Raw genomic sequence first — 57,671 nt, 5'->3', positions numbered from 1 at the left:
TAAAAAGCAGTGCCGGACGTTATCCATAATGGAAAAATAGGAGGACTTTATGAAAATACATTTCATACTATTCGTTTCATCCGTTACACAGGAATGCGAAAGGGATGCCCATGCGTCGCTTATGAAAACATTTGATTCTGCGATTCGTCCCATGCAAGGGGATATCATCGATGATCCAGGCTTTGACTCGGATTATCACAACGGCTACGAAGTGGTCAAAATTACGATGAATTATGCTTCTGAAGAATGCTGGGTTTCGTTGTCCCCGCTAGCCATAGAGTTGGAGAACATACATATAGAAACATATATCGCGAAACTTAAGGCTAACGGTTGGCGACCTTTCTCAAAGGATAATGACTAGTCTTTTTCAATAAATATATGTTTTCACACATAAATACGTTTATATGAAACGACTGCCTTTGCCACAGAGGATGGCGACAGTCGTTTACGCTTATAATATGACATACAGTCGTCCAATTAAGGGTTGTATACTGGGGATAGGAGTGAATGCATTCGAACAGTATTCCTATTTAATTGACGAAGAAAGAGGATGAAGCAAATGGAATTTACGGAAGCAGTTGAGCGTTCCGTTCAAATTAGAAAAAAATATCATGCTTTGGAAAAAACGCATCATGGAACGGAATGGACAATCGAAGAAGATGCATTGGCATTTTTGACAGATGCCGGATTGGTAGGGAGACTGACGATGTCACAGCAGGGGCGCTGGCCAACAAGCGGAGAACCGGCCTTGGAACTGAAACATAAGCTTGGTGAAAGCATATGGTGGCTGACCATTTTAGCTGATCGGATGAATATAGATATTGTTGAAGCAGTAGATCAATTCTTAACCAAAACGGAGGAACGGTTAGCGGAATAATGGAGCGGTGATGAAATAGGGAAATAGAAGAAAATTAGAATAGAAATAGAAGAATAATAGAAGAAAGAATGGGAAACCATTGCAAAATAAAGAAGCGGCAGTCTTGGATGAGAATAAAAACGGTGGCTGCCGCTGTTTGCTTTAATATTTCAATTTGAGTAGGTTGCGTTCGCCACTAAATGTTGTCGTATTGAAAAGCATCAGTACATCCTCGATGCCATTCTCCGCCATATAGTCACTGATGCTGCCATTATAATAACGAATGTCAATGACATGGATATCCTGCACATGCTGTGTCAGAAATGGCAGGAAGCTATGGGCGTAAGAATCTTTAATGACGAGCATTTTATCCAGCTGGGCCTGGTTAGCCGGAAGCTTGCTATGCAATGTTATAAGCGCATGGACGCCGCCAAGGAAATAAGAATACTTATCTTTTTTCGCCAAATAGCTTGGGTCGTACATGCTGTTGACCGTTTGGTCCATGTCGGCAATATACATGTCGGTTTGGATGCCGCTCTTGTCCTTATAAGCTTCAATGGCATCGGGCTTCACGCCGCTGAACTGGCTGCGTGTATGATAGCTGCCAAGAAACGAGTCGGTAATCGTTTCAATAGCAAAATCGCTCTCCGCAGCCGGCGTCCAGCCCATCTGCTTGGCATATGCGGCGTAGGCAAGGTAAGCGCCATACGTAGTCCAGTGGTGGTCTGTTTTATAATAAATAGGTTTATCAGAGTGTGCTGCGCTGTCGAGAAAATCAAAGCCGTCCATAAAGGTCAGGCTGCCTTGCACCTGCTTGCCGATAAAGCGATTGATCTCATCCTGCGGATAAGCTTCAGCGAGCCACGGCAAGCGCTCTGGATATAACCCAATCGAGGTGGGGGCTAGCATGAACGTCATATTGGCGTTCGGGTGATTCTGCGCATACAGCTGCACCGCAGCGGCGTATTCCTTTATTTCCGCATAAGCAGGTGCACTCAGCTTTTCGAATAAATAACCGTCGGCCCCTTTGTAAATACCGTTGTTTTCCTGCTGAAGTCGCAGCTGCTCAAGCATAGACTTCGTCCACACCCATTGATTGCGGAATGGAAAATGATCGGTAACGTAGCTTTCTGATTCGTCTGAAAATGTTTTGGACCACAGATTGTCCCAGGTTAGCTTAGGCGCTTTCTGCAGCGTACGGTTCTCCACATCAGAGAACGCTTGGATCGGCAATAGAAAGAACAATAATGACATGGTGAACAAAAGGGCTACGAAGCCCCATACATATATGCGGTCTGTCATCTTGCTCAATGCAGCGGCCTCCTTCCTTATTCGTTAGAATCGGAAATATAAGAATGGATTAAATGTAGCATCGACTAAATATGCCACTGACATGAAGAAAAGCATGGCGTGCCAGCCAAGCTGGATGACTGGACTTGAGCCGGGTTTTTCCCGGCGCTTCGGCAAAGACGCAATGGTCAATAAGACGAGTAAAATAGCGTTTGTATATAACAGATACAGCGATTCATTATTCCATACAGGCTGATGATTCATGCCGAACATGGCGCCAAAATACGCACCCATATCCGATAAGTCCTCAAAGGCGAAAAATACCCAGCCGATTAGAATAAGAAGCAGCGCATAGACATGCCGGACCCAAGCAGGCACCCGCAGCAGAAGCTTCAACGCGAACCATTTCTCCAAGACGAGCACGACTCCGAAATACAACCCCCATAGCAGGAAGTTCCAGCTTGCTCCATGCCAGATCCCGGTTAGCAGCCAGACGATCATAATGTTACGAAGCTGCTTCCATGGACCTTTGCGGTTCCCGCCTAACGGAATATATAGATAGTCTCTGAACCAGGTACTAAGCGATATATGCCAGCGTCTCCAAAAATCGGTGATGCTTTGCGCCGTATAAGGGCGGTTGAAGTTTTCATTGAAACGGAAGCCGAACATCATGCCGAGCCCGATCGCCATATCCGAATACCCGCTGAAATCGAAATAGATTTGAAAAGCAAATGCAATAATGCCTAGCCAAGCGGTAAGAGCGGGAAGCGAATCTGTGCCTGAGCTGGATATAGTATTCCACATTAAACCAATATTGTTGGCTAACAGTACTTTTTTGGCTAATCCGATAATAAAACGCCTAACTCCTTCCGCAAACAGCGGGGCGTTGACGGTGCGATGGCGAAGCTGCTCGGCAATGGTCGAATATTGTACGATGGGCCCCGCGACAAGCTGAGGAAACAAAGCGACGAAGGTGCCAAAGTCGAGCCAATTGCGCTGTGCCTTGGCCGTTCCCCTATAGACGTCAATAATGTAGGACATCGATTGAAAGGTATAGAAGGAAATACCGATTGGCAGCGCCAGCTCCGTTAATGGAATTTGGGTGCCGATTAGGCTATTGACGTTCTGGATGAGGAAATCGGCGTATTTGAAATACCCAAGCAAGCTTAAATTGACGATGATCGAGGCGACAACGATCCATTTCCGCTGCGCGCTGCTGCGCTTCGGATTGCTGAGCAGCAGTCCGAAGCTGAAGTCCGTAACCGTAGAGAGCAGCATGATTGCAATGTATACGGGCTCGCCCCATGCGTAGAAAACGAGGCTTGTCGCGAACAATACAAGGTTTTTGATTCGCCACGGTGACACGAAATAGAGCAGCAGCACGGCAGGCAGGAATAGAAAGAGAAACAGTAGGCTGCTAAATACCATACTCGTTATTTTTGCTCGAAATACGTATCGAAGGCAGCAACGAATTTATCTGCTTCCTCGGAAATAATGAATAATACGTAGTTGCCTTTCGTGACGAGCTTATAATTTTTAGCATTTTCATATTGATCCTGAAGATACGTTTCGAACGTTTTTTGCACGTCGGCGGCACGTTTTTTCACGCCTTCTTCAACGGCTGCGACATTCTTGGCGTCCTTCACTTTGAATAAGGCAATTTCATTGGTTTTTACATTCATCATCGGAGACATAATCGTATATTCTTCCATCAGCGCGGGGTCAATATAGAACATTTGCTTCACCATATCGCCGGTCATTTCGATTAGCGCTGGCTGTTCGATGGTAGCCAGCATACCGTCCACGATTTCTTTGGTTGTTTTCGTCGTAACAGCGGCTTGCTCTTTATTCGTTGTGTTGCTCCCGCCTGCGTTATTATTCGAGCCGGTATCCGAGCAGGCAGTCAGCGCCAATCCAAGCGCAATAACGAGCATAAAAGCGAAGTAATTTTTCTTCATTCAGTTTAATCTCCTTGGTGTCTTTTATTTTGTTTTTCAAATAATAACGACGAAACTAAAATCGTTATTGTTGCTGTTCGCGTTATTATGGTAAAAAATGACGCGAAGCATGCGTGATTGCCGTTAAGGGCAGCGAGCGCTACGAAGGATGATACGGTATTGCCTTGGCTTCATAAGGTGAAGGGGCTCGCGGAATGTGGAAAAGCGAGTTCGTGATTTGGAGAAGGCGATTTCTTGTGCGCAAATGAGTCTAGGATGCGCTGGCATCCATGCCTGGCAGAGCAAAGCTGAAGCGAGTATCTGGTCGAATAATGGGGAGTTCCGTCGATAGGTGTCGGATGTGTCCTGGACGCTTCGCCAATCCTGAAAAATGGCGCACATTCTGAAGAATTATATATTGAATAAGGAGGTGGACAACCCTAGAATCGTAAGAAAAAGGAGTTGTTGCGCTATGGACCCCATGCTGAAAGTAGACGGCAATACCTGGAGCAAAGCGCAGTTCGCATCGCGGATGCGAGTGATCGGGGAACTGGAGCCATGCCGCTCGCCCGAAGGGCATCGCTATGCGATTCGGCTGCGCGATCCGGTAGACATCTTGGCTGCGGTCATTTACTTCCGCGAGCATCATGCCTCAGCGCTGCTGCTTCACGGAGACACGCCGGCCGATGAGGCGGCGACGATGGCGGCGAAAGCAGGCTGCCGGGCGTTGCTTTTAGACGCGCCTTTGCAAGCGCTTTCTTTAAAATTGCCGGAGCGAGGGGATAGGATAACGGGACAAGCTGCAACCCGCTCAACGATTATTACGCCAGCAAGCGAGCGGCAATTTGAGCCCTCGCTGCTGCAGTTCAGCTCGGGTACGACGGGCGATCCGAAGCTAATCAGCCGGGCTTGGTCCGATATCGCATGGGAGACGGTAAGCTACAATAGCTCGCTTGCGGCCGCAGGCGGGGAGCCCCCGCTCGTGCTTGTGCCGGTGTCCCATTCATACGGCCTTATTACGGGCGTGCTGGCTGCTTGGGCGAGAGAGGATATTCCGCATGTCGTCCATACCCGGAATCCGAAAGCCGCATTGCGCCATATCCGCGATAACCCGGACAGTATCGTCTATGCGGTTCCTTTCTTATACGGGCTCATGGATTCGCTTAGCAAAGGCGAGGTTCGTTACCGGAAGGCGATCAGCTCCGGTGCGCCCTTGACCGAAAGCATGCTGGCGAAGCTGAGGGCTGCGGCGGGCGAGGTATGGCAGCAGTATGGCTGCTCCGAGATCGGCTGTATCTCTCTTAAGGCAGGGCCGGAGCGGCCCGATGAGGCGGGGCGGCCGCTGGCCCATCTGCATGTCAGAGCGGAGAGCCTCCCGGCGGAGCGTGGCGAAGGCGCGGTCTCATCCGAAGGCGCCGCGAAGGAACTCGTGGCAAGAAGCGGTACGCAGGTAGTGAGGACGGGGGATATAGGCGTCGTGACGGCAGGAGGCGAGCTTCGGGTGCTGGGCAGGCTGGACGATCTGATCAATGTGTCGGGGCAGAAGGTTATGCCTGGCGAGGTGGAGAGGGCGATTGCCGGAATAGATGGCGTGAGGGAGGTGGTCGTGTACGGAGCTGCACACTCCGTGTGGGGAGAGACAGTCAAGGCGTTGATCGTGGCCGACGGAAAGATCGGTACTGAGGCGGTCCGCGCGGAGTGTTCGAAGCTGCTGCCCGGCTATAAGGTACCGAGCGCCGTGCGGCTCGTAGATGAAATCCCGCGCAAGACGTCGGGAAAAATAAGCAGAAGATGGCTTCGTAAATGGGAGGAGGAACAATAATGGAACGCAATCGCATTGTCGAAGGGCTGCGCAAGATTATCGCGGAGGAGCTGGATGTCGCAGCGCCCGCTGAGCTAAACGAAACGGACAGGCTGAACGAGGATTTGAACCTGGACTCCATTATGATTTTGCAGCTTGCCGTGTATATCGAAGAATATTTTGAGGTGGCTTTTCCCGAAGAGGACGTCGATCCAAGCGTGTTCGCGACGGTCGGCAGCTTGACGGATTTTGTTGTCGCCCTACAGATATCGGGAGCCGCCCTCCGATGAAGCGGGTGAACCTGGGGATTGCGGGATTTGGTCGCATCGTCGAGTTAACCCATCTGCCGCTTCTGAGGAAAATGCAGGAATACCACATCTGCGGCGTATTCGATCTGACTGAGCAAAGGCGGGTGCTGGCGGAGCGCAGAGGCTTGACCGCTTGGGAACGGCTCGACGAGCTTCTGGACGGCGAGACGGACGCGGTACTGATTGCGACGCCTCCGCGCAGCCACTACGCGATCGCGTCAGAGGTGCTGCGCCGCGGCAAGCATGTGCTCGTCGAGAAGCCCGTGACCGTCAACGCGGAAGAAGCGCTGCTGCTGCGGGAGCTGTCCCATAAGCATGGCGGGATCGTCACGGTATTTCATAACAAACGGTTCGACCCCGCCATGGCGACTCTGGAGGAGGTGCTTCAGAGCGGCGTGCTGGGCAGGATCCAATTCGTTGAACGACGACATCATCAATTCGGCTCCGGCGCCTCGTTTGGCGTACAGTCATTTCGGCCTTCCTGGCGGGATGAGAGCGCATACGGCGGAGGGGCGCTGCTGGATTGGGGCGTTCACCTGATAGACCAGCTGCTTCATCTCAAGCTCGGCAGCCGAACAAACGTGACCGCGATTATACATCGCTTGCGTTTGGGAAAGGGAGACGTGGAGGATTGCGTGACGGCTCATCTTGAGCTGGATAACGGCATTCTGCTTATGCTCAATATCCACTTTGGCTCCCACGCGGCTGATCCGCAGTGGATTGTCGGAGGGGAGTTCGGAACCCTTCGAATCACGGAGCAGGGCGAAGCCGTCCTACAGCTGGTGAACGGGCTGCCGAACCCGCTTCCCTCCTCGCATTCCGGCAAGAAGAGCTATCGGGGAGACTTGGACGCGGTGCGCCACATTTATGGCTCGTTCGCTGCCAAGCTGTCCGGAGAGGGCGAGCTGGCTGTTACGTTGGAGGAGGCCATCGAAGGCATGATCGTCATGGACGAAATAAGAGCGTCTGCCGCGCAGGGAGACTCAGGGCATCGCTTGGCTACCGGAGATAAGTCCCTGTCGCAGGGAGCCGTCTAACAAGGGGGAAAGGCATGGGAATATTGTTCGCGGGACCGCAGTTGGAATTCGAACAAATTAGGGAAGCGTGGTTTGCCGCAGCAGGACAATTGGCCGCGAAGGGTGTCTTCGTCGGCGGGCAGCCGGTCACGGAATTCGAAGGGGCATTCGCCCGATATTCCGGAACGTCTCACGCGGCTGGCGTCGGCAATGGAACCGATGCGCTGTTTCTGGCGCTCAAGGCGCTCGGCATAGGGCCGGGCGACGAGGTCGTCACGGCTGCCAACACGTTCGTCGCGACCGCCGAGGCGATTCACCATACGGGAGCGACGCCGGTGCTTGCGGATTGCGACTTGGGAAGCTATCTCATCGATCCGGAGAGTCTGATGGAGAAGCTGACTCCGCGCACGAAAGCCGTCATTCCGGTACATCTATACGGCCAGATGGTGGACATGTCGCCATGGATCACGCTTGTGCGGGAGCGGGGAATCGCTGTCGTGGAGGACAGCGCCCAAGCTGCGGGAGCGAGACTTGGCGGCATGCCTGCCGGCAGCATGGGCGATGCGGGCTGCTTCAGCTTTTATCCGGACAAAAACCTGGGGGCGCTCGGAGACGGTGGAGCTATTGTCACCTCGGATGAATCGCTGCTGTCGACCGTTCGCAAGCTGCGCAATCACGGCGGAGAGACGCGGTATACGCATGATATACCGGGCTATAACAGCCGGCTGGATGCCTTGCAGGCACTTGCGCTGAGCCTGAAGCTCGAGCGGCTGGACGAGTGGACCTCGCATCGTAGGCGGATAGCGGGGCTTTACGAACGCTATTTGGGTCAGGTCGACGGAATCGTACTGCCTGCGCACCGCGGCGATGACAGCCATGTGTTCCATCTGTACGTGGTGAGATTGCCTGTGGAGGCAAGGGAGAACGCTCGGCGTTATTTGCAGAAGAAAGGCATCTTGACCGCGGTGCAATATCCGCTGCCTGTACATCTTCTGCCGGCGTTCCGCCATCTTGGCTACAAGCAGGGAGACTTTCCGATTGCGGAATTCTGCTCGGAGCGCATTCTGTCCCTGCCCATGCATATCGGCATGAATGAGGAAGCGGTGATTGAGGTGGCGGAAGGGCTGAAAGGGGCGCTTGCTTCGCCTGCTTATCGGAGCTAACGGCCCATTGTCATGTGAAGGAGGAGCCGAATATGAGCATGGGGAGCGTGAATGGTAATGGCAGGCATGGAACGGGAAGAAGAACGAGAGGGCATTATGAATGGCCTGCGGGAAGACATTGCGGTGCTAATCGATGATGCCGGGCTTGCGGAGCGAATTGGTGAGAATGAGCTGCTGGAGCCTGCAGGCGTGGATTCATTTGTGATGATTAATCTGATCCTTCGTGTGGAGCAGCGGTATGGATTGACGCTATCCGACGGAGAGCTGCGTTCCGAGGTCGTCGGGACGCTGGGAGGACTGGCGGACAGCATATGCGCCAAGCGAAAGGAGAATACGGCATGAGCGGCCCGCCGATTCATTGCTTATTGGATTGTTTGGCGCACCTTGTACGGAACCGGACGAACATGGACCCTCGTCCCATCTATCTAGGCGTCTGGAATGCTCCGTTTATTGCGAATGAAGACGGGTTCTCCTACTATTCGGAAGAAATCGATCCCGATATCGACCTGCGGCGGTTCGAGCAGCTGTATGGACCGTGCCTGACTCGCTGGCTGGAGCCACAGTGGGAGAAGGAACAGAAGTTCGCGAAGCTGGAGGAGGAGTTGTCGGAGACGGGGGATACGGTATCCGTTATTGCGCTCGTTGATCTGTATTACATGCCGCATTCCGCGATCTGCTACGGACTGAAGCATTTGCCGCATATGCTCATCGTGGAGCGGGGTCAGGACGGCGGCTTGCGTGCAGTGGATCCTTTCTTCGATTGGGAGGGAGAGATTACGCGTAAGGTGCTGTACGAAGCATTTACTTGCGGGGGGCTGAGCTCCGGCATCACGCTTCGCCTGGACAAAGCATCGGAGCCTAGCCGCATTCATGCGGTTGATGCGTTCCGCATGCATTTCGATAGGGGTACGAGTCCGTTGATAATAGGCGTGGATGACTATTTGAGCCACATCGAGAACGGTACCCCGAACTATACGGCGGCGAAGCTGTACGCCAGCATCGGACAAGTAGGGGTCATTGCGAAGCGCTGGAAAGGACTCGGCGAAGCTGCCCGTTATTTTGCGGACAAAGGCGGAGGGAATGGGGCACCGATACTGGAAATGCTGGATCAGCTGCTCGTCAAATGGGAAAATATTGTGCTTGTCATCGTGAGGCTCGGGGTACTTGGCAACCATGCCAAGCTGACCGATGCGCGGGCGAAGCTCGCTAAGCTGGCTGAGCTGGAGCGCGACATTCGAGGCGCATTGTGGACGCTATTCGAACGATGGGAGGCGGCGGGGCATGAGCGGGTCGTATAAGAAGCTCCGTATCGGTTATTCCTCCGGCTCGGCAAGAATGGTGAATGAGCGGGCAATCGACTCCAATTGGGTTCGTTATATGGGATTGCATGTCGAGCTGGTCCCGATTCCTCCGATCGCCTTGTACCGGCTTTTTGGCGGTTCGGTAGAACGATTCGTTCGCGATTGGCCGGAGTCGCTGCAGCGCATGTCGGACCGGCTTCTGGAGCTGCGGAATCATTATGGCGTGCAGACCTTATATCTGAACATTCCCGCCCTTGCACCCTATTTGTTCATGGGCAGGACAGCAGGCGGCATCGATCTTGGCTTCTTGGTTATCGCACATTCGGTGGCTTCCGAGCATTGGCTGAGACAGTGGCTGGGCATTGCCCCGTTCCTGAGCGAACGGGACGTTCTGCTATGCTCAACCCCGAGCAGCAAGGAAGCTTTGTGCCGAATCTCTCCTCGTTACGAGCTGGCCAAGGTTATACCGCTGGCTATAGAACGGAGAGCCTGGAGCGAGGTAGAGGAGTCACTCGGACGAAGGAACGGGCGAAGGCTGCTGTCCATCGGGCGGCTGGAGGACGTGAAAAACATCGAGATGCTGCTGCGGATGTTCGCAGCTGTGCTGGACGTCTTGCCGGATGCCACTCTAACCGTCGCAGGGGGATATACCGGTAAGGATAGGGCGCAAATCGTGGGCTACGAAACGTTAATTACGGGATTGGTCGCGAGCCTTGAATTAGACCGTCACGTCATCTTCGCAAATTCTGTTGAAGGGGAAGCGAAGGAGTCCTTATTCGCAGAAGCTGATCTGCTCGTCAACGTCTCGACGGATCCCGGAGAGACGTTTGGTTATAACCTTCTGGAAGCAAAAACGTGGGGAGTGCCCGCCATCTGCGCGGACTGGAATGGATTCCGCGACGTGGTGAACGACGGGGAGGACGGCTTGTTGGTTCCTTGCGAATGGGATGGGCCAAGCCCTGTCGTGGACGAGTATCAGGCGTCGAAAGCCGTCCTGTCACTGCTTATGAACGACGGCTTGCGGACGCGCATGTCCCGGCAGGCAGCGGCATCGGCGGAAAGATACGATTACCGGGACATATTCCCGGCAGTCGTCCGGGAGGTCGGGCTCGCCGCGGGATCGGCAATCAGCGAGTCGGAGCAGTTGGACGTCGTCTCGATGATGGGGCAAAGCCTGCCCCAGCTGGGGCAGCTGTACCGGCCAGAGCATTTGCGGCAGCTGCCATTCCTTGAACAGTCCCTGCTAAGAATCGTAACATCTCCATCCGAAACGCGGCTGTCGGACTGGATGCCGCTCGTCAAACCGATTGCAAGCCATTATGCGGGGAGGTCCGCTTATGCAGAGCATTAGATTGTTTATGCGCCTGACGCCTTATGTCCGCATTCGTTGGCCGCTCACGGCAGCCGCATATGTATGCGCCTTGTCGAGCTTGACCTGCAGCTTGGTGCAGCCGTATCTTTTCTTGATGCTGATCGACCGGGTATTGACGGGAGGCGAAAGGGGGCTGCTCGCTCCGCTGCTGCTCGCTTCGGGAGGACTCGCGCTCGGTTCGGTGCTGCTTGGGACCGTGCAAGCCGCCATGTTCCGATACTTGGGCATCCGGCATACGCTGGACCTGCGCGAGGTCATCCTCGCGCATCTGCGCCGATTGCCGATGGCCGAGATCGAACGGCATGGCGCGGGCAAATATTCCGCGTTGATGGGCATGGACACCGCGACGATGGGCAATTTTTTGAACCATGTGGTCAAGGAGCTGCTCTCCCAGTGGTACACGCTGCTGTTCGCGCTCGCGATCATTTTCTACCTGGATTGGCAGCTTGCGCTCGCGGCACTCGCGGTTATCCCCGTTCTGCTGGCGATTCCCCGGATGTTCCGTTCGCTCATTATGCGCCATACGGGCGCGGTCAGGGCGCATAACGAGGAGATCGGCACGTATTTGTACGAAAGCATCGAGGGCTCGCGGGAGATTCGCGTTCATGGACTTGAACGATGGGAGCGGGAACGAAACGAAGCCCGCTACCGCAATCTGGTGGGAGCTAGCGTAAAGGATACGCTGTACCGGGTGCTGTCGGCCCATTCAGGCTCGCTCGCGGTAAGCGGCATCGTCGTCGTGGTCTACGGCTTCGGCTCCGGCAGGGTACTGGACGGGACGATGACGATCGGCATGCTCGTCGCTTTGGTTTCCTACTTAAACAACGCGCTTGCCCCCGTACAGGCCATGAACCACTTCGTCGGGGAGCTCCAAGGCGGGGAAGTGGCCATGAAGCGAATCGAGGAATTTCTCTGCTCGCCAGAGGAGCCGATGCCCCGCGAGGGCGTTGCGGCAGAAGCGAAGGGACAACCTTGGCTTCTGCCGGCTGTCGAGGCTGCAGGTCTAACGGTGCTAGGCGGAGACCAGACGATATTGGACGGTGTCGACTTTGCCCTGAACGAGGGACAGACGGCCGCGTTCGTCGGACGAAGCGGCTCGGGCAAAAGCACATTGTTCCGCGCGATCCTCGGCTTCATGCCGGTTGAGACCGGCGTAATCCGGCTGGGAGGCGTGCCGCATGCCGCATGGACAAGGGAATTTCTAAACCGTCGCATCGGAGTGGTGTTCCAGGAGAGCTTTCTGTTCGCGGGCAGTATCCGCGATAATATTGCGATCGGACGGCTGGATGCAACGGATGAGGAAATTTACGAGGCTGCCTGCAAGGCGGGCTTAGGGCCTTGGATCGACAGCCAGCCCGCTGGGCTGGCTACGATATTGGGCCATCGGGGCGACGGATTGTCGGGAGGACAGCGGCAGCGGGTCGCGATCGCCAGAGTGTTCCTGCAACGGCCGGAGGTGCTCATCCTAGACGAGCCAACCTCGGCGCTTGATCAAGGGACGGAGGGGCAGGTGCTGCAGTCTTTGGCCGAGCTGATGAAAGGGAAAACGACGCTGATGTCCACGCATAGGCTCCAAACTGTGGAAGAGGCGGACTTGATCTACGTAATGGAAGCGGGGGTAGTAACGGATAAGGGCAGTCATGCCGAGCTGTTGAAGCGCGGAAGCGCGCCTTACCTTGCGATGCTGAGCCGCCAAAGCCATATCTCGGAAGCGGAGGAGTCCGATGACGGGGGAGTGCCTTCGGATCGGCTGCTCGAATTGTCCAGGGGGGAGATGCCGGCATGAGCACAGTACCGATTTCGTTTGCCAAGTGGCTGCAGGATACCGCCAGAGCGGATCGCGGCATGTTCTACGATATGGATGGTGAACGCCGCTATATGAGCTATGATGAGCTTTTCCGGGAGGCGCTGCTTATGGCGGAGCTTCTTCGAAGCCTGAAGCTTCGGCCGCGGTTTATCGCGCCGATCTGGATGACGTCTTCCCCGGCTTGCTTCCGTGCCATCATGGCCGTCGCGCTGGCGGACGGCATACCGGTTCCGCTTCATGCTGCTTCCGCTATTGCGGAAATACCCGCGATACTGGACGGGCTGGAAGCCGAGCTTTTCCTCTATAGCCCGTCGTTGCTCTCGGCTTCTCGGCTGCCAGAGGGCTGGGGCTCGCTAGCGGGACACGGAGCGCTGCTCATGGACGGTGAGGCAGGAGAGGTCTGGAATCCGGCGATGTTAGACCGAGCGCGTGGGCTGCCAGAACGAACGCGACGGTATGCACCGCCGCATGATACGGCGTTCATCTTCATGAGCTCCGGCTCCACAGGTACGCCTAAGGGCATTATGCTGAGCCTTCGCAATATGTGGTCCAACGTCCGGTCTATTAGGCAGAGCCTGGAACTGGGCGGAAGCGACACCGTGCTCATTACAAAGTCGCTGGGTTATTGCTCGACGGTAACGGGCGAATGGCTGCTTGCGCTGCATGCGGGAATGAACATTGCTCTCGCGCCAGGCTTGACCCATCCGTTGCAGCTGATTGCCGCGATCCGAGAGCATCGGCCGACGTTTCTATGTACCGTGCCTGCCGTCATGCTGCCGCTTGCTAAGTCCGTCAAGTGGCAGGCAGAGGATTGTCAAAGCTTGCGGAAGCTGATCGTCGTTGGCGCGGCGATGCCGCCCGATGTGCTGCTGCTGATGCATAGCAGACTGCCAGCCGCGGACATCATGCCATGCTACGGGCTGACGGAGGCATCGCCGCGCGTGACGTATCTGCCCTCGCGCTGGCTCGCGGCCAAGCCCGGTTCGGCGGGGATGGCCGTTCCCGGCGTTGAGCTCGCCATTTACCGCGACGGACGGCCATGTCCGCCAGGCGAGACGGGGGAGGTCGTCGTCAGGGGCGATAACGTGATGCTGGGCTATTACAACGACGAGATGCGCACGGCAGAGGCGTTGACGCCGTTCGGATTGCGGACGAAGGACGAAGGATGGCTGGACGAGGAGGGCTGCCTATACTTGACCGGCCGATCGGACTATGCGTTCAACGTAGCAGGCCATCTGTTCCATCCGGAAACGCTGGAGAATGTTCTGCTGTCGCATGCCGCTGTTGCAGAGGCTGCCGCGGCGGGCATGCCGGACGCGGCAACGGGAAGCCGCCCCGTCGCCTTTGTTGTCCTAGAAGAGGGTGGCTCCGCATATGACTATGCGAAAGCCGTGACAGAGCTGCTCGATTATTGCCGGGAACGGCTTACCGCGGCGGGAAGACCCCGGGACATTGTGATTGTACCGGCGCTGCCCCGTACGAAGACGGGCAAGCTGGACAGGAGAGCCATTCAAGCAAAAGTAGAGGAGGGGTACGATGATTACGGAAGAAGAGAGATCTCCCTTGCAATTGACGGTCATTGACATTATGGCGGGGCTGCTGAGAAGGCGGCCGGAAGACATACGGCTGGAGCATTCTCTGCTGAATGATCTATATTTGGATTCGCTGCATGTGCTGGAGCTGCTTACGCTGCTGGAGCAGAGGTTCGGCTTCGAAACCGACGCTGAGGACCTGCAGCCGCATGTATTCAGCACGGTGGAATCCGTGGTCGCGTTCGTTCGCGGGAAGGCAGCGTCATGACGGGAAGCGCGATGCCGGAACGGCTGGAGCGGGCCGCGGCGACGGCGTTCGAGCGATATCCGTTTTATCGGCGGTTTCAAAATGCCGGCGCATCCTTCCGCGATCTGCCCGTCATGGACAAGGCAACGATCAACGCCAATCGGGAGCTGCTTGAGCTTCCCTCTCAGGTACCGTTGATCGTCTCCCATACCTCGGGCAGCACGGGCACGCCGTTCCGCTGCGTGAAGACTCGGGAGGAGCAGCGGACGCTTGGGCTCGCCATTCAGCGGAGTCGGCGGAGAGCCGGCGTGCCGGCAAACGGCCGCATGCTGCTGCTCGGCAACGCCTTGCTTGCGGACCGCAGGATGGTGACGCTGTACGGCAACCGGATGATGCAGGAAAAGCCGAATTTGATTCAGGGGCGCTGCTCCGGACTGTATGAGCTTGCCATGCATGTGGAAAGGAACGGATTACCGGTACCTGACTCGCTCGTTGCCTTGCAGAACTGGGGTGAATACGCGCAGCCGGGGCAGCGCAGGGAGATCGAGCGCGTCTTCGGCGTGCCGATGCTGGACTATTACGGCATGGAGGAGATTTGGCTCATCGCCTTCGCGGGCAAGGACGGTGTGCTTCGCATCGACGAATCGCTCGTGTACGTGGAGGTGCTGGACCCGGTCACGCTGCAGCCCGTCCCCGAAGACGGGACGGGGGAGCTGGTTGTTACTTCCTTCGCCATGAACAGCCTGCCCTTTCTGCGCTACAGAACGGGGGACATGGGGAGAGTCAGTCGTGACGGAGGCTCCGGGGGGCCGATCCTTACACTGATGCCATTCCGGCAATCCTCCATCAAGCTTCCTGGCAGAGAGGTTCAGTCCGCCGTCCTTCGGTATCTTGACGGGTTCTACAAGTGGCTGGCGACAGATCTTGGCGTCAGGCAGTTCCAGCTCGTTCAGGAGTCGCATTATGACTTCCGCCTCCGTATTGCAGGCAGACCAAGCAGCGACGCGGAGCTGGCAGAAGCGGCGGACAAGCTGGCGAATTTGCTTAAAAGGGTGCTTCTGGCAGACGAATTGCAAATCGCCGTGGAGCATGTAGAGGAGATTCAGCCCCATCCCGTCAGCGGGAAGTGCCATCCCTTCGTCAGCCATGTGTCCTGATTTCGTCATTTCGTTCAATCTAACTATTGAGGAGGAGGAAGACGGACATGGATACAGTCGTTTATCGTCCCGAAAGCCCGGCTGGGCTAGCCGCTTTGGAATGCACGGCATCATGCATCGTATCCGCGCTATCGCTCTCCGGCGGCGATCCACGCTATTTTCTGCTGGGCTACTGGCATATCGGATATTATGACGGCATGCTGATGTCCGTTCGGAACATGAAGTGGATTGATTTGCGCTTCGAATACGGAATCCGTTTCTACCTTACCTCGGGGAGCGCCGAGGAGATAAGCTCGCTGCTCGATGAAGGCGGAATGGCAATCGTATTATGCAGAGCCTCCCGGCTGCGATTTTTCCCGAGGTCCATGCTGGGCTTCGAGTCGGCTGGTTTCTACCATAGCATTCTGCTCCATAGAAGGTGTGATGGAGAAGGGGAGGGAGGTTATGAGATCGTCGATCCGGTAGCCGGTTACGCGGGAGAAATGACAGCGGCGGAGCTCCTGCACGCCAGCGTGAGAAGAAATGAACTCGTTTACTGCAAGCTGGTTTGGGACGCTGCATATAGCCGTCCCTCTCGGCGAGAATCGCTGCGCAAGGAGTCGGCTGCGATTCTGAACGGTTATCGGAGGGAAGCGGGCAGAGCTTTCCAGCTCTTCTGCGCCGATGTTGCAGCCAGCGCCGATTGGGAAGAAGAACGGCGCAGAACGTGGGCAGAGCAGAACATGATCGCGCTCTCCGCCATGATCCGGATGCGGGGTCTCGTATGGCAAAGCTATCGCGAGCTTGGATCGTACTCGGAATGGGAATCGGCAGAGGGCGACCGAAGAGCTGGAGCTGTGAAGCGGGGCTGGATGAACGTTAATCTGCTGCTGGCGAAGCTTGGGAAGCGCAGGCCGGCAGAGGACCTTCGGGAAGGAATGCTGCGCAAGCTGGAGGGAGTCCGGCTTGCGGAGCTGGAGCTTCTCGAATATTTGGCGGCGAGAGGCGGGTCTGAGTGATGAACATTCATCTATGCTCCATTTCGTTCCGGCATGAGCTGGTCTCGTTCCCGGAGCTGCTGGATTTCGCAGCGCTTAATGGCTTCGCGGGCATTGAGCTGTGGGGCGCGCATGCCGCGGCCATGGCCCGCCGCATGCCGATGCAGGCGGCCCGTGCCGTGCTAGGCATGCGGCGAAGGGGGCTCAAGGTCGTCATGATCAGCGGTTACGTACCGTTGCTTGCCGAGACGGAGGCGATTTATGACGCCCAAGCTTGGCGGCAATGGAAAAACTTGATCGCGCTTGCGCGTATGTTCGAAAGCGATAAAATCCGGATATTCGCCGGGCATACGCCCAGCGCGCAATCCCGGGAGGAGGACTGGCAGATAGCGGCCGGCAGGCTGCGTGAGATGGCGGGACTGGCGTGGAAGCACGGCATTCGCACCGTCATCGAGACGCATCCCGGCACGCTGGCAGACAATCTGGCGTCTACGCTGCGATTGATTAGGGAGGTCAATCATCCCATGCTTGGCGTGAACCTGGATTTCCTGCATCTGTGGGAAGCGGGCGACGATATCGCAAGCGCGTATCAGAGACTGTCGCCATGGACGGTGCACTACCACTGCAAGAACGTACGGAGCCGCCGCGAGCTTGCCGTCTTCTCGCCGGACAACGTGTATGCCCCTGGCGGGACGCGAGTAGGCATGGTTCCGCTGGCGGAAGGCGCCGTCGACTACGAAGCCATATTTTCGCTGCTCCGAGACGAGGACCCAAGGGCTTCCTTATCTTTGGAATGGTTCGGAAGCGATCCCTACCGCTATTTGTCCGAAGAGATAGCCTGGATCAAGGCACTGCCTTGCATATACAAGTTGAATTCCGCGTCAGGCCGCTTAGGAGGGTAACAAAGCGTACCATTATTCTCACACAGCGTAGCATTATTCTCATAAATCGGACCATTACTCTCATACATCCATCGTCCTCGCTCGATAACGTCTCCGGTATTCGATAGGCGTCATGCCGAGCCTGTTTTTGACCATGCCGGTGAAATTGCCGGGGTTGCGGATACCGACGTGCTCACAGATCTGTTTGACCGGGGTGTCCGTATTCTCCAGGTAATGAAGCGCCTTGCTAACCCGCAGCTCGTTCAGATGCCGGATCGGAGACACACCGAAAATATGGCTGAATTCCTGGCAGAAGTAGTTGGGATTATATCCGATCGCGCCGGCGATTTCCTGAAGCGAGAGATCGGGATTGCCCAGATGCTTGCGCATATACCTCACGGCATAGACGATGGGCAGACTGCTTTTTTTACGCTTATGGGCTTTGGAAGGGTGGGCTGAGGGCTCTCGTATTTCTTCCGCCTGAGGTAGAGCGGACGGGTTGTCCGGCAGAAGAAAGCTCTCCATCAGCAAGGAGAACAGCAGGCTGCTGACATGAACGCGCGCGACGCTGTCCTCCGCATCCATAGGCAGTTGATAAGCTTGGAGCTGCAATAATAGCTGCTTGCTGAGTGGATTGATATAGCCCTTCAGCGATGGAGGGAAGCTGTCTAATTCAAGAAGAGAAGGGAATTGGAATGCGGCCGACTGGAGAGCAGGCAATTCGCCTGAGGTGAGCCTGACGTTCTGCAAAGGCGCGATCAGAAGCGGCTGGCCAGCTGCCAGGGTCTGCTTGGCATTGCCGACATCGCAAGCGAAGCTTTGCTGCGGCGACCACAGCAGTTGGAAGCCGGAGCTTGTCCACTCATCCCGGGAGATATTTTGGAAACGGTCGAAGCTTAGCGGAATTAACCGGGAAATCTGCCATTCTAACATGAATTATCCCCCTTAACCATCATCATGAGGCCGGCACTTAGCTGCGGATTCCAGATATAGCTATTATAGCTAAAAAGGGCGAGGCGGAGAAAACAATTAATAGACGGGAGTGTGCCCCATGTCCATTCATGCCGCGAGCAGCGATACGGTTCAATATTTGAAGAAAAAGATTGCGGAAATGACCGATAATCCGGCTCTGGAATTCGATGCGGATATCTATGCCCAGATTCGCGATATGGGCGTGGACTCGCTTCGAATGATTCAACTGCTTGTTCACATCGAACAGCATTTTGATATCGCGTTCGACGATGACGAGCTGATCATCGATTATTTTGCCACCATCGATCAGTTTGCCGCAAGCATTGCCAGAAAAATGGCCTCAGCGGTCTAGGTAAGAGGTGTTCGTTAGGACAATCCACTGAAGGAGGATGACGTCATGACAACGAAACGACTGCCCATGCACGACCACGATTACAAGACGTATCCCAACATCGCCCATTTGTTCTGCATGATCGGGAACCGGGAGGAGACGCTCCCGTGGGTGTACAACAATTTTATTCAACTCGTTTATTTCGGTTCGCTCCGCAAAATCGACTATACCAACAAACAGGATAGCTTCTTTGACCCGCTGCTGTTCGACTGTCCGTGGCTTCAATTTCAATTCATGCACCGGGACACCGTAGCGCAAAAATGGAACGGAAGCATCGTCCAATTCGCGATCGACGCCATTGATATGGGGCAGTACGTGTATTTTTTGGCCGATCAATCGCATATTCGGGAATCCGACGCTTACGGCAGGCATGCGCACAATCATGACATGTTTATTTACGGCTACGATAAGGCAGCGGGGACGCTGCATATCGCGGACAATATGCGGAGAGGAAGATACGTCGAGACGTCCTGCTCCTTCGCGGAGATGGAGGCTGCTTACGCGGCAGCCGATCCGGACAGCGATTGGTTTGACCGGCGAGTGATGTCGGTATCCTTTAAGCCGAAAACCTATTTTCAGTATGAGAGAAATACGGCCTTCGATTCGTTGTCCGTCGTGGACGCGATGGACCGGTATGTCAGGGGATGGAAGCCGCATTCTTACTTATGTTTGGAAAATACGTACGGGATTAAGGTGTATGACCGTATTCAGGAATATTTGCAAGGGATTGAGCAGGAGCGGGACGTGGCAGATATCCGCTTGCTGCATATTTTGTGGGAGCACAAAAAGCTCATGCATAGAAGACTCCGCTTCATGCTCGAGCACGATTTCCTGCGGGATGCTTCGCTCGAATCGGCTTATTCCGAGGTGGAGAGAGGACATGGGATCGCGGTAGGCCTGCTGCTCAAATATTCGGTGAGCGGAGACAAGCGGAGCGTCGCCAAGGTATCCTCTCTCCTGTCCGACGGGGCAAGACTGGAAAAGGAATTGTTGAACAAGGCCATAGCAGGGACGCATCATCGTCCCATGTATGATAAGGGAGGTGCTTTGAGTGGAGAAAATTCGGTTGTCCTGCAAGGGCATACTGACCGCAAACCAGGCAGAATCGTTGATGTCCAAGCTGGCATACAGCATTGAGGGCATTCGCAGCTGCGACTGGGATTCCGAAATGATGGAGGTTGTCATTGAGCCCGTAAGCTTGGAGTCCTGCGAGGCGATTGCTGCGACGGTAGAAGCGATGATCGCCGAGGAACGAGGGATCCGCACGCTTGGAAGCAGGACGATTAAGCAAACTCCCGCAAGATCGGTTTTTTTGGAAGGGGGCTTCGATGACGGCCGCGAGAAGACGCTACAGCAAGCGTACGCGGTGGACGGAAGCGTCAAGCGTGATTATGCGGTAAGGCTGATCGGGCTGCTCGACCGGCTGTTCGAAGAGATGGCGGTCCGCAGGGGAGCTGCACTGCGCCGATACCCCTCCATGATTGGAATTGAAACGCTGGAGAAATGCGGTTATATCCGCTCTTTCCCGCAAAATCTGTTCGTGGTGGGCGAGTTTCCCCATCGGTATGACACGCTCAGGCAGGTCAAATCGGCTGCGGACCCCACAGCGCTTGCCAGGCAAAGCCGGCACGCCTTGGCTCCTGCTGTATGCTTTCACTGTTATGCCGAATTTTCCGGGCAAGTGTTGGACGGGCCAGTGCGGCTTACCGCAATGGGCAATTGCTTCCGTCACGAAGCGGAGTGGAGGGTGGGCAACCACCGACTAACTGAATTCGGCATGAGGGAAGTCGTATTCGTCGGAGACACGGATTTCGTGGAGGAAGAACGAGGCTGGTGGATGGAGGAAATTTGGTCGTTGTTTGTCGAACTGGGCTTGCACGGAAGCTTGACGACGGCGAATGATCCCTTCTATTTCTCGGAAGACGCGCTTAAAATCCAACATCAGAAGATGGCGTCGATGAAATACGAATTGCTGGTGGAAACGCCGGCCCGCAGCACATTTTCCATCGCCTCTTTTAACCATATGGGGGATTCGCTCTGCAAGCCGTTCGACGTCAAGGGTCCCGCTGGCTTGCCGTGGTCATCGGGCTGCGTGGCCTTTGGCATAGACAGGTGGGCATTTGCGCTGCTGGCGGAATATGGTGCATGGGACGAATGGCCGTCGGCCGTCAAGGATAGGCTTCATGGCCGTGCCATGATGCCGGCAACGCAAGGATGAGGGGATCATTTAATTAACAAAAGCAAAGGCCAAGGCCGGCTGGGAACGTATTCCTAGTCGGCTTTGCTGCGTGTTAGGAACTGCAGTGCAGAAAGCTGCAATAAACGCTGGTTAAAACAACGTGAATCATGCAAGCATGAAGCATTTCGCCCAAAGGGAATGATTTTCGGCAAATGGAGGGATTAATCGTCTTTTTCTGCTATAATTCGATAAAGTAAATGGATCCCAAGCGTTCGAAGGAGCAGACAAATGTCCATCAGTTTAAGAACCTATTCGGCCATAACCATAATTGTACTTATTATTATTCTTACGGTTTTCCTAGGCGTGTCTATCAACAAACAATCTACTAAAAAAATAGAAGCCGAAGTCGGAGATTCACTCGCCGGGTTTGCCTACCAGATGAGCGATAAGCTGGACCATTACATGTGGTCATGGATGGGCGAAATCAATATTTTGAGCAAAATCGATTCATTCACCGAAGCAGGTGGGGAAGCGAACGCGCAGCTGCTGCTGGATGAGCTGAAAAAGAACTTTCCAGCCTATTCCTGGGTTGGACTAACAGACGAGAACGGTGTCGTCAAAGCGGCTACCGATCAAATTCTTGTTGGCAAAAGTATCGGGGAACGGCCCGTATTCAAAAACGCCTTAAAGGAAACTTTTATTGGGGACGTCCATGATGCTGTGCTGCTCGCGAAGCTCATTCCGAATGCTTCGGGCGAGCCGCTGCAGCTTGTAGATATCAGTACGCCTGTATATGACAAATCGGGAAACTTCAAAGGCGTGCTGGCGGCTCACTTAAGCTGGGAATGGGCGAAGGAAGTACAGGATACGATATTGAAGCCTCTTAGCAAGAAAGAACAGCTTGAAGTATTTATCGTGGCGCAGGATGATACGGTGCTGCTTGGGCCTGACACGATGAAGGGCAACAAGCTGAATCTTGCGAGTATCCAGAACGCACGCTCAAGCAAAAGCGGCTGGCAGGTTGAGCAGTGGCCGGACGGAAAATCGTACTTGAACGGTTATGCGTTCGCGGAGGGACATGATCAATACAAGGGGCTTGGCTGGACGGTTATTGTGAGGCAGCAGGAATCGATCGCTTACCAAACGGCCTATAGCTTGAGGGAATATATCGTGAAGCTGGGCATTATTTCGGCTTTCGTATTTGCGTTAATCGGATGGATGCTAGCGGGAAATATTGCGAAGCCGCTTAGCCGTTTAACCCAAGCAGCAGACCATCTGCGTAATGATGAGCAAGCCGAAATCCCGTATTTGCGCGGAATAAAAGAAATTGAAATTTTATCTTCATCGCTTCGCGACTTGCTCGGCACGCTAGTCAAGACCGAATCGAAGCTCGGCAAGATGGAAGGGCTGGCGCATAGCGACCGGCTTACAGGCCTTCCTAATCGAATTGCGTTTGACAGCTTTCTGCCGGAGGCTGTGAAGCAAGTCGGGGAGGCGGGAGAGACGATCGCAGTGCTGTTCCTTGATCTGGACAGGTTTAAATACGTGAATGACACGTTTGGTCATCATACCGGAGATTTGCTGCTGCAGGAGGTGGCAAACCGGCTGCGGCTGCATATCAAAGGCAACGAGTTTTTATGCAGGCAGGGCGGAGATGAATTCGTTATGCTCATGCCAGCTGCACAGAATACGGCAGTTGAAGATGCTAGAATGAAGGCCAATGCCATCATCAAATCGCTCAACGAGCCGTTTCTGCTCGAGGGCCATCCGATAGAGATCGGTTGCAGCATAGGCGGAGCCATATGGACTGACCATAGCAGTGAGATTTTGGCAGTCGTTAAGCTGGCGGACGAAGCGCTGTATGCCTCCAAAAACAACGGGAAAAACAGAGTGATCTTTTATCATGAAATCCGGTATTCGATGTAGATTGCTAGGCGAAACATGCAAGGAAATAGAAAAGCGCAAGACGGGCTAAATGCCTATCGTCTTGCGCTTTTTTATTTCCCATTGATTAAGCGCTTACGTTCGCCGTATATTATTTAGTAAAATGAGTAAAAAAACAGCTTAAACTTGCTCAGGGGGGCATCAAGTGAACGTATACAACCGGCTGAAACGGTTCGAATGGTTCCGCAATCGATTAATCCGCAACAAAATTACGCTCGTCTATGTCCCGCTTATTATTATTCCCTTGTTCGTGCTTGGCTTTGCCTCCAATCAAATCTATACGAATGCGATCGTAGAGAGAACGGTAAAGAGCGTATCGGATAATTCATCCTTGATCATTACCCAGATTAACGGCAAGCTTGCCAATGCAGTCAATGCGGCGAATATGCTCACGCTGAATATGAACAAGGTGCTGGTCGAGGATCAGTCGGGAGCGGGAGGACAGATGTCGGAGCTGCAGCTTTATACCAAAATCACGAATCAGCTGAGCTTCGCGCTGGTCGTATTTCCCGATGTGGAGTCTGCAGCATTCATTGATCCCGATTATCATATATACGGCTCCAATACGAGTATGGAAAGCAAGCGGGAGCTTGCGGCCGGAAGCGAGCTGCTGCGACGGCTGGAGCAATCAAACGGAGCGAATATTTGGTTTCCGATGCAAAAACGCAATTATCTCGTGAATAATGAAACGGAACCGATTCTTACGCTCGGCAAGCGTATCGTGAATATTAATACGGGCGTTCCGATCGGCTACGTCATTCTGAATATTAGGGAGAGCGCTTTGTCGGCCGTGTATGAGGATATCGGTTCGATTAAGGAAGGCTCTTATTATATCGCGGATACGGCTGGGCGCATCGTCTCCTCTAAGCAGGAGGATGAGGTGCTGCAGCCGATTACGGAGCCCTCCTTATTGGAATGGGTGCAGAAAAACGCGGCTGGAGCGAAGGTCCAGTCGACTCGGGATGGGGATATGCTGCTGATCAGCAGCGATATGCAGGGACTGGGCTGGAAACTGATTTCCCAGGTGCCCTATGATTTGCTAACGGAGGATACGAGAAAGATTACGAAGCTGATTCTGCTGATCGGCCTCGTATGTTTTGTTATCGCGCTCTTCGTCGCCAGGCTGCTGTCCAATGTGATTTCAAAGCCGATCGTCCACTTATCGCGCCATATGAAGAAGGTGAAAGAAGGTAACCTTGACCAGCAGATCGAGGTGAACTCTGGCGATGAGATTGGTTTGCTCGCTTCCGGCTTCAATACGATGATGGGTCGGGTCAAGGAGCTTCTGGTGAACATCAGCGCGGAGCAGAAGAAGAAGCGGGAGTACGAGCTGGCCCTTATGCAGGCACAGATCAAGCCGCATTTCCTGTATAACACGCTGGATGTGATCTATACGCTGTCGGAGATGGGACGGGCTCGGGACGTGCAGCGCACGACGAAGGCGCTCGCGGATTTCTACCGGGTTGCGCTCAGCCAAGGCAAGGATCAAATTAGGCTGGAGGAGGAGCTGCGGAGCGTCAAGGATTACTTGTCCATTCAGCGAATCCGCTACTCAGACGTCTTCAATTATGAGATGGACGTCGAGCCTGAGGTGCTGGGCAGCATGATTCCGAAGCTGACCATTCAGCCTTTGGTGGAGAATGCGATCTACCATGGCCTGAAGAATAAGATGACGTTTGGGCTGTTGACGATTACGGCTAGGTGCGAGGATCAGAAGGTTGTCTTGATCGTAAAGGATGACGGGGCGGGCATGACGGAGGAGCGTCTTCATGATCTAAGAGCAAGCATGAGCGGCGCGCAGCAGCAGGTTGGTTATGGAATAAACAGTGTGCATGAACGGATAAAGCTTTATTTCGGCGAGCCGTATGGCATACAAATCGAGAGCGAGAGCGGGCTCGGCACGACGGTGACGGCAGAGCTTCCCTATCAAGCGGAACAGGAGCGGTAGCAGCGATGCAGAAGGTAATGATCGTGGATGATGAGGTTATATTTCGAGACTATTTGAAAACGGTGCTGGACTGGGAAACGCTCGGTTTCGTCATTAGCCAGGAAGCTAAGCATGGCCAAGAAGCTATGGAGATGGTTGCCATAGAACAGCCGGATATCGCGCTCGTTGATATTACGATGCCGTTTATGGACGGGCTGGAGCTGGCCGAGCGGCTGAGGGAGCAGTATCCGGAGATCAGCATCGTATTGATTACGGGACATAATGAATTTGAATATGCGCGCAAAGCGCTTAAGCTTGGCGTTGAGGATTACATCCTGAAGCCCTTCTCCAAGGATGAGCTGCTGCTTACGCTTGTGAAGCTGAGACAGCAGCATCAGAAGGCGCAGGAGGAGAAGGTTACGCTTCGCGAGAACACGGAGCTGATGAAAGAGAGCTTCCTCAGCCAGCTGATAAGCCGTGAATATGCGCTCACAGAGCCTGAGACCATCAAGCGGCTGCAGCAATTCGGCGTGTATGCGGAATCCGGCCTATATGTCGCAGCCTGTATCGAGATTGACCATATGGACCGCAAGTGGAGCAAGGCCAGCGACCGGCTGCTGATGAAATATGCGGTCACGAATGTGCTGAACGAGGCGATGGAGGAGAGCGGCAATTATTTGATATTCAACGGGCCTGAGGGACGAATCGTAGCGCTCGCTCGCCATCAGGGAGGTCTTGCAGACGAAGTACCAACGCTGGAAGGCTACAAGAAGCTTTGTTTTCTCATCAAGAAGTATTTGAAATTCACGATTACCGTTGGCGTTGGACACAGCAAGGACGGCTTCAAGGGGGTAGCTTCCTCTTACCTTGAAGCGCTTGAAGCGCTGCAGAATAAGTTCGTGCTCGGCAATGACAGGGTAATCGCTTATGGGGAGCAGCTGCCGAGCAGCGGCAACCAGCCTTTTTATCCTACAGAGGTGAACGAGGAGCTGCTCGTGCTGCTGCGTCTGAATAGCTGGGAAGCGATTGAACGGAAGCTGGATGATGTGTTCCAGACGATACGGGAGCGAAGGCTGCCTATCGATTATATTTATGTCATTTGCATGGGGCTTGTATCGGTGAACCTATCTTACTTCGAGGAATCCGGCCATCCTGTCGAGGATTGCTTCGGCGATCAGTTCTTTCCGTATAACGAGATTCGCAAGCTGGAATCGGCTGAGCTGACATTCGACTGGCTTAAGGAGCTGTTCCGCAAGGCTGTGACTTACAACAGCAAGCATCGCAATACCCGATCCTCCCAAATTGCCAAGGCAGCGAAAGCCTACATGGAGAACCATTATGCGGACCCTGCGCTGCAGCTGGACCAGATTGCTTCGCATGTATTTATTAATGCCAGCTACTTGAGGGCGGTATTCAAGAAGGAGATCGGCATTACGGTCAGCGATTACTTAACGCAATACCGGATGCAGCAGGCGAAGGAGCTGCTCAGCCGCAATAACGTAAGGTTAACGGACATTGCGGAAAGGGTTGGATATAACGATTCGGGATATTTTAGTAAAAGTTTTAAAAAGTTTTACGGATATTCCCCTAGCGAGTACGAAAAGAGCCGCCATTAGCGGCTCTTTATTGCGAAAACCTGCGGATTTTACCAAAAGCACGCAGTTTCTTCATTATCAAGCTTCGCTGATTTCCTTATACTCAGAAATGTAAAGAGCGTGAACAAAAAGCTTTGGCTAGAACAAACATTAGGGGGTCAAACGATGAAAAAGCTTGCAATTGCGGCGATGAGCTTTTGCTTGGTATTCTTGGCAGCCTGCGGCTCCGCGGGCAGCAATGAAGCAGTGAACGACAAAGCGGCTAATGAAGGAAACAAAGAGACGGCGACAAACGCCGCGCAGGAGGAAACAAAACCGGAGGACGACGCTAAGCCGGTTAAGCTTCGGATTTATGCGCAGTATGCCGATGACGATACGAAGCTTCCTTACGATTATGCGGTAGCGGAATTGAAGAAAGAAATGCCGAACGTTGAGCTTGAGCTTGAAGTGCAGGCACAGGATGACGGCCAGAAATTAAAGACTTACGCGGCAACGGGTAACTTGCCTGATATTTTCCAAGCGGGTCTTGATATCATAACCACGTTCAAAAAATCCGGCAACATTCTTGAGCTGGACTCCTACGTCGATGAGCTTGGCTTCAAGGACAAAATGTTCCCGAGCACAATGAACACGCTCGTAGCAGACGACGGACATACGTATGCATTCCCATATGCGGGCAATGAATTCGTATTGCTCTACTACAACAAAGAGCTGTTCGAGCAAAACAACGTAAAGGTTCCAACCACCTACGACGAGCTGATGACGGCGGTTACGACGTTTAATGCGGCAGGCATTACGCCAATGTCGATCTTCGCCAAAGAGAAATGGCCGACGGTTGCATTGTTCGACATGTTCGTAACGCGCAGCGAGCCGCAAGGCATTCTGAAGCTTGATAAAGGTCAGGCAAGCGTGAGCGATCCTGCTTACAAGGAAGCAGCGGATAAAATTATCGAGCTTGTGAAAGCAGGCATGCTTCCCAAAGGCGCAACGAACCTCAACTATGACCAAGCAGCGGCATTGTTCCACCAAGGCAAAGCGGCGATGTTCCTGAATGGACAATGGGAAATTGCCGAATCCACGAAGCAGCTCGGAGACAAAGCAGGCTGGATGTACTTCCCAGGCAAAGACGCAGCGAACTACGAAGCTAGCAAATATGCATTCAGCGGCGGCGGCGGACCGGGCGGCTATGCGGTAAACCCGGATACGAAGGACAAGGATTTAACGGCTAAGGTAGCCGCATTCATCTCGCTCAAATACGCGGAGTACAAATATACGGAGCGCGCCAATCCGCTCGTTTCTACAAAGGTAGATAAAGCGATCGTTACCGAATATCCTCCGATGATGAAGCAGCTGTCTGACGACATTGCCAAAATCACAAGCACGACTTCATTCGCATGGGGCTTGTCTGACGCGAAGTTCAAAGCAGCCATCGAGGATGCGTCACAAAGCCTGATGACCGGCGCATACAGCGCAGAGCAGTTCATCGAGGACGTGAGCAAAGCCGTTCCAGCAGCGAAATAGCAGCAAATGGAGTAAAGGAAATAAAGGGTAAACGAGGCGGAACTCACTCCCGTAAGCAACAACCGGAGTGGGTTCTCGTTCTCTAACGGCATAACGCAGCTTGGAACGGATAGTCAGACTTGCAGAGGAAGTGATGAAATGAACAAATTTCTGGGGAACAAGACAGCGATACTTTTGTTTATATTGCCTGCTCTCCTCTTATACACCGTGATGGTATTTTACCCGATCGTCCAGACGTTTTTTCGCAGCATGTATGAGTGGGATGGACTTTCGGAGGGCACTTTCATTTGGTTCGACAACTACACGAGACTGTTTCAAGACAGCTTGTTTTTCACTTCCCTTAAGAACGGCCTAATCTTCGCGGTAATCATTACGGTAACCCAGATTGGGATCGGCTCGATTCTAGCTTTCGCGGTTGCGGATGCGAAGTTCAAAGGGCGCAAAATTTTGCGCATTAGCTTTTTCATACCGGTTGTGCTTTCGATTACGGTCGTTTGTCAGCTGTGGCTGTCTATCTATAATGGCGAATATGGGCTGATCAACAAAATATTCGAAGTCATTGGGCTTGAATACAAGCAGGATTGGCTTACGAGCAGCAAGTCGGCAATTATCGCGATTGCGTTCGTAAATGCGTGGCAGTATATGGGGTATCACTTCGCCCTTCTGCTTGCGGGCGTGAAGTCCGTTCCTGAACAATATATGGAAGCTGCCCGCATTGACGGGGCGACGAAGCTGCAAGCCATTCTGAAGATCAATATTCCCATGATGGCGGAAACGTACAAATTTTGCCTCGTATTCGCGATTACAGGCGGGCTGAACGCTTTTGCCAATATGTATATCATGACAAGCGGGGGACCTGGCACCTCGACTTACACGCTCACTTATCTCATGTATCGTTCTGCATTCCGAGTAGGAGAGTTTGGTTACGGCAGCGCGGCGGCGGCAATTCTCGTCATTGAATGTCTGATCGCGACGCTTATTATTAACCGGCTGATTGCTAGAGAACGCATTTCATACTAGAGGAGGCGTGCCCCAGATGACCTGGATGATGAAGCTTAGAAAAAACAACCTGAGCATGCAAATTTTTTTATGGCTGTACGCCATATTGTCCGTATATCCGCTCGTATGGATGATTTTTTATTCGCTCAAAAACAATGATGAAATTTTCGTAACGAATCCGTTTGGACCGCCTGTGCATTTGCGGTTCGAGAATTACGTAGAGGCATGGTCGAAATATAATGTGCCATCTTACTTTATGAACAGCTTATTGGTTGCGGTAGCGACTGTAGCGGGGGCTATTCTGCTTGCGGTTATGTTCTCCTATGCGGCTGCAAGGCTGCGCTGGCGGTTCAGCAAAATCGCGCATACGTATATTCTTGTGGGCATGTTTATACCGATTCAAGTCATTATGATTCCGCTTGCGATTCTCGTGAGGGATTTGAACCTGGCTAACACTTACGGGGCGTTGATCATTCCGTATATCGCTTTTAACATTTCATTTGCTTCCATGGTATTTTACGGCTTCTTCCGCAGTATTCCGATTGAAATGGAAGAATCGGCCTGCATTGACGGAGCGAGCATTTACCGGACGTTCTTCAGCATCATGCTGCCGATCATCAAGCCCGCGCTTGCAACGATGGTCATCTTTATTTTCCTCAATTCATGGAATGAGTTCACGATGGCTGTCATTCTCATTACCAAGGAAAGCTTGAAGACGCTGCCGCTCGGCCTGCTGTTCTTCCAAGGGCAATTCACGACGGACTGGGGCGCTATGGGAGCGGCAATGACCATTGCGAGCCTGCCAACGGTTCTGATCTACATCCTGTTCAGTGAACAGGTAGAGAACGCGCTTACCGTCGGCTCGGCTGTCAAAGGTTAATTATAATTTCTCATACACGCGATCCTCGGAATTGCTGGATGTGAGCTCGCAAAGACGCTCTGCCGAGAGCTTGTCCATATAGGCAGCGACGGCGATATAAATCGCAGGCTTGCCGGTAGACATTCGCGTATCCTGCACGAGCTTCTGCTCAATGAGGAAGTTGGTGATGGCAAGCGTGCTGATGCGTCCGTATTTGAGCGCGTCGCTCACGACGCTTTGCGCCGCAGGCGGCAGATAGAACGGACTGGAACGTTTGGCGTCTGAGCTGCTTGTTTCAGTCTCTCTCCGCATGGCAGCGCCGAGCTTTCTGCCGGCCTCCTCGAACGTTTGTGCATCTTGATTGGGCGAAGCAGAAGGCTCATCAAACAGAAAAGCGCCTTGGCTCTCTGTTTCCTCGTCGAAGACGAACGCGCCTTGGCTGCCTGCCGGTTCATCGAACACGAAAGCGGCCTGCCCGCTATCGGATTCTCCGAAGCTGAAGGCTCCTTGCTGCACAGCATCCTCGCCAAAGAGGAAGGAGCCCTGTACGGAATCGGGTTCTGCATCTGTTTGGTCTTGTGGAGGAGGATCACCCGCTGTATCCGTTATCTGCACAGACTCGGGTTCCCGGGGATCATCGCCTATATCCGCTGGTGCATCATAATAAGTCAAAGCGGCCGCGAGCCGCTTTTTTCTATTCACGACATCAAGCTCGTGAAGCCTTCTGCGGATACGCGCAAGCTGCCGATCGAGCAGCGGAAGCCCGGCATCGATTTGCGCCTGAATATCGAGCGGTACCTCCAGCTCCTCGGGAAGCGGCAGGAACAGATGCTGTCCGAGCTGCCAGCCATTCTGGTATTTGCTAAGCACCTCATTCAGTTCCCCGTCAAGCACATCGAAGCCTTTCATAATATCAGCGATCGCTTTCGCATCAATACCGGTATGAAGCTGCAAATGCTCGATGCCGAAGTATCGAATGGTATTCGTTGGCACATGAAGCACCTGGTGCTGATAGCGCAGCGAGCGTCCGCATTCGCACTTGGTGAGCGGCGATACCTCGCCGCTGTCGGTAAACCCGATATAATCCCACTCCTCGATAAAGGACTCGATGTCCTCGAACTGCGCATCCTCGGGAATGAATTGACATTTTTTGCGCGCAAGCTGCCTGGCGAACAACGTTCTTCTGCCGCGAACAAGTTCATGGTGCAGGAAATGGCGTTGCTCCTCTGACAGCTGCTCCATAATGCGGTCGCGCTGCTCCAGCGTCATCTCGTATTTCATCGCGCACCTCCGTATCTCTATGACTATAACCCCATATCGGAGCTAAGCAGCTCCCCTAAGGGCTGGATTGTAATGTGACGTGTTCGTTTCTTCATTATAGATGGGGAGGATTAATAAGTCATTAAGGATATGGATGCAAGCCGCAAAGCGAACGTCATACAATTGACATCTAATGAGCCTGCAATACCGAAAGGTTATCCGATATAATGTAGGTTAGGTTGAGCGGTTAGCCAAGAAGCTGCCGCAGGAGGAGGTTGTTACTAATGTCCGGCAAGGAAAAGAAGCTTGATCTGCCTAAGATACCAGAAGGGCTTACGGCGCTTGACGTACCCGATTACGAATGGGCGGACGAGCATGAAATTAGCGACAGCATCATAGAGGATTGCGGCATTCACAATCAATCGGCGTATAAGCCCTGCTTCGATAGAGTCGTGTTTCAAAACGTAGTGTTTCGCGGGACGAGCCTGCGCAAAGCGGAGTTTACCGATGTTCGGTTCGTAAACTGCGATCTATCGAATATCGATTTGAGCGAGGTTATCCTGCACCGCGTTTCCTTCCATAATTGCAAGCTGCTTGGTATGGATATAACGGGATCGACGCTGCGCAACGTTTGGTTCGAGCAGTGCTACGCGGATTATGCGGTGCTGCGCTTCTCGAATGCCAAAGGCGTGAAATTCGAGAAGACGTCGCTGGCCAAGGCGGATCTCTCGAATATGACGATCGCGCAGTTTTATATGAAGGAAGCGAATATTGATCAAGCGCAGTTCTCGCAAACAAAGCTTGGCGGCGTCGATATTAGCAGCTGCGAGTTTAATGCCATTGGCGCGGGATTGGAAGACTTGAGGCGCTGCATTATTTCACCGGCGCAGGCGATTACATTCGCGACGCATTTCGGCCTAGTTGTAGACGACGGCACGAATTAAGCAGCCTTAATCGGCAGCATAGGAGTACTTGGAAGATAGCCGCGAGCATGCAGCTATCTTCTTTTTGCTGTAAAGGGAGCTTTATGCCCTCCAAGATTATTCCCATTTGGGATGCGCAGGGCCATGCAGATACCTTCAAGTGAATCGGTGCGGTTTTGCCTCGCCTGGGTATGAACAGCGTTTTTTGGTTTGTGAATATATCGTACCTGAGTGAACATTATGGTGATTCTGGAGCCGAAACATGACGTATTCTCGGGAGTTCACCCTCGTTCGCATTGTTCAGTTGAATCGCTGTTTCATCTTCGTTATCATTCGTGATGACGTTCAGCATCCAAAGTGAAAGCGCAACCAATGTGAGCGATCAAGAAGGTTGAAGGAGGAATTCGATTGTTTAAAAAGAAGAAATGGCTGTCCTTGGCGTTATGCTGCTCCCTACTCGCTTCCTTTCTATCATCATGGGCGCCTGCTTATGCAGATAACGATGAGCAGGGTACAACGACAGCGATAGCCGCTGATTTCACGGATCAGGAGTTGAAAGATAACGACTACATTCTTTATTTCGTCAATGCGGGGGACCAGACGCCAGCTACCGTGGAAGGCACGGATAAACTCGGTCTCTATAGCTCCGTGACGGAGCAGGTATACGGGATTGATCCCGTCACGTCCAAAGCGTGGGGCTTGGTTACGACAACAAGCGGAACGAATGTGCGCGACGCATCGACCAAATCGGGCTCCGTACGATACTATAACGGCACGCAGGTGAGAGATAAAGCGTTGGCCTATGATTTTGAGCTGCCAGCGGGTGAATACGACGTAACGTTTGGCTTCAACAATCCGTGGAGCGGACGCAGCGTTAATCTTCTGGTGGAAGGAAATAACGTTTCAGGCGGAGACCTGGCCATTGGCGCGGAAGGTGCCGAGAAGGTAGTCACTTATAGAAAGCTTGCCGTAATGGACGGACAGCTGAATGTACGCATTCAAGGGCCAGCGACCGCTGCGCTTAGCAATTATAACGATCCGCTTATTAGTTATTTAATCATTAGACAAAACATAACCATACCGCTCTCTGAATTGGATAATCAGGTCACTGCTGCCGAAGCGGAATTGGCGAATACAGCATACACGACTTACAGTCTGGCTGAGCTGAGCCGGGTTATTCAGGAAAGCAAGACGCTGAAGCAGACGCTGGCGGGAAGCAATGCCGACGTGACGGAGCCTGCTGTTCAGGAGCAAATCATTACAGCAATTGTGACTCTGAAAAAAGCGGTAGCTGAGCTTGTAATCAACGCGCCGAACGCATCCTTTAAGCCAGGTGCGGTGTGGCGGGATACGAACGGTGCGCTCATTCAGGCACATGGAGCAGGCATGATGTACGACGAGGAAACCGAAACGTATTACTGGTATGGCGAGGATAAAACCTTCGGTTATTTGCCTGCCAGAGGGGTGAGAGTCTACTCGTCAAAAGATTTGTACAATTGGGAGGATCATGGACTCGCGCTGACAGCGATCGGATCTGCGGATGATTTTGTTAATGATCCGCTTATCTCTGAACTGTATGCTGACCGTACGGATAAAGCGGATATTCTGAACGATATCGGCACCGATCGGATTATTGAGCGTCCGAAAGTGATCTACAACGATTTGACGAAAAAATACGTCATGTGGATGCATACGGATGGCCCAAGCGCGACTTCTACAGCCAACTACGCGAAAGCGGAAGCAGGCTATGCGCTTAGCGATTCGCCGCTTGGACCGTTCGTCTATCAGAGAAGCGATCGAATGGATCAAGCGCCTGCAGGCGCAACCGATGACGGCCAGCCAAGCCAGCCGGGAATGGCTCGCGATATGACGTTGTTCAAAGACGATGACGGCACAGGGTACTTGGTTTATTCGAGCGAGGAAAACCTGACGATCTACATCTCCAAGCTCAATGAATCCTATACGGATGTCGTCGGATGGCATAAGGATGGCAACGCCGAGCGTGATACGCAGTATAAAGCGGTGCATGGCGTCGATTATGTACGTGTATTCCCGCTTGCCCAGCGCGAAGCTCCAGCTTTGTTCAAATACCAAGGCAAGTATTATATGATCACGTCCGGCGCGACTGGCTGGGCTCCTAACGTCGGCAAGTATACGGTTGCTGACGATATTATGGGACCGTGGAAGACGATGCGCGACGTCGCACCTGGAAGCGCAACGACCTTCGGCTCGCAAAGCACGCAGGTCATTACGGTTGATGCAGCTGCGGGCAAATTCATTTATATGGGAGACCGTTGGAATCAGAATGATCTGGGTAATTCCAGGTACATTTGGCTGCCAATCGAATTCGGCCAAAATGACGAAATCGCGCTCCGCTGGCAGGACGAGTGGACGCTTGAAATGCTAGAAGGAATGGGCAAGGTGACGGTCAATACGTCGCTGCCTACCAGTACGGTAATTGGCAAAGCCCCTGTGTTCCCGAACACGGTCAATGTGACGATGTCAAACGGAACGGTTAAGGATACGCCAATTGCTTGGAATGTAAGCGCGGATTCTTTCCAAAAGCCAGGCACCGTACGCGTCAGCGGTACGCTTACGAAGCTGGCGAATAAGAAAGTGGAGTATCAGCTTTACGTTATTCCAGAGAGCAGCGCGTATTTCGTAAACGCAGGCGGCGCAGCTACCGCGGACTACTTGGATATGATTGCGCTTATGGGAGCAGGGAAAGTACTGAACGGAGAAACGATCGATCAGAAATATGACCCGGAAAATAGCCAAAGCTGGGGTTATATCGGGGATAACACGCTGACCTCCGGTACGAGCAGCGGTGATATTTTCAGCTCCCTGAGGTATCTGAAATCGAATGCGGGTGATGATCTTGCTTATCGCTTTGATCTAGAGAACGGCGACTATGACGTATATGTCGGTCTTTATGATCCGTGGTCTCAATACTCAAACGGCAAACGAATTGCAGACATTATTGTGAACGGGGAAGTCAAGACAAGCGGCTATGTCTTTACGGCAGCAACGGATGTGCTTAGCTATACTGATGTAGCCATTGCGGATGGAAAGCTGGATCTAACCGTACATCGTTCGGCGAATGCAGGCACATCCAGCTCCGATCCCCAAATCAGCTGGATTGTCGTGGCGAAGAGCCTTGGTATTCGCGTAACAGGCGTTTCCATAGACAAAACCGAGCTTACGCTTAAGGAAGGCGAGCAGGAACAGCTCACCGCTGCGATCGCTCCGCTGGATGCGGCTAATCAGGCGGTTACATGGTCAAGCTCGAATGACGCTGTTGCATCAGTAAGCGAGGCGGGTATTGTGACAGCAGCATCGCATGGGGTGGCGGTTATTACTGCAACTTCAGTAGACGGAGCGTATATCGCAACAGCGACGGTAACCGTAGAGAAGGAGGAAGAGACAGGCGGTGAGGCGACACCAACGCCAACGCCGACACCAGATGCAACCGCATCGCCAACGCCAAGTACAGTCATATCACCAACACCAACAACGATATCACCGCCTGTGTCTAGTCCAAGCCCAAGTGCAAGCCCAAATCCAGTGTTCGCGGATACCGAAGGCCACTGGGCGACAACTGCGATACACAAGCTTGCCGACAAGAACATATTGGGAGGATTCCCGGACGGCAGCTTCAAGCCGGATAAGCAGATGAGCAGAGCGGAATTTATGGCCGTCATGTACAGATTGCTTGATCTGAACACGGCAGCAGGAGAATCAAGCTTCGAAGATGTTCCAGCTGCCGCTTGGTATAGCCAATACGTGAAAGGACTATATGAAGCGGGAGTGGTAACCGGATTCCAGGACGGCAGCTTTAAGCCTAATCTGGAGATGACGCGGGAGGAAGCCTTTGTTATTTTGTACCGTGCGCTGGGGGATCAATGGATTCAGACGACGGGAACAAGCACACAAGCCTTTACCGATCTTTCCGGCGTATCCAGCTGGGCGAAGGAGGCAGTCGAGGCATTGACGAAGGCCGGTATTATAGCAGGCTATGAGGACGGAACGATCCGGCCGAAGGATAAGATTACCCGTGCCGAAATCGCGACGATTGTTGCAAACGTTATAAAATGATAAAACAACGAAAGGCATTCTGTATATCTGGATGCCTTTCGTTTATTTTTGACCAATAAAAATGATATACTGTGGTGAAAAGAATCGATTATTATGGAAAACGATGATATGATTTAAATAACGATAATGGTGCGCATGTAGGAGGCTATTTACGAATGGAGTACATTAGTACAAGAGGCAATGTTGGCAAAATCGGATTTATCGATGCGTTTATGATGGGTCTTGGCAATGACGGAGGCCTGCTCGTTCCGAACGAGATCCCCGTTATTTCGGCTGAAACGTTAAAGGAATGGCAGGAGCTAAGCTATCAAGAGCTTGTACTTGCTATATTCTCGTATTATACGAATGGGGAAATTCCGGAGCAGGATTTGAAGGACATGGTGTACGCGAGCTATGCAACCTTCCGCGATCCGGAAGTAACGCCGGTACGCAAGCTGAAGGATGATCTTTATTTGCTGGAGCTATTCCACGGGCCAACCTTCGCTTTCAAAGATATTGCCCTGCAATTCATGGGTCAGCTGTACACATACGTAGCGGCTAAGCAGAATAAGAAAATCCATATTCTCGGGGCTACCTCCGGCGATACGGGAGCTTCGGCTATTGAAGGCGTTAAAGGCAAGGATGGCATTAAAATATGCATCCTTCACCCGCATGGCAAGGTCAGCAAAGTACAGGAGCTTCAAATGACGACGGTTCAGGAAGACAATGTACTGAATTTGTCCGTTGACGGCAACTTCGACGATTGCCAGCGCATGATCAAGGATTTATTCGCAGATCTTGATTTTAAAGCGACGAATCAGCTTGCGGCGATTAATTCCATCAACTTTGTGCGGATATTGGCACAGACCGTTTATTATTTCTATGCCTACTTCCAAGTGGTGAAGCAGACCGATGCGAAGCAAGTGAACTTCAGCGTGCCAACCGGCAATTTCGGTGATATTTTTGCAGGTTATTTGGCGAAACGCATGGGGCTTCCTGTTGGCAAGCTGATCCTGGCAACCAATGAGAACAATATTTTGGAGCGCTTCATACTGGAAGGCGTGTACAAGCCGGGAGATTTCCGCAGCACGTACAGCCCGTCGATGGATATTCAAGTGGCGAGCAACTTCGAGCGCTACCTGTATTATGTGCTAGGCGAGGATGCCGCACAAATTCGGACACTGATGGACCAGTTCAAAGCAGAGGGCCAAATCGTGATCGCCGGCGAAGCGCTAAGCAAGGTACAGGCGGAATTTGGCGCGCATGGCGTACAAGGCCAAGAATGCCTAAGCACAATTAAGAAATACAAAGCCGATAGCGGCTATTTGCTTGATCCTCACTCGGCCTGCGGCGTTGCGGCGGCTGACAAATACGGCGATGGCTCGGAAATCACCGTGTCGCTTGCAACCGCACATCCTGCGAAGTTCAATGAAGCCATCGAGCTTTGCGGCATTGAGCAGACGTTCCCTGAACAGATTGCGTCGCTATTCCACAAAGAACAGCGCCAGACGCGCGTAGACGGGTCGCTTGCCGCGGTTGTCAGCCAGCTGGAAGCATTCTATAACGCTAAATAATGATGACATCAACCAGACTGCAGCAAAGGAGCGATCCTGCGCTGCAGTCTTTTTAATCAAAGACTTGTTACATGCATTAAAAACCGAAGTCAATGAGGAGAGATCGTATGCTAGCAACCATAAAACAAGCGGCAGATGGGTACGAGGTTCGATTTGAACGTGATTTCAAGCACTCCCCTGAGAGCGTTTGGGCATGGCTCACTGAAAACGATAAGCTGGTGCAATGGTTTTCGGAGCTTCGTGTTCAGGACTTGCGCGAAGGCGGTGTGATTACGTTTGACATGCAGGATGGAACCTTTGAAGAGCTTGCGATTCTGGAGTTTAAAGAGCAGGAAGTGCTTGCTTTTGCATGGGATAAGGATCAGGTTCGTTTTGAATTAATACCGGAGTTCGACGGCTGCCGATTAGTTCTAGTGGAGAAGCTTATCACGATTACAGCGCATACCCCTAGAGACATTGCCGGTTGGGACGTGTGCTTGGATGTGATTCAATCGCTCATGGATGGCAGTGCTGCAATAAACCGTAAGGCTAGCTGGCAAACCAAATATGAGCAGTATGTTCAAGCTTTCGCAGAGATAACAAAGAAACAGCATGGTAATCCTTAGCGAATTTGGGTGGTACCACGACTTGTTCTGCTCTCAGGACGATAGGTCTTTGGGGCGAATGAATAGGAGAACGGCATGCTGAAAATAAGGATCTCCGTTTTTTTATATTTGCCATACTGATGCTGCTTTATAGGATCGGCAACAGCCGGCGCCAATGGCGGACCCTTATATGAACCTACGGAAGGATACGGTTTGCAGAGCATAATCTGCTGACGCTAGGAACAGCAGCCGTACTGGCGGTAATTGCAGCATGCGTAGCACTTTTATTACGCAAAAGCTATATTTTCACGGTAAACATGCTTGGGATTTTGGCGTTTACGGTGTATTATATTTCAAGGATGGGCGGTTATCCGTTTTAAATTCATTTTTGTAGCCTTTACCAATGCTTTGGTAGGTGTGTCTTTGGTCATCTGCGATGTTTTCATTAGAAAATCGATTCGCAGGCGCAGGCCAGGCGTCACTAAAAATTAACCGCGAACGGCGAACCTATGGCCTTATTGGGGCTTGATGCTAGCTGGATGAAACGATAGAGGAGAGAGCTGCATGACAAACGAAACAGCAGTAATTAATCAAGACGATCTTTTGGCGGATCTGGAGTACAGGGGACTAGTACAGCAATTCACGAACCGCGAGGAATTACATAAAAAGCTGACAAGCGAGCGTGTCGTATTATACTGCGGCTTTGACCCGACAGCGGATAGCCTTCATATCGGAAGCTTGCTTCCGATTCTATGCTTGCGGCGCTTTCAGCAGGCGGGCCATATTCCGCTCGCGCTGGTAGGCGGCGGCACCGGTCTGATCGGTGATCCGAGCGGACGCTCATCGGAGCGGTCGCTTAATACGTCGGATACAGTAGCGCAGTGGACGGAGAGTCTGAAGCGTCAGCTTTCGCGGTTCCTAAACTTCGATGCTGCCGACAATGCAGCCAAGCTGGTGAGCAACTACGACTGGATTGCTCCGCTGGACGTGATCACCTTTCTGCGGGACGTTGGCAAAAACTTTACGGTGAATTACATGCTCGCCAAGGATTCCGTTGATTCCCGATTGTCATCGGGCATCTCCTTCACCGAGTTCAGCTATATGATTCTGCAAGCCTACGATTTCCATAAGCTTCATCAGGAGCATGGCTGCGCTTTGCAAATCGGCGGCAGTGACCAATGGGGCAACATAACTGCCGGGCTCGACCTTATTGGTAAAATGGGCGGCGGGGACGCTTATGGCATGACGATGCCCCTTGTAACCAAAAGCGACGGTAAAAAGTTCGGCAAATCCGAATCCGGTGCGATTTGGCTGGACCGCTCCAAAACATCGGCCTACCAGTTTTACCAATTTTGGATAAACACGGAGGATAACGATACGATTAAGTTTTTGAAATATTTCACGTTCCTCTCGCGCGCGGAAATCGAAGCATTGGAGCAGGAGCTTGAGGCTCATCCAGAAAAACGCGTGGCGCAGCGCGAGCTCGCACGCGAGATTACTCGCCTTGTACACGGCCAGGAGGCGCTGGACAGCGCGGAGAAAATTACACAGGCTTTCTTCTCGGGGGATGTTAATCAGCTGAGCGAAGCGGAATTGATCGAAGCGCTGCAGGATATGCCCACAACGGTTATAAACGGGCGGGACGAGCTTCCGTTGATGGATCTGCTGATTGAATCGGGAGCAGCGCCATCTCGCCGCCAAGCGAAGCAGGATATCACGAGCGGCTCGATTTCGATTAACGGAGCCAAGCAGACAGATGCCGAAGCCATAATTGGCACAGAAGACAAGCTGCATAGCAAATACGTCGTGCTTCGGCGCGGCAAGAAAAACTATTTCTTTGTTCGGTTTGAATAAGATAAAGACAAACAAGCAGGCCGCCTATTATAGGCGGCCTGCTTGTTTGTAGATGCCTTACTTGGCTGGAGCAGCTACTGTGCGCTCCGTTTCTTTGCGGCGGGAGCGAGAGTGGGAGACTCCGAAAAAGGTGGCTGCTGTTGCTGCGGCAAGGATGACGCCTGTTGCTCCGATCCAGGTGATCGAGGTGAGCGAGGCTTGCTCGACGATTACGCCGCCTAGGCCTGCGCCTGCTGCCATGCCCAGCTGGAGAACAGAGCTGTTCAAGCTAAGCATAATGCCGGATGCTTCTGGAGCGAGTGACATCAGGTGATACTGCTGTGTTGGGCCGGATGACCAAGCTGTGAACGCCCATAGCATCAGCAGCGGGAAGACGATGACCGGCGATTGCCCGGCAAACGAGAGCAGAATGAGTGCAACGGTATGGAATAGCATACCGCTGACGAGCGTTCGCGGAGCCCCCCATTTGTCTGTACTGAATCCGCCGATTTTGGAACCGACGAGGCTCGCAATGCCGAATGCGAATAATCCGATGCTGACGCCTTGCTCGCTAAGCTTAGTAACGGTTAATAAAAAGGGCGAGATGTACGTATATACGATGGAGTAACCGCCGATCCACAGAAAGGTTACGGTTAAGGCGATAGCGATTTTCGGTTGTTTCAGCAATGAAAGCTGTTTGCGAATCGGAACGGGTGCTTCACCGCCGGATTGCGGGATCGTAGTAACGATAATCAGCATCGCCAGAAGTCCAAGCAAACCGATTACTCCGAAGATGAGCTTCCAATCGTAAACGGAAGCGGCCAGTCTGCCGAGCGGAACGCCAATAATTAAAGCGGTGCTGAAGCCCATAACGAGCGTCGCAATCGCACTGCCTTGCTTGCCTGCCGGTGCAAGCTTGGAGGCGACGGTTAATGCGGTGACGACAAAGACACCTGTGCTGAGCGCTAATACGATCCGGGATACAATCAGGAAAGTAAAACCAGGCAGCATAACGGCAATTAAGTTGCCGACAGCGAATACGCCAAGCGAGTAGAGAAGCAGACTGCGCCGTTCCATGCGTGCGGTAACCGCCATAAGGATCGGGGTACCGAATGCATAGGCGAGCGAGAATACGGTTATTAATTGGCCAGCAGCCGATACTGATACCCCAACATCAGCCGCAACCTTATCTAGAATGCCGGCGATAATAAATTCAGAAGTACCAACCAGAAAGCTGATAATAGCCAGCATGTAAATTTTCCAAGCGTTAGACATACAGATGTAGCTCCTTTCTCCACTCCAATAATTTTATATTTCTAAATATATAGAAATAGTAAACAAAAAAATTACTCCAACAAATATGGCGCATATTTCTTCGCCAATTCGCGGTTAACACTGTAGTAGATATACGTTCCGTCCTTGCGGAGATTGAGCAGTCCGCATTCCGTCAATTGCTTCAAGTGATGAGAAAGAGTGGAGCCGGCTACGGATTCAAGCTTAGAGCCGATATCGGAGCAGCACAAATTTCTCTCTTCTGTAAGCAGCAGAGCGATTTTGAGACGAGTAGGCTCGCCAAGCGCTTTATAGACTTTAACGGCTTCGCGTACGTTCGCATGATCTTCTGACATAGCGGCTTCACCTTTTTCTACGGTTGTTATTTCTATATGCGTAGAAATAAGATAGCATACCTTTTTTATAAAGTAAACAGTTGATTAAAATGCAAAGATTGATGGAGCAAATGATTGCGAGCTGCCATTTGCTCCATAATGACTAAAGCTGATGCTTTTCCACCCATGCGTACAAAAATTTCAGCTTCCCATCAAAATAACCATCGTCCTGCCACGCTCCCCAAACTGGGCTTCGGCCGGTATGCAAGCCCATCAACCATATGTGCCTGACTGCGACAAAAACGGGAATCATGGCCAAGTCCTGCCCGCTCATAGGCCTTTCTTCCAAATAATTCTTCAAAAAGGCATCCCAGCAGGCATCCTCGAAGCTATCTTCCTGCCTGCCATGCACGCGGTCCCATAGAAATACTGACAAGTCATAGGAACGCCAGCCCATCCCGCAGCAGTCAAAGTCGAAGTGGGTGAGGCTGCCGTCATCGCTATGAAACACATTCCACCCATGCAGATCGCCGTGGCAAATTCCCCAGTCATAGGACGCAAGCGAAGCGGCTTCGAGATGCGACCTCAGCCGCAAAACGATCTCCTGCACAAGCTTCAAATCAGAGGGGCGATGCTGCAGGAAAGGAAGCAGCTGTTGCAGCGGCTCGTCAAGCAAATGAGAGGCATCGAGCTCGAACCGCTCGTGAGCCGGCACATACTGATCCATGGCATGATGCAACTGTGCAACGGCACGGCCATAAGCGCTGCTTGATTCCAAGTCGACCTTCCCGATCCCTTCGGCAAAAGTGAAAAGCGCAGCAAAACGGACGCCTTCCGGGGCGTTCAGCTTGGACAGCAGATCTCCGTCCTTTCGAAGCAGTGGCCGAGATACGGGCATATCCCAGCTGGCTAGGAAGGAAAGCAGCTCTAGCTCGAATCGAACTTCAGCTTCACTGCGCCAAGCATGCTTGTAGATGCGCAGAATAAATGTACCGGCGGTTGTCTGTACCTCGTAAGTATCGTTCAAGCCGTTCAGGATAAAGCGGCTGCGCAGCGGTGTTCCGATCTCATACCTCGCGGCTATCCCTTGGAAAAGCTCTTCTTTCTGAAAAACCGTATGCACAGCCGTAATGTTCAGCATGTCAAATCATCCCTTATCAGTTTCAATACGTTTATCCTAACGGAAATACAGGCCTAAAGGGATGGAATAAATGGATATAGTTATTCTTTACTGGGGACCGCATAGATTTGTCAGCCGAAAAGGAAGCTTCTATCTGCAATAGACAGCTTCTATTGGGAGAACAACGATCAGTTGGCGGGTATGAAGGGTGAAGCTTTTGAACATAAGTAAAAGCCAGCAGCGCGGGCTGCTGGCTTTACTTATGTTCTGCGTGTGGTTTATACGTTTACCGGCGTCGCTTCAACCATCCAGCCGAGCGGATCTTCCAGCTTGCCCATTTGGATGCCAGTCAACGTATCATAAAGCTTTTTGGAGAGCTCGCCTGTCTGCCCGTCGTTAATGATGAGGACGTCGTCCTGCCAGTTCAGCTCGCCGATCGGAGAAATAACGGCCGCTGTTCCCGTGCCGAAGGCTTCTTCCAGCTCGCCGTTTTGACTTGCTTCATAGAGCTCCTCAATCGTAATCGGACGTTCTATCACTTCGATGTTCCAATGCTTAAGCAGCTGAATAATTGAATTTCGAGTGACTCCATCCAAAATACTGCCATTCAGCGCTGGCGTGTGAACAACGCCATTCAGCTTGAAGAAGACGTTCATGCTGCCGACTTCCTCGATATATTTGCGATGTACGCCGTCGAGCCAGAGGACCTGAGAATATCCTTTTTCCTTGGCAATCTCCTGCGCCTTTAAGCCAGCGGCATAATTGCCTGCTGTTTTCGCTTCGCCAACGCCGCCTTTGACGGAGCGGACATATTCAGACTCGACGAAGATTTTGACAGGGTTCACGCCTTCGGTATAGTAAGCGCCTACCGGCGACATGATGATGATAAATTGATAATGCGTGGACGGTGCAACGCCAAGCTGCGGCTGCGTTGCAATAATGAACGGACGGATGTACAGCGATGTGCTTGGCGCCGTTGGAATCCAGTCCTTGTCGACGGAAATAAGCTGCTTCAAGGCTTCAATGACGACGTCTACATTCAGCTCTGGTACGCTGAGACGCTCGTTGGAGCGATTCATTCTTTGTATGTTTTTATGAGGTCTGAACAGAAGAACACGTCCGTCATCCGTTTTATACGCTTTCAAGCCCTCGAATATCGTTTGTCCATAGTGGAACACCTTTGCTGCAGGGTCTAGCACGATCGGTTGATAAGGCTGGATGCGGGGCTTATGCCAGCCGTTGTCTGTCGAATAATCCATAATAAACATATGATCCGTGAAATGATTGCCGAATCCTAGCTGATCTGCTGCTGGCTGCTGTTTCTTATTGCTCGTTAACTCGATTTCCAATGATTGAAGCAAGTTGCCCATCTCCCTTTAATGATCGATAATTGAATGCTAACACTACATGCGATATATTTAAAATATCTATTTTATTGAAGGTCCATACCTTTTGGGTATAGATGAACGGAGTGAACGATATGGACATGCGTCAGCTGAAATACTTCTTAACTATAGCACAAGAAGGACAGGTTACGCGCGCTGCCAAGCTGCTTAATATGGAGCAGCCCCCGCTGAGCCGCCAGCTTAAGCTGATGGAAGAGGAGCTTGGAGTCAAACTGTTCGAGCGTAACGGAAAAGGGCTATTACTTACAGAAGCGGGAGCGCTGCTTAAACAGAAGGCGGAATCGCTGCTGCTGCAGTTCGATGAATCCCTTCGTGAAGTGAAAGGACTCGACGAGGGGATCAGCGGAGTGCTGTCCATCGGGTCTGTCGTTTCGTGTATTTCTTTGCTGCCGAAGCGAATTGAGTTGTTTAGGGAGAAGTATCCCCAGGTCACGTTCAAAATATCGGAGGGCGATCACTTTTACTTAGGCGATAAGCTCGAGAAACGGGCGATTGACCTTATCGTYGCTAGGCTGCCGTTTGAGGCGCAGAAGCACCCCCAGCAGTATTCCGTTCTGCCTTTGCCGTCAGATCCATTCGTGGCCGTTATTCCAAGCTCGTGGTCAGCGTATGAGGGAAAGGGATCATTGTGCATGAAGGAGCTCGCGCAGTTTCCGTTTCTCACGCTAAAGACGGACCGGACGACGCGCATGCATGAGCAAGTGGTCAATGAATGCAAGCGGCACGGATTCGAGCCTAATATTATATGCGAATGCTCCAGCGTTGCAATTATTATGTCGCTTATTGCAGGAGGAATTGGAGCGACCGTATTTCCGAAATCGGTCATGTCCTCGTTCCCGAGTACCGTCGTCAAAATGCTCGCAATCGAGGATGCTCATTTTCAATCTGACGTTGGGATCCTTTGGCTGAAGGATCATTATCTGCCGCAGCGGGCGCAGCAGTTTATTGAAAGCTTCCGTATGGCGTCAAATGAGGGGGAATAGGTGTGGGGCTTAACATACAAGAAGTAAGATCATTGCTGCTGGCAAATAACCAGGATCATGTTCTTGACAGGCTGGAGCGATTAAAGGGACCTGCGAAGGATAAGCTTGCTGCCCAACTAGGGAGTATTGATTTTGAAGCATTGTTTCGAGCTATTCATGACTCTACGAGCTTAAGCGAGAAGCTTAAGGAACCAATGGAGCCGATTCCCTATGTGAATGAGACAGATATCGGGGAAAAGGAACAGCAGGCTCTTAACGAGCTTGGCTGGTCGCTCCTGCGCACAGGCAAAGTGGGTGCTGTCGTTGTGGCGGGTGGGCAAGGGAGCCGATTAGGTCATGAAGGCCCTAAAGGTACGCTGGATATCGGACTCCCTTCGGGGAAATCCTTGTTCCAGCTGCAAGCCGAACGGCTGCTTAATCTGTCTAATCGGGCTGGAAAGACCATTCCTTGGTACATCATGACGAGCCCTCAGAATCAAGCGGCTACGGAAATGTTTTTTCATGCCGCCGACTGGTTTGGCTATCCGCCCGAAGATATTTTTTTGTTTCAGCAACAAACAATGCCGGTGCTTGATCACAATTGGAAGCTGCTTTTTGCAGCCGAGGATGAGCTTATGGTTGCGCCAAGCGGCCATGGAGAGTGTTTTGCTTCTTTGGGCAAATCGGGAGCCATCGACGATATGAAGCGAAGGGGCTTGGAGTGGGTGTTCTATTACAACGTGGATAATGCGCTGATTAAGATAGCTGACCCCGCCTTTATCGGATTGGCCGCTTCGCATTCCAACCCCATTGCGACCAAGGTGATCGAGAAGACGGATTCCGAAGAGAAAATCGGAATTGTATGCTTGAAGAACGGCCGCCCTGCGGTAGTGGAATATAGCGAGATTCAAGATGACGTAAAAAATTTGAGAGATACGGCTGGGCGATTATTTTATAATCTCGGGCATATATCCATTCATCTATTCAAGCTGGACTTTGTCGAGAGGCATGCTGATGCGGGCCTCGATTATCATATCGCTTCTAAAAAAATGGCATACATAGACGAGAACGGAAGCTTGGTTAAGCCATCTGAGCCGAATGCGTATAAGCTTGAACGGTTTATATTCGATCTTTTCCCCCAAGCAAACGGACTGACGGTGTTCAAAACCAAGCGTGAGGAGGAATTTGCACCGGTCAAAAATAAAGGCGGAGAAGACAGTCCGCAAAGCGCGCGCCGACTCGTACTCGATTTGCATCGGAGCTGGCTTACGGCTGCTGGAATAGCTGTAGAGGAGCTGCACGATCACGATATCGAAATCTCGCCTCTGCGATCCTATTCGGGTGAAGGACTGCATGAATACAAGGCCAGTGGCCTTTCGTCAGAATAATCATTTATGCGGAGACAGCGAAAGCTGTCTTTTTTTGTTTACATCAGTGGGGAATAATGATAACCGCTGCGCATGATTCATTCCGGTTATGACAACGCAAGGCAAATGCTGAAGAACAAGACGGAGAGTGCAGGGGAGCAACTTTTGATAACTACTGATTTAACGCTGGTGAATGAGAGGTTGCTTATTCATCGCTCGGCGTGAATGATGTATTGGACTTCAATTTATTCGGAGGAGCAAAGCGAGTGGTGAAGTGGAAATGAAGCGGCAATGACCTCCGAGTTTTTACGATTTAGGGTCTGGTTTGGAATCAGAAACAGTCTTACCGGCAGGCTGCATGCGATCGGCAACGTATAAAACAAGCAGAACAGGAAACAGAGTAATCAGGTTAACGATAATGAACCCCCAGCTCTCCAGCGCAATTCTACGGTACCAATAATAGTTAGAGAAGAACCAAAATACAAGCAAGAACCACATGGCCGAGAAAATAAAGGAGACGATATATTTTTTCATAGTTGCACCTCCAAGTTTATTATGCCAAAGTTGCGAGCCCGCTATGCTATGCATAGTTTACCAATTGCAGCGCATACTGAAAGCATCGATAAGGGAGGTCCGATATGGGACAGCGTATCCAAATCAGCAATTTTCAAATGATGTCGCTTATCGTCATTGCTACGATAGGAACCTCTAGTTTATATGCACCTGCTACATTGGCTCATTATGCGGAACGAAATTCATGGTACTTGGTGCTTGCGGGTGGAATGGTTGGACTTTTAAATCTATCTGTGTTTTTAAAGTTGAATAAGCTCTATCCCGGACAAAATCTGATCGGTATTTCAAAACAAGTATTAGGCCCTTGGCTAGGAGGCGTTTTAGCCTTTTTGTTTATTTTTTATTTTTTAGACGTAACGACATGGGTTCTCTGTGAATTCTCCCAATTTTTTATCATTGCTTTGAATCCGATTATTCCTCAGCTATGGTACTTAATTGCTGGAGTCATTATGTGCGCATATGCCGTATATCACGGTCTAGAGGTATTTGCTCGTGTATCGGAGTTTATATTCATCATTACGGTCATCACATTTTTTGCGATTTACGTCATTTTGCTCAATCAATATCATCCAGAATATTTACTTCCTGTACTCGAGGATGGTTTATTGGAGCCACTGAAAGGTTTGATGCTTTCTATGTCTTGGTTCGGCGACTTAATGTTTGTATCCATGATCGTGCAGCATGTACGCCGAACCAAAAGCACTGCTTCTTATGCATATGGTGCCATGGGTGTTACGCTCTTGCTGATGCTGATGTCGGTGCTATCCTGCACCATGCTGTTCGGGGGACAAACGACGGCAACCTTTACTTATCCAAGCATCAGCCTTATTCAGAACATCCGGGTTTTTCGTAATATCGAGCGGTTCGATGCCGCACTTGTCGTTGTATGGGTACTCAGCTGCTTCACCAAAATAACGGTGTATTTCTGGTCAGCGCACCGTGGTTTAACCGATTTACTTCGGCTCAAACAGCCTCGCATGTTCATTATTCCGCTTGCCGTCGGCTTCGTTGTCTGCTCTCGCTTCAAAGTCTGGGGACTGGTCGAATTGGCTGCTTTCTATGACAAGCAGGCATGGTATTTTTCCTTGTTTCAGCTTCTGCTGCCATGCTTGCTCTTGTGTATAGCGCTGATAAAAACAAAAATGACAAAAAGCGGGTGAACGCCTTGGATGATCAAAAAATATTGCTCACAAGCGACGCATCTGAGAACAAGCGTTTACTGCTGGAGAGGATGCAAGCAACTGACGATTTAATCATGGTGCACTCTGCCATTGAGGAGAACCAATCCGTGACGGTGTGTTACATAGCAGGAATGACGGACACGCGGAAGCTGGATAAGCTGCTTCATCTGTATAAGCAGGATAAGCAGCTGCTGCCAGCTTTCCAACTAGATGCAACTGTGTATACGATTGAGGAATGTGCGGACGCTCTCGCTGCAGGCATGTCGGTGCTGTTATTCGATGGGCGAGGTTACGGACAGGTCATCGATACGATGGATGTACAGCTGCGAAGCGTAGAGGAGCCGGCAAGCGAGGCTACCGTTAAAGGCCCTAGAAGCGGGTTCACGGAATCTTTGCAAAACAATCTCGCTCTCGTCCGCTATCATCTGGCATCGCCGGACTTAAAGGCTGAATTTCGCAAGGTTGGACATTTAACGAAAACCAATCTTATCATCCTCTCTCTCGGCGGAATTACAAACCCTGAAATTCTGCGGGAGGTGCATCAAAGAATTGATGAGATACCGGCAGCGGCTATATTAGAGAGCGATTATGTTGAAGAGTGGATTACGGATAACCGAGGTACGATATTTCCCTTAATCGAATCTACGGAAAGGCCGGACCGAGTGATCGGTGCACTGCTGGACGGTAGAATCGCCATCCTCGTGCAAGGTACGCCGTTTGCGCTGGTTTTGCCTTTCGTGTTTCTGCAGGCGTTCCAAGTCAGCGAAGATTATGCTTGGAATTACTACATTGGATCGATCATGCGGTTAATCCGTTTATTCAGCGGTGTAATTGGTATGCTGCTGCCCGCTTTTTACGTAGCGACGGTTACGTTTCATCATGAATTGGTACCGACGACGCTTCTGCAAAGCATTGCATCGGCAAAGGAGCCTGTCCCTTTCCCCGCTGTAGTAGAGAGCTTCATGATGATGATCGCGTTTGAGATCATGCGCGAGGCAGGCATACGAATGCCTAAGCAGGTTGGTCAAGCCGTTAGCATCGTTGGAGCTTTGATACTGGGGCAAGCGGCTGTAGAGGCAGGGATCGTATCGCCTATTATGGTCATCGTAGCAGCATTAACCGGTATTTGTACGTTTACGCTGCCGCCAACAGCCATTAACTATGTGATTCGAATATTGCAGTTCGGCATGACGCTGCTTGGTTCGCTGCTCGGCTACGTGGGCATCATGGTTGGCATTATCATGCTGCTGACGTATCTTGCCTCACTGCGCTCCTTCGGTATTCCGTACTTAGGACCTCTTGCTCCGTTTCGCTTAGATGAGTTAACGGATGTTGTCGTTCGCCGTCCGCATTCGCAGAACAAGCTAAGACCCAGCCTTTTTCGCGCAATTCAGCGCAGTAGGTTCCGGAGTAAGCCATGAGCCGCTTAATCAGAGGAATCGCAGCTGCCATGCTGATCGGACTTTGCTTTATCATCGCTGGCTGCAAGGGAAGCATGGAGCTTAACGAAATCCATATCGTTCATTCTGTCGCCATTGACAAGGGGAAAAACGGAGCCGTAAAGGTGACTGCAGAGATTGCGAAGCTGACGACCGGCAGCCAGCAGCCAAAAGGCATGCAGGAAAATACATTCTACTTATCATCAGAAGGAAGCAGTCTTTTTGAAGCTGCACGGTTAATGAGAGCGAAGTCGGATCGCACCCTGCTGTGGGGACATACGACGGCAATTATCTTTAGTGCGGATTTAGCCAGAGAAGGTATCGATAAGCAAATTGACGATATACGACGGTTAAGGCAGTTTCGAAATTCAACGTTAATCTACGTCATGGAAGGCAAAGCCTATGAAGCATTAAAAGTATCGATGCCGAACGTATCCATTTCATCGCAAGCGCTGAGAGGACTGTCCGAGGGAGGGGAAAGCACGGCGCTTACCGAACAAGCCTCATTGATTGATATATATGAGGACATCATTAATCACTATAAGGATATGACGATCCCATGCATTGAGATCGTCAAGGATCCGGTAGACAATAAGATTCAATTGCTTCAGACGAGGGGACTTTTTGCGTTCAAAGGAACTCGCCTTGTGGGCTTTATGCGTGGCCAGGAAACCAAGGGTTTTCTGCGCGCATCAAACCGCATCAGCGGTTCAATCGAAGCGATTTCTTGCGGACCGAAGAAAATGGTTACCTTCGAGAGTATTCGCAATCGGACGAAAATAAAGCCGAATGTCGATCAGAAGCTGCACCCTATGGTACAAATTGATATCTTTACCGATTTAAACCTAACAAGCCTGCAATGCGACAATATAAAAATTAATTCCAAAACCATTGCGAATTGGGAGCGGGAATTAAATAATCATATCGCGAAGGAAGTAGAGCGCTATATTCAATTTTCACAAAAACATAAAGTTGATTTGTTAGGCATAGGAGAGATGATACATCGCAAGCAACCAGCTATGTGGCGCGAACTAAAAAAGGAGTGGCCGGAAAAATATGCGGAGGCTGCTTTCTCGGTAAAGGTGCATGCCAGAATCAATAATACGAACTTTACGATGTAAAGGCTGGTGTCTCAGGTTGAGGCGCCAGTCTTCCTGTTATATATCGGTCTACTGCAGCTTGGTGATGCATGGTCTATCCATCTTTCCAACTTTCCATCTTTTCATCTATCTATCTATCTATCACCTAAAGCATATATAAAAAATAATGATAGCTTACTTTTAATATCCTTATTGGTAAATTGAATTAAAATTCGATATTATGAATTATTATACACCCTATTTATGTAGGCGTATTCATTCGGCTTTTTATTATATTTGTAGGCAAGGAGTTCATGCAGTGAGAATTTCATTAGAGCTGGTACCCAGAGATCCAGAAGGCTTGAAAGCGGAGCTTCAATTCATAAAAGAAAAGTTTCCGGCGATTAATACGATCAATATCCCGGATTTGACGAGGTTTGACCTTAGAAGCTGGGAAGCTTCGCGATTATCCAAATCGTATTATACGGACTGCATCCCACATATTAGAGCGATGGATTTTGACGCAGGACGGCCTTTTGATTTAATCGAATACTTGGATAAGCATCATATTTCCGAAGTGCTCATCGTCACAGGTGACGAGCCGCAAAACGGCGCTAAGCAAGTATTTCCGACGACCTGCATCGATATGGTCACGAAGCTGAAGCGGGAGCATCCGCATTTGAAAATTTATTCGGCGATTGATCCTTATCGGACTAGCATTCGCAAGGAATATGAATATGTGCAGCAAAAGCTTGATGCCGGCGTAGACGGATTTTTTACACAGCCCTTTTTTGATCTGCGGCTTATGGAGCTTTACGCGGAGATGTTGGAAGGAACGGACATCTTCTGGGGCGTGTCTCCTGTCGTATCCGAGACATCGAAGCGATATTGGGAGAAACGAAATCATGTTGTATTTCCTAAAGATTTCGAGCCGACCTTGGATTGGAATATCGCGTTCTCGAAGGAGGCGCTGGTCTACACGCAGGAAACGAACAGCAGCCTGTATTTCATGCCGATCAAAGTGGATCTACAAGCCTATTTCAGCGGTATATTCAGTAAGGTTCTCGTTAAGAACGCATAGATACCAAGACCATGATCAGGCAGCCGCCATGCAGCGGTTGCCTGATTTTTTTTGGCAGCGAGCTTAGACCACATATGCTGTTCAATTATGATAAAATTCATAAAGGGATTTCAATGATGAATAGAGAAGTCTGATGGAGTAGGGACTATGGATTGGAAGGTACGAGTCACATCAAACTAATGGATAATGGCAGGACCGTGGTCGCGCAGGTCTGCTTATCATAAAGGTGGTAGATGCAAGATGGCAAAAGGGAAATTTTACGTCGTATGGGTAGGCAAAAAAACAGGCGTGTTTACAACTTGGGCGGAATGCCAAGCGCAGGTCAGCGGCGTGAAGGATGCAAAGTTCAAATCGTATGAATCCAAGCTTGCCGCGGACACAGCCTTCAAGGATGGCTGGCAGAAGCATTGGGGAAGCGGAAAGGCTGCCGCACCGGCACAGCCCGGAAGCAGCGTGAAGCAGACGGTGATGTTGGAGGCCGCTGCCGCATCTATCGATTACGACAGTATATCGGTGGACGTAGGGACGAGAGGAAACCCCGGACCGGTTGAGTATAAGGGCGTTGATACGCAGACGGGCGACATACTGTTCTATGTCGGTCCGATTCAGAACGGGACGAACAATCTAGGTGAATTTATAGCCATTATTCATGCGCTTAGGTATTTGAAGGAGAAGGGCAGCAAGCAGACTGTCTATACGGACTCGAGAACAGCGCTGAGCTGGCTGCGCAACAAGAAGGTAGCCTCAACCTTGAAGCGGGACGCTTCTACCGCGAAGATCTGGGAACTGACGGATGAAGCGGTGAGGTGGATTCAGACAAACACGTACCCCAATAAGGTAGTGAAATGGAATACGGAGGAGTGGGGCGAGATCAAAGCGGATTTCGGACGGAAATAGCCCCATTGCGGGATGATTCAATGCTGAGCAAGAAGCAGGCATTTAGAGAAATAAACAGCCTCATCGCCGGAGCGATTCAGCGCTGAGCAAGGAGCAGGCATTTAGAGAAATAAATGGCCCCATGGCCGGAATGATTTAATGCAGAGCAAGAAGCAGGCATTTAGAAAAGTAAGCAGCTTTCTCGCCGATGCGATTCAGCATTGAGCAAGGAGCAAGGAGCAATTATAGAAATTTAGTTTCCCCGAAGCGAGGACGGGGAAACTTTTTTGTGTTTTTTGAACGTGCGGCTGAAGTAGTAGATATCATTGAACCCGGTTGCTACGGCAATCTCGGATACGGTGAGCGGGCTATGGCGCAGCAAATAGTCTGCCTGTCCGAGGCGAGTGGTTGTAATATACTCCGTTACCGTATGACCGCTAAGCTCTTTGAATAAGCGGCTGAAATGGTAGCGGCTCAAATTAGCCATAGCGGCGAGCATGTCAACGGACAGCTCCTCTTTGTAATGCTGCTCGATGTGCCGGAAGACCGGCGCGAAGCGCTCGATGTTCTTCATACGCTCGGCATATTCGTCCTGCGTGAGCACGGTGGCGACATGACCGCGAAGGAGAAGGGTCAGCAAGCGGTACAATTCCGACTTGATCGCCAGCTCATAGCCGAACTCGCGGTGCTCCAGCTCATTCACGATAGCGAGCATGCAGGAGGATACCTTGCTGTCGTCCCCGATGTAATTTTGCAGCAGCAGCCTGTTTTGCATAATTGGCGTGATAAATTTCGTTTCTGCGGCGTCTACCGACTGGCTGTGCAGCAAGGATATGTCGGCTATCAGCGCATAGTAATACAAACTTGGCGTTAGGCTCACTCCATAATGCAGCTCATTGCTGTTTACGACGATTAAATCGCCTGCGGATGCCGTCATCGTGGTAGATCCGCATTCAATTGAAGCTTTTCCGGCAACGATATATAAAAACTCAAGATGCTCGTGGAAATGATGCGGGAAAATGACTACGCCTTGTTCATCAAAGGCGGTGCGGTGCAGTTTTATGGGGAAATGCGGATCAGGCATATCCATGGGCTCACGCAGCGCTTCGAATTTCTCCATCCCCATTCTCCTCCTCGCTTCTGATAGCACATTTGTACAAACAAACCGCACAGCTTTACATGGAGTTGCACGTTGAAACCATTATAATACGAAAGTATAGACACGCAAAACCTACGAAACGATATTAAAGGAGAGATTAGCAATGCAACCGATACAAATCGCAGTTATTGGAACGGGCTCTATCTCATCACTTCATCTAGATTCTTATAAGAAAAATACGAATGCCAACCTTTATGCGGTTTGCGATTTAAATGAGGAAAGAGCTCGGGCGGCTGCCGAGAAATACGGTGCTGAGAAGGTATTTACCGATTACCGCGAGCTTCTGGCAGATCCGGCTATAGATGCAGTGAGCATCTGTACGTGGAACAATACCCATGCGGAAATCAGCATCGCGGCACTTGAGGCAGGTAAGCATGTGCTGGTCGAAAAGCCGCTATGCAAAACGGTGGAGGATGCGCTTAACGTGCAGAAGGCCGTAGAAAAGTCAGGCAAGCTGCTGCAGGTTGGCTTCGTACGCCGCTATGACACGAATGCGCAGCTGCTTCGCGTCATGGCAGACCGCGGCGAGTTCGGCGAGATTTATTTTGCCAAAGCATCCACGCTTAGAAGACTCGGCAACCCAGGCGGCTGGTTCTCGGACATCGAGCGCTCGGGCGGCGGACCGCTTATCGATATCGGCGTTCATGTCATTGATCTTTGCTGGTACATGATGGGGCGTCCGCGTCCTGTATCCGTCAGCGCGAATACATACCACAAGCTTGGCAACCGCTCGAACGTGAAAAACTTAAGCTTCTATCAAGCGGCGGATTATGATGCGGAGAAAAATACGGTTGAGGATATGGCTAATGCGCTTATTCGTTTCGAGAACGGCGCATCGCTGCTCGTGGATGTAAGCTTCACGCTGCATGCGAAGTCGAATGAAACTGCCGTTAAGCTTTACGGTGAAAAAGGCGGCTTCGAGATCGATCCGGAAACCGTTATCGTAACGGAGCAGAATGACACGATTTTGAATATCTATCCGCAAACGGACAGCGCAGGGTTTGAGTTCAATAGCGCTTTTCAGAACGAAATCAATCACTTTATAGATTGCGTAGCAACGGGCAAGCAGCCGCTTAGTCCTGTGGAGGACGGCGTTGAGATTATGAAAATATTGGTCGGCATTTATGAGTCGGCTGCAAAAGGGGCGGAAGTACGTCTATGAAACTAGGAATTAGTACTTATAGCTTGTATGGTGCCCTCCAAAGTGGAGAAATGACGATTCAGGACGTTATCGTCTTTATTGCGTCAATTGGCGGCGAGCATGCCGAGATTGTGCCTTTGGGCTTTAATTTAACCGAAAATCCGGAGCTGATTGAAGCAATCAAGCAGCAGGCAAAGGAAAGCGGCATTGAGCTTTCGAACTATGCGGTAGGAGCGAATTTCTCAGGTCTCGACGATGAGCAATTCGAGCTGGAAATTGCCCGTTTGAAGCGCGAAGTCGATATAGCAGCGGCGCTTGGCGTGAAAAAAATGCGCCATGACGTAGCCTCGTCATCAAACTTATCCATATCCAATTTCTTGACGGAGCTGCCAAGACTGGCCAAAGCCTGTCAAATCATCGCGGATTATGCGGCTCCGCTAGGCATTACGACCAGCGTAGAGAACCATGGCTATTACATTCAAGACAGCGACCGCGTTCAAGCGCTTATTGAAATTGTGGATCGCCCGAATTTTAGGACGACGCTTGATGTCGGCAACTTCCTGTGCGTGGATGAGAACCCGTATGCAGCGGTACTGAATAATATCGGCCTTGCATCGATGGTGCACATTAAGGATTTCTATTACCGTCCCGCTACGGACAATCCCGGAGAAGGCTGGTTCAAGTCGAAGAGCGGCAATTGGCTGCGCGGCGCAATTGTAGGACACGGCGATATTGCGATCCCTCAGGTGCTCGGCCTCGTGAAGGACAGCGGGTACGATGATTTTATTTCCATTGAATTCGAAGGTCTAGAAGATTGCCGACTGGGAACGAGACTCGGCTTTGAATTCGTAAAACGAGTGTGGAACGAACTATAATCGGAGGAGCGATGGGGAAATGACTATGCCTATTATTTCGAACAAGATTGGTGTCATCGTGGACAGCTTTCAGCTTGGCGTGAAGGAAGGCTTGCTCAAAGCGAAGCAGGTTGGAGCAGACGGCGTGCAGATGTATGCGGTGCATGGCGAGCTGGATCCTGCTAATCTCTCGAGTGCGGCGCGCAAGGAATGGAAATCTTATATAGGCGGCCTTGGCCTCGATATATCGGCTTTGGTTGGCGATTTAGGCGGACATGGCTTTCAGGACCCTGCCCAGAACGAAGCGAAGATCGACAAGTCCAAACGGATCATGGAGCTAGGCATGGAGCTTGGAACAAACATCATTACGACTCATATCGGAATCGTGCCAAGCGACCGGAATAGCCGCGTCTACGAGACGATGCATGTGGCTTGCGAGGAGCTGGCGCGTTTTGCGAACGACATGAATGCTTATTTTGCAATCGAAACAGGACCGGAAACCGCCGAGCATTTGAAGGCATTCCTGGACGGGCTCGGTACCAAAGGCGTAGCCGTGAACTTCGACCCGGCTAATATGGTCATGGTAACAGGTGACGATCCGGTTCAAGGCGTGTATACGCTGAAGGATTATATCGTTCATACGCATGCGAAGGATGGCGTAAAGCTTGGTCATGTCGACCCGCGCGACGTGTATGGCGATTTCGGCTATGAAGTAACGCTTGACCACGATCAGATTGCTGTTATGGCTGAATCAGGTTCGACGTTTCGCGAGGTTCCGCTCGGCGATGGCGGCGTAGATTGGCCAGCGTATCTGCGAGCGCTGCAGGAAATCGGCTACGGCGGATATCTAACAATTGAACGCGAGGTCGGCACGAATCCGGAGGCGGATATTATCAAAGCCGTCCAGTTCTTGAAAGGCTTCCGTGCTTAAATAACGCATAGCATACAGAACCCCCTATCCTTCCGCTGGAAGAGTAGGGGGTTCTGTGTTACACCACACTTCTACGCTCTAGAACAAAACGTTGTGACTCTATTGCAGCTCAGGATCATACAGATGGCTTTTGATTTTTGAGTAACCTCGTATGGTCTGAGCTATATTGGAGACTATGCTGCAGAAACGCAACATAGCTCAGACGTTACTAGGGCTTTGGAGTAACCTAGTTTAGTCTGAGCTATCGTGGAAGCTACGCTGTAGAAAGTGCAATAGAAACCTCACAGTTACTAGGGCTTTGGAGTAACCTAGTTTAGTCTGAGCTATCATGAAAGCTACGTTGCAGAAAGTGCAATAGAAACCTCACATGTGCTACCGACTGATGGGCTACATTGTAGAAAGTACAACGAAAACCGGAAATTCCTCTGAAACAAGCTAGAATCTGCTGACTTCATTGCAGAAACTGCAATGTAGCTATAATGCCCCCTAATTAAGTTGGACACTTTCACGCTATGAAATATACAATTAGATTAGCTGGAGGTTGTTCGTATGAAAGTACAGCACAGCAAGTTTGACGAACTTAGAATACAGGTCGTAGAAGAAGCACTTGAGCGG

General features: G+C 51.5%; 50 protein-coding genes. 39 read left to right on the top strand and 11 right to left on the bottom strand.

Going from position 1 to position 57,671, the window contains the following annotated elements; all coding sequences use genetic code 11:
* Positions 1–49: 49 nt before the first annotated feature.
* Entirely contained in the window at positions 50–361 is a 312-nt protein-coding gene (locus AB4Z29_RS29200; RefSeq protein ID WP_441946472.1) for a hypothetical protein, read from the top strand.
* A 198-nt stretch (positions 362–559) separates the two neighbouring features.
* Positions 560–877 (top strand): MazG-like protein, encoded by a 318-nt coding sequence (locus AB4Z29_RS29195; RefSeq protein ID WP_441946471.1) that lies wholly within the window; start codon positions 560–562, stop codon positions 875–877.
* A gap of 141 nt (positions 878–1,018) precedes the next feature.
* On the opposite strand, the gene AB4Z29_RS29190 is transcribed toward AB4Z29_RS29195, so the two are convergent.
* The 3 genes from AB4Z29_RS29190 to AB4Z29_RS29180 are packed head-to-tail and all read right to left on the bottom strand — an operon-like array spanning position 1,019 to position 4,104.
* Positions 1,019–2,158 carry a DHHW family protein gene (locus tag AB4Z29_RS29190; protein ID WP_441946484.1) on the bottom strand — a complete coding sequence of 380 codons (1,140 nt, stop codon included), beginning with the start codon at positions 2,156–2,158 and terminating at the stop codon, positions 1,019–1,021.
* Between the two features lie 33 nt (positions 2,159–2,191).
* Entirely contained in the window at positions 2,192–3,574 is a 1,383-nt protein-coding gene (locus AB4Z29_RS29185; RefSeq protein ID WP_441946470.1) for an MBOAT family O-acyltransferase, read from the bottom strand.
* Positions 3,575–3,579: 5 nt separating this feature from the next.
* The gene (locus AB4Z29_RS29180; protein ID WP_441946469.1) at positions 3,580–4,104 is read right to left on the bottom strand and encodes a DUF4358 domain-containing protein; all 525 of its coding nucleotides are present in this window, start codon (positions 4,102–4,104) and stop codon (positions 3,580–3,582) included.
* A gap of 451 nt (positions 4,105–4,555) precedes the next feature.
* Here AB4Z29_RS29180 and AB4Z29_RS29175 point away from each other — a divergent pair, with 451 nt between their 5' ends.
* From AB4Z29_RS29175 to AB4Z29_RS29115, 13 genes are all read left to right on the top strand, one after another.
* A complete protein-coding gene (locus tag AB4Z29_RS29175) occupies positions 4,556–5,905 on the top strand; it encodes an AMP-binding protein (protein WP_441946468.1) in 1,350 nt (449 codons plus the stop codon).
* Positions 5,905–6,174, top strand: a complete 270-nt coding sequence (locus AB4Z29_RS29170) for a phosphopantetheine-binding protein (RefSeq protein ID WP_441946467.1) — start codon at positions 5,905–5,907, stop codon at positions 6,172–6,174. The genes AB4Z29_RS29175 and AB4Z29_RS29170 overlap by 1 nt, the downstream gene beginning before the upstream one ends.
* Positions 6,171–7,229 (top strand): Gfo/Idh/MocA family protein, encoded by a 1,059-nt coding sequence (locus AB4Z29_RS29165; RefSeq protein ID WP_441946466.1) that lies wholly within the window; start codon positions 6,171–6,173, stop codon positions 7,227–7,229. Before AB4Z29_RS29170 ends, AB4Z29_RS29165 begins: the two co-directional genes overlap by 4 nt.
* A gap of 14 nt (positions 7,230–7,243) precedes the next feature.
* On the top strand, positions 7,244–8,371 hold the full coding sequence (locus AB4Z29_RS29160) for a DegT/DnrJ/EryC1/StrS family aminotransferase (RefSeq protein ID WP_441946465.1): 1,128 nt from the start codon (positions 7,244–7,246) through the stop codon (positions 8,369–8,371).
* Positions 8,372–8,428: 57 nt separating this feature from the next.
* Positions 8,429–8,713 carry a phosphopantetheine-binding protein gene (locus tag AB4Z29_RS29155; RefSeq protein ID WP_441946464.1) on the top strand — a complete coding sequence of 95 codons (285 nt, stop codon included), beginning with the start codon at positions 8,429–8,431 and terminating at the stop codon, positions 8,711–8,713.
* Positions 8,683–9,669 carry a DUF6005 family protein gene (locus AB4Z29_RS29150; RefSeq protein WP_441946463.1) on the top strand — a complete coding sequence of 329 codons (987 nt, stop codon included), beginning with the start codon at positions 8,683–8,685 and terminating at the stop codon, positions 9,667–9,669. Before AB4Z29_RS29155 ends, AB4Z29_RS29150 begins: the two co-directional genes overlap by 31 nt.
* The gene (locus AB4Z29_RS29145) at positions 9,653–11,023 is read left to right on the top strand and encodes a glycosyltransferase family 4 protein (RefSeq protein ID WP_441946462.1); all 1,371 of its coding nucleotides are present in this window, start codon (positions 9,653–9,655) and stop codon (positions 11,021–11,023) included. The genes AB4Z29_RS29150 and AB4Z29_RS29145 overlap by 17 nt, the downstream gene beginning before the upstream one ends.
* Entirely contained in the window at positions 11,010–12,830 is a 1,821-nt protein-coding gene (locus tag AB4Z29_RS29140; protein ID WP_441946461.1) for an ABC transporter ATP-binding protein, read from the top strand. The genes AB4Z29_RS29145 and AB4Z29_RS29140 overlap by 14 nt, the downstream gene beginning before the upstream one ends.
* Positions 12,827–14,434: a class I adenylate-forming enzyme family protein gene (locus tag AB4Z29_RS29135; RefSeq protein ID WP_441946460.1), complete on the top strand. Its 1,608-nt coding sequence runs from the start codon at positions 12,827–12,829 to the stop codon at positions 14,432–14,434. The genes AB4Z29_RS29140 and AB4Z29_RS29135 overlap by 4 nt, the downstream gene beginning before the upstream one ends.
* The gene (locus AB4Z29_RS29130) at positions 14,388–14,651 is read left to right on the top strand and encodes an acyl carrier protein (protein ID WP_441946459.1); all 264 of its coding nucleotides are present in this window, start codon (positions 14,388–14,390) and stop codon (positions 14,649–14,651) included. The genes AB4Z29_RS29135 and AB4Z29_RS29130 overlap by 47 nt, the downstream gene beginning before the upstream one ends.
* Positions 14,652–14,872: 221 nt before the next feature.
* A complete protein-coding gene (locus AB4Z29_RS29125) occupies positions 14,873–15,787 on the top strand; it encodes a hypothetical protein (protein ID WP_441946458.1) in 915 nt (304 codons plus the stop codon).
* 47 nt (positions 15,788–15,834) lie between these two features.
* Complete coding sequence (locus AB4Z29_RS29120) at positions 15,835–16,785, top strand: hypothetical protein (RefSeq protein WP_441946457.1); 951 nt, start codon at positions 15,835–15,837, stop codon at positions 16,783–16,785.
* A complete protein-coding gene (locus AB4Z29_RS29115) occupies positions 16,785–17,666 on the top strand; it encodes a sugar phosphate isomerase/epimerase family protein (protein ID WP_441946456.1) in 882 nt (293 codons plus the stop codon). Before AB4Z29_RS29120 ends, AB4Z29_RS29115 begins: the two co-directional genes overlap by 1 nt.
* A gap of 60 nt (positions 17,667–17,726) precedes the next feature.
* Here AB4Z29_RS29115 and AB4Z29_RS29110 read toward each other — a convergent pair whose 3' ends face one another.
* Positions 17,727–18,578 carry a helix-turn-helix transcriptional regulator gene (locus AB4Z29_RS29110; RefSeq protein ID WP_441946455.1) on the bottom strand — a complete coding sequence of 284 codons (852 nt, stop codon included), beginning with the start codon at positions 18,576–18,578 and terminating at the stop codon, positions 17,727–17,729.
* A 118-nt stretch (positions 18,579–18,696) separates the two neighbouring features.
* On the opposite strand from AB4Z29_RS29110, the gene AB4Z29_RS29105 reads away from it, so the two are divergent.
* The 9 genes from AB4Z29_RS29105 (at position 18,697) to AB4Z29_RS29065 (ending at position 30,053) form a co-directional block, all read left to right on the top strand.
* Positions 18,697–18,969, top strand: a complete 273-nt coding sequence (locus AB4Z29_RS29105) for an acyl carrier protein (protein WP_441946454.1) — start codon at positions 18,697–18,699, stop codon at positions 18,967–18,969.
* Between the two features lie 45 nt (positions 18,970–19,014).
* Positions 19,015–20,145 carry a hypothetical protein gene (locus tag AB4Z29_RS29100; RefSeq protein WP_441946453.1) on the top strand — a complete coding sequence of 377 codons (1,131 nt, stop codon included), beginning with the start codon at positions 19,015–19,017 and terminating at the stop codon, positions 20,143–20,145.
* Positions 20,060–21,226 (top strand): amino acid--ACP ligase, encoded by a 1,167-nt coding sequence (locus AB4Z29_RS29095; protein WP_441946452.1) that lies wholly within the window; start codon positions 20,060–20,062, stop codon positions 21,224–21,226. Before AB4Z29_RS29100 ends, AB4Z29_RS29095 begins: the two co-directional genes overlap by 86 nt.
* A 249-nt stretch (positions 21,227–21,475) precedes the next feature.
* Complete coding sequence (locus AB4Z29_RS29090) at positions 21,476–23,113, top strand: sensor domain-containing diguanylate cyclase (protein ID WP_441946451.1); 1,638 nt, start codon at positions 21,476–21,478, stop codon at positions 23,111–23,113.
* 163 nt (positions 23,114–23,276) lie between these two features.
* Entirely contained in the window at positions 23,277–25,079 is a 1,803-nt protein-coding gene (locus AB4Z29_RS29085; protein WP_441946450.1) for a sensor histidine kinase, read from the top strand.
* A 5-nt stretch (positions 25,080–25,084) separates the two neighbouring features.
* Positions 25,085–26,674, top strand: a complete 1,590-nt coding sequence (locus tag AB4Z29_RS29080) for a response regulator (protein WP_441946449.1) — start codon at positions 25,085–25,087, stop codon at positions 26,672–26,674.
* A gap of 144 nt (positions 26,675–26,818) precedes the next feature.
* On the top strand, positions 26,819–28,174 hold the full coding sequence (locus tag AB4Z29_RS29075; protein WP_441946448.1) for an ABC transporter substrate-binding protein: 1,356 nt from the start codon (positions 26,819–26,821) through the stop codon (positions 28,172–28,174).
* A 138-nt stretch (positions 28,175–28,312) separates the two neighbouring features.
* A complete protein-coding gene (locus tag AB4Z29_RS29070) occupies positions 28,313–29,194 on the top strand; it encodes a carbohydrate ABC transporter permease (RefSeq protein ID WP_441946447.1) in 882 nt (293 codons plus the stop codon).
* A gap of 16 nt (positions 29,195–29,210) precedes the next feature.
* Positions 29,211–30,053: a carbohydrate ABC transporter permease gene (locus AB4Z29_RS29065; protein ID WP_441946446.1), complete on the top strand. Its 843-nt coding sequence runs from the start codon at positions 29,211–29,213 to the stop codon at positions 30,051–30,053.
* On the opposite strand, the gene AB4Z29_RS29060 is transcribed toward AB4Z29_RS29065, so the two are convergent.
* Positions 30,054–31,313: a hypothetical protein gene (locus AB4Z29_RS29060; protein ID WP_441946445.1), complete on the bottom strand. Its 1,260-nt coding sequence runs from the start codon at positions 31,311–31,313 to the stop codon at positions 30,054–30,056.
* 263 nt (positions 31,314–31,576) lie between these two features.
* Here AB4Z29_RS29060 and AB4Z29_RS29055 point away from each other — a divergent pair, with 263 nt between their 5' ends.
* From AB4Z29_RS29055 to tyrS, 5 genes are all read left to right on the top strand, one after another.
* Positions 31,577–32,236 carry a pentapeptide repeat-containing protein gene (locus tag AB4Z29_RS29055; RefSeq protein ID WP_441946444.1) on the top strand — a complete coding sequence of 220 codons (660 nt, stop codon included), beginning with the start codon at positions 31,577–31,579 and terminating at the stop codon, positions 32,234–32,236.
* Positions 32,237–32,623: 387 nt separating this feature from the next.
* Positions 32,624–36,310 (top strand): S-layer homology domain-containing protein, encoded by a 3,687-nt coding sequence (locus AB4Z29_RS29050; RefSeq protein WP_441946443.1) that lies wholly within the window; start codon positions 32,624–32,626, stop codon positions 36,308–36,310.
* A gap of 155 nt (positions 36,311–36,465) precedes the next feature.
* A complete protein-coding gene (gene thrC / locus AB4Z29_RS29045; protein WP_441946442.1) occupies positions 36,466–37,863 on the top strand; it encodes a threonine synthase in 1,398 nt (465 codons plus the stop codon).
* A gap of 107 nt (positions 37,864–37,970) precedes the next feature.
* Positions 37,971–38,468: an SRPBCC family protein gene (locus AB4Z29_RS29040; RefSeq protein ID WP_441946441.1), complete on the top strand. Its 498-nt coding sequence runs from the start codon at positions 37,971–37,973 to the stop codon at positions 38,466–38,468.
* 543 nt (positions 38,469–39,011) lie between these two features.
* The gene (gene tyrS, locus AB4Z29_RS29035; RefSeq protein ID WP_441946440.1) at positions 39,012–40,301 is read left to right on the top strand and encodes a tyrosine--tRNA ligase; all 1,290 of its coding nucleotides are present in this window, start codon (positions 39,012–39,014) and stop codon (positions 40,299–40,301) included.
* Positions 40,302–40,358: 57 nt separating this feature from the next.
* On the opposite strand, the gene AB4Z29_RS29030 is transcribed toward tyrS, so the two are convergent.
* From AB4Z29_RS29030 to AB4Z29_RS29015, 4 genes are all read right to left on the bottom strand, one after another.
* Positions 40,359–41,555, bottom strand: a complete 1,197-nt coding sequence (locus tag AB4Z29_RS29030; protein WP_441946439.1) for an MFS transporter — start codon at positions 41,553–41,555, stop codon at positions 40,359–40,361.
* Between the two features lie 71 nt (positions 41,556–41,626).
* The gene (locus AB4Z29_RS29025; RefSeq protein ID WP_183565423.1) at positions 41,627–41,908 is read right to left on the bottom strand and encodes an ArsR/SmtB family transcription factor; all 282 of its coding nucleotides are present in this window, start codon (positions 41,906–41,908) and stop codon (positions 41,627–41,629) included.
* A 142-nt stretch (positions 41,909–42,050) separates the two neighbouring features.
* Positions 42,051–43,028 carry a phosphotransferase gene (locus AB4Z29_RS29020; RefSeq protein WP_441946438.1) on the bottom strand — a complete coding sequence of 326 codons (978 nt, stop codon included), beginning with the start codon at positions 43,026–43,028 and terminating at the stop codon, positions 42,051–42,053.
* 257 nt (positions 43,029–43,285) lie between these two features.
* On the bottom strand, positions 43,286–44,368 hold the full coding sequence (locus AB4Z29_RS29015; RefSeq protein ID WP_441946437.1) for a branched-chain amino acid aminotransferase: 1,083 nt from the start codon (positions 44,366–44,368) through the stop codon (positions 43,286–43,288).
* A gap of 119 nt (positions 44,369–44,487) precedes the next feature.
* Here AB4Z29_RS29015 and AB4Z29_RS29010 point away from each other — a divergent pair, with 119 nt between their 5' ends.
* Positions 44,488–45,396: a LysR family transcriptional regulator gene (locus AB4Z29_RS29010; protein WP_441946436.1), complete on the top strand. Its 909-nt coding sequence runs from the start codon at positions 44,488–44,490 to the stop codon at positions 45,394–45,396.
* A 2-nt stretch (positions 45,397–45,398) separates the two neighbouring features.
* Positions 45,399–46,763, top strand: coding sequence for a UDPGP type 1 family protein (locus AB4Z29_RS29005; protein WP_441946435.1), 1,365 nt, complete (start codon positions 45,399–45,401; stop codon positions 46,761–46,763).
* Between the two features lie 285 nt (positions 46,764–47,048).
* Here the strand turns inward: AB4Z29_RS29005 and AB4Z29_RS29000 are convergent, their stop codons facing one another.
* On the bottom strand, positions 47,049–47,276 hold the full coding sequence (locus AB4Z29_RS29000) for a hypothetical protein (protein WP_441946434.1): 228 nt from the start codon (positions 47,274–47,276) through the stop codon (positions 47,049–47,051).
* Positions 47,277–47,380: 104 nt separating this feature from the next.
* On the opposite strand from AB4Z29_RS29000, the gene AB4Z29_RS28995 reads away from it, so the two are divergent.
* The 5 genes from AB4Z29_RS28995 to rnhA all read left to right on the top strand — a co-directional run bounded on the left by AB4Z29_RS28995 (position 47,381) and on the right by rnhA (position 52,992).
* Positions 47,381–48,475, top strand: coding sequence for a GerAB/ArcD/ProY family transporter (locus AB4Z29_RS28995; protein ID WP_441946433.1), 1,095 nt, complete (start codon positions 47,381–47,383; stop codon positions 48,473–48,475).
* A gap of 5 nt (positions 48,476–48,480) precedes the next feature.
* Positions 48,481–49,917 (top strand): spore germination protein, encoded by a 1,437-nt coding sequence (locus AB4Z29_RS28990; protein ID WP_441946432.1) that lies wholly within the window; start codon positions 48,481–48,483, stop codon positions 49,915–49,917.
* Complete coding sequence (locus AB4Z29_RS28985; protein ID WP_441946431.1) at positions 49,914–51,056, top strand: Ger(x)C family spore germination protein; 1,143 nt, start codon at positions 49,914–49,916, stop codon at positions 51,054–51,056. The genes AB4Z29_RS28990 and AB4Z29_RS28985 overlap by 4 nt, the downstream gene beginning before the upstream one ends.
* 277 nt (positions 51,057–51,333) lie before the next feature.
* Positions 51,334–52,095 carry a methylenetetrahydrofolate reductase gene (locus tag AB4Z29_RS28980; RefSeq protein ID WP_441946430.1) on the top strand — a complete coding sequence of 254 codons (762 nt, stop codon included), beginning with the start codon at positions 51,334–51,336 and terminating at the stop codon, positions 52,093–52,095.
* A 240-nt stretch (positions 52,096–52,335) separates the two neighbouring features.
* On the top strand, positions 52,336–52,992 hold the full coding sequence (rnhA, locus tag AB4Z29_RS28975; protein WP_441946429.1) for a ribonuclease H: 657 nt from the start codon (positions 52,336–52,338) through the stop codon (positions 52,990–52,992).
* A 232-nt stretch (positions 52,993–53,224) separates the two neighbouring features.
* On the opposite strand, the gene AB4Z29_RS28970 is transcribed toward rnhA, so the two are convergent.
* Positions 53,225–54,091 carry a helix-turn-helix domain-containing protein gene (locus AB4Z29_RS28970; RefSeq protein ID WP_441946428.1) on the bottom strand — a complete coding sequence of 289 codons (867 nt, stop codon included), beginning with the start codon at positions 54,089–54,091 and terminating at the stop codon, positions 53,225–53,227.
* A gap of 142 nt (positions 54,092–54,233) precedes the next feature.
* On the opposite strand from AB4Z29_RS28970, the gene AB4Z29_RS28965 reads away from it, so the two are divergent.
* The 3 genes from AB4Z29_RS28965 to AB4Z29_RS28955 are packed head-to-tail and all read left to right on the top strand — an operon-like array spanning position 54,234 to position 57,056.
* A complete protein-coding gene (locus tag AB4Z29_RS28965; protein ID WP_441946427.1) occupies positions 54,234–55,292 on the top strand; it encodes a Gfo/Idh/MocA family protein in 1,059 nt (352 codons plus the stop codon).
* Positions 55,289–56,146, top strand: a complete 858-nt coding sequence (locus AB4Z29_RS28960) for a sugar phosphate isomerase/epimerase family protein (protein ID WP_441946426.1) — start codon at positions 55,289–55,291, stop codon at positions 56,144–56,146. Before AB4Z29_RS28965 ends, AB4Z29_RS28960 begins: the two co-directional genes overlap by 4 nt.
* A 19-nt stretch (positions 56,147–56,165) precedes the next feature.
* The gene (locus AB4Z29_RS28955) at positions 56,166–57,056 is read left to right on the top strand and encodes a sugar phosphate isomerase/epimerase family protein (protein WP_441946425.1); all 891 of its coding nucleotides are present in this window, start codon (positions 56,166–56,168) and stop codon (positions 57,054–57,056) included.
* The last annotated feature ends 615 nt before the right edge of the window (positions 57,057–57,671 follow it).

It is taken from the genome of Paenibacillus sp. 2TAB23 (genome assembly GCF_052115165.1).
GTDB lineage: Bacteria > Bacillota > Bacilli > Paenibacillales > Paenibacillaceae > Pristimantibacillus.
This window is presented reverse-complemented; position numbering and strand designations above follow the sequence as displayed.

What these genes read in the sequence shown, in the direction of transcription:
- AB4Z29_RS29200 (WP_441946472.1), top strand. Translation starts at nt 50, where the DNA reads ATGAAAATACATTTCATACTATTCGTTTCATCCGTTACACAGGAATGC.
- AB4Z29_RS29195 (WP_441946471.1), top strand. Translation starts at nt 560, where the DNA reads ATGGAATTTACGGAAGCAGTTGAGCGTTCCGTTCAAATTAGAAAAAAA.
- AB4Z29_RS29190 (WP_441946484.1), bottom strand. Translation starts at nt 2,158, where the DNA reads ATGACAGACCGCATATATGTATGGGGCTTCGTAGCCCTTTTGTTCACC.
- AB4Z29_RS29185 (WP_441946470.1), bottom strand. Translation starts at nt 3,574, where the DNA reads ATGGTATTTAGCAGCCTACTGTTTCTCTTTCTATTCCTGCCTGCCGTG.
- AB4Z29_RS29180 (WP_441946469.1), bottom strand. Translation starts at nt 4,104, where the DNA reads ATGAAGAAAAATTACTTCGCTTTTATGCTCGTTATTGCGCTTGGATTG.
- AB4Z29_RS29175 (WP_441946468.1), top strand. Translation starts at nt 4,556, where the DNA reads ATGGACCCCATGCTGAAAGTAGACGGCAATACCTGGAGCAAAGCGCAG.
- AB4Z29_RS29170 (WP_441946467.1), top strand. Translation starts at nt 5,905, where the DNA reads ATGGAACGCAATCGCATTGTCGAAGGGCTGCGCAAGATTATCGCGGAG.
- AB4Z29_RS29165 (WP_441946466.1), top strand. Translation starts at nt 6,171, where the DNA reads ATGAAGCGGGTGAACCTGGGGATTGCGGGATTTGGTCGCATCGTCGAG.
- AB4Z29_RS29160 (WP_441946465.1), top strand. Translation starts at nt 7,244, where the DNA reads ATGGGAATATTGTTCGCGGGACCGCAGTTGGAATTCGAACAAATTAGG.
- AB4Z29_RS29155 (WP_441946464.1), top strand. Translation starts at nt 8,429, where the DNA reads ATGGCAGGCATGGAACGGGAAGAAGAACGAGAGGGCATTATGAATGGC.
- AB4Z29_RS29150 (WP_441946463.1), top strand. Translation starts at nt 8,683, where the DNA reads ATGCGCCAAGCGAAAGGAGAATACGGCATGAGCGGCCCGCCGATTCAT.
- AB4Z29_RS29145 (WP_441946462.1), top strand. Translation starts at nt 9,653, where the DNA reads ATGAGCGGGTCGTATAAGAAGCTCCGTATCGGTTATTCCTCCGGCTCG.
- AB4Z29_RS29140 (WP_441946461.1), top strand. Translation starts at nt 11,010, where the DNA reads ATGCAGAGCATTAGATTGTTTATGCGCCTGACGCCTTATGTCCGCATT.
- AB4Z29_RS29135 (WP_441946460.1), top strand. Translation starts at nt 12,827, where the DNA reads ATGAGCACAGTACCGATTTCGTTTGCCAAGTGGCTGCAGGATACCGCC.
- AB4Z29_RS29130 (WP_441946459.1), top strand. Translation starts at nt 14,388, where the DNA reads ATGATTACGGAAGAAGAGAGATCTCCCTTGCAATTGACGGTCATTGAC.
- AB4Z29_RS29120 (WP_441946457.1), top strand. Translation starts at nt 15,835, where the DNA reads ATGGATACAGTCGTTTATCGTCCCGAAAGCCCGGCTGGGCTAGCCGCT.
- AB4Z29_RS29115 (WP_441946456.1), top strand. Translation starts at nt 16,785, where the DNA reads ATGAACATTCATCTATGCTCCATTTCGTTCCGGCATGAGCTGGTCTCG.
- AB4Z29_RS29110 (WP_441946455.1), bottom strand. Translation starts at nt 18,578, where the DNA reads ATGTTAGAATGGCAGATTTCCCGGTTAATTCCGCTAAGCTTCGACCGT.
- AB4Z29_RS29105 (WP_441946454.1), top strand. Translation starts at nt 18,697, where the DNA reads ATGTCCATTCATGCCGCGAGCAGCGATACGGTTCAATATTTGAAGAAA.
- AB4Z29_RS29100 (WP_441946453.1), top strand. Translation starts at nt 19,015, where the DNA reads ATGACAACGAAACGACTGCCCATGCACGACCACGATTACAAGACGTAT.
- AB4Z29_RS29090 (WP_441946451.1), top strand. Translation starts at nt 21,476, where the DNA reads ATGTCCATCAGTTTAAGAACCTATTCGGCCATAACCATAATTGTACTT.
- AB4Z29_RS29080 (WP_441946449.1), top strand. Translation starts at nt 25,085, where the DNA reads ATGCAGAAGGTAATGATCGTGGATGATGAGGTTATATTTCGAGACTAT.
- AB4Z29_RS29075 (WP_441946448.1), top strand. Translation starts at nt 26,819, where the DNA reads ATGAAAAAGCTTGCAATTGCGGCGATGAGCTTTTGCTTGGTATTCTTG.
- AB4Z29_RS29070 (WP_441946447.1), top strand. Translation starts at nt 28,313, where the DNA reads ATGAACAAATTTCTGGGGAACAAGACAGCGATACTTTTGTTTATATTG.
- AB4Z29_RS29065 (WP_441946446.1), top strand. Translation starts at nt 29,211, where the DNA reads ATGACCTGGATGATGAAGCTTAGAAAAAACAACCTGAGCATGCAAATT.
- AB4Z29_RS29060 (WP_441946445.1), bottom strand. Translation starts at nt 31,313, where the DNA reads ATGAAATACGAGATGACGCTGGAGCAGCGCGACCGCATTATGGAGCAG.
- AB4Z29_RS29055 (WP_441946444.1), top strand. Translation starts at nt 31,577, where the DNA reads ATGTCCGGCAAGGAAAAGAAGCTTGATCTGCCTAAGATACCAGAAGGG.
- thrC (WP_441946442.1), top strand. Translation starts at nt 36,466, where the DNA reads ATGGAGTACATTAGTACAAGAGGCAATGTTGGCAAAATCGGATTTATC.
- AB4Z29_RS29040 (WP_441946441.1), top strand. Translation starts at nt 37,971, where the DNA reads ATGCTAGCAACCATAAAACAAGCGGCAGATGGGTACGAGGTTCGATTT.
- tyrS (WP_441946440.1), top strand. Translation starts at nt 39,012, where the DNA reads ATGACAAACGAAACAGCAGTAATTAATCAAGACGATCTTTTGGCGGAT.
- AB4Z29_RS29030 (WP_441946439.1), bottom strand. Translation starts at nt 41,555, where the DNA reads ATGTCTAACGCTTGGAAAATTTACATGCTGGCTATTATCAGCTTTCTG.
- AB4Z29_RS29025 (WP_183565423.1), bottom strand. Translation starts at nt 41,908, where the DNA reads ATGTCAGAAGATCATGCGAACGTACGCGAAGCCGTTAAAGTCTATAAA.
- AB4Z29_RS29020 (WP_441946438.1), bottom strand. Translation starts at nt 43,028, where the DNA reads ATGCTGAACATTACGGCTGTGCATACGGTTTTTCAGAAAGAAGAGCTT.
- AB4Z29_RS29000 (WP_441946434.1), bottom strand. Translation starts at nt 47,276, where the DNA reads ATGAAAAAATATATCGTCTCCTTTATTTTCTCGGCCATGTGGTTCTTG.
- AB4Z29_RS28995 (WP_441946433.1), top strand. Translation starts at nt 47,381, where the DNA reads ATGGGACAGCGTATCCAAATCAGCAATTTTCAAATGATGTCGCTTATC.
- AB4Z29_RS28985 (WP_441946431.1), top strand. Translation starts at nt 49,914, where the DNA reads ATGAGCCGCTTAATCAGAGGAATCGCAGCTGCCATGCTGATCGGACTT.
- rnhA (WP_441946429.1), top strand. Translation starts at nt 52,336, where the DNA reads ATGGCAAAAGGGAAATTTTACGTCGTATGGGTAGGCAAAAAAACAGGC.
- AB4Z29_RS28970 (WP_441946428.1), bottom strand. Translation starts at nt 54,091, where the DNA reads ATGGAGAAATTCGAAGCGCTGCGTGAGCCCATGGATATGCCTGATCCG.
- AB4Z29_RS28965 (WP_441946427.1), top strand. Translation starts at nt 54,234, where the DNA reads ATGCAACCGATACAAATCGCAGTTATTGGAACGGGCTCTATCTCATCA.
- AB4Z29_RS28960 (WP_441946426.1), top strand. Translation starts at nt 55,289, where the DNA reads ATGAAACTAGGAATTAGTACTTATAGCTTGTATGGTGCCCTCCAAAGT.
- AB4Z29_RS28955 (WP_441946425.1), top strand. Translation starts at nt 56,166, where the DNA reads ATGACTATGCCTATTATTTCGAACAAGATTGGTGTCATCGTGGACAGC.